Consider the following 55,020-nt stretch of genomic DNA (forward strand, 5'->3'; position numbering starts at 1 on the left):
TTTACCGCCCGCGCAGCGTGATCTCCTCGATGGTTGGATGCGAGCCAACCAGACGTCGAGCATGCGGGCAGGCCTGCCGCCGGACTGGACGACTGCGGACAAGACCGGCAGTGGCGATTACGCCACGACCAACGACGTGGGTGTCGCCTACGGACCGGGCGGCACTCGCGTTCTGCTGTCGATCATGACCCGCACCCAGTCCGCCGATTCCGACGCCGCGGGCCTGCGGCCGGTGATCGGTGAGGTCGCCGCGCTGGTGCTACCGGATCTGCTCGCCTGACCCGCAGCGGTCCGGCGTTCAGGCAAGCAGGTCCGCGGGGTCGGTGAACGGCAGGTCGAGATCGGCGGCCACCTGTCCCGACAGCAGCGCACCCTCGTGGGTGGACAGGCCCATTGCCAGTGCCATGTCGGTGCGGCACGCCTCCCGCCAGCCCTTGTCTGCCAGCTTGAGCACGTAGGGCATGGTGGCATTGGTCAATGCATACGTCGATGTCCGGGGCACGGCGCCAGGCATGTTCGCCACGCAGTAGAAGACGGTGTCGTGGACGGCGAACGTCGGGTCGTCATGGGTGGTGGGACGGGAGTCCTCGAAACAACCGCCCTGGTCGATGGCGATATCGACGAGCACCGCGCCGGTCTTCATCTGCGCCACCGTCGAATTGGTGACCAGTTTGGGTGCCTTGGCGCCGGGCACCAGCACCGCACCGATCACCAGATCGGCCTGTTTGACCGCGTCTTCGAGGTCCAGGCTGGACGAGTAACGGGTCTCGATCGCGCCGCCGTATTCGGCATCGATCTTGCGCAGGGTGTTGATGTTCAGATCGAACACGGTGACGTGGGCGCCCATGCCCCACGCCACGGCGGCGGCGTTGTCGCCGGCCATGCCGCCACCGATCACGACGACCCGCGCGGGCGCGACGCCCGGGACGCCTCCCATCAATACACCGCGACCACCCTGGGTGCGCATCAGGTGGTAGGCGCCGACCTGTGCGGCCAGACGCCCGGCGACCTCGCTCATGGGGGCCAGCAGGGGGAGCGCGACCGATCCGTCCGATCCGGTGGTCTGCACGGTCTCGTAGGCGATGGCGGTGGTGCCGGAGGCCATCAGCGCATCGGTGCACGGCCTGGACGCGGCCAGATGCAGGTAGGTGAACAGCGTTTGGCCCCGCCGCAGCCGCGCGTACTCGGCCTCGATGGGTTCCTTGACCTTGAGGAGCAGATCCGCATCGGCCCAAACCTTTTCGGCACTCTCGACAATCTGGGCACCGGCGGCCTTGAAGTCGTTGTCGGTGATGGCCGAGCCTGCTCCTGCGCCGGCCTGGATGATGACGTCGTGACCGCGCTTGGTCAGCTCGGCCACCCCGGCGGGCGTGATCGCGACGCGGTATTCGTTGTTCTTGATCTCGGTCGGGATGCCGACGAGCATGATCGCTCCTAAAGTCTGGGATGTACGATCAAGTGTGAATAAACAACGGTAGACGCACAATGTTTATGTCGATAATTCGCTAAGATCGCTCCATGAATGAACGATCATCGACCCGTGGCCCGCGGTTGGCGTCTGGGCCGAAAGATGTTCGCCCTTCCGATCTCGACGATATCGATCGGCGCATGTTGCTCGCCCTGCACTCGGATGCGCGGATGTCCAACAGCGCGTTGGCCGAGGCGGTCGGGATCGCGCCGTCGACATGTCACGGCAGGCTGCGCCGACTCCAGGACATCGGAGTGATCCGTGGGTTCTACACCGATATCAACCCGGCAGCGGTCGGCCTGACGCTCCAGGCGATGATCTCGGTAAGCCTGCAATCCAATGCGCGGGGCCGTATTCGGGATTTCATCGCCCAGATCAGGCAACGCCCGCAGGTGATGGACGTCTACTTCCTGGCCGGTGGTGACGACTTCATCCTGCACGTAGCCGCACGGGATACCGAAGATCTGCGTGCCTTCGTGGTGGAGAACCTCAATGCCGATGGCGATGTCGCGGGCACACAGACATCGCTGATCTTCGAGCATCTGCGGGGAGCATCGCCATTGTGACAGTCGACGACGATCTGGACACGCTCTACGGGGTCCCGCCGCCCGAATTCACGGCATTGCGAGGCCAATTGGTGGCGCAGGCCAAGAAGCGTGGCGATACCGATGCGGCTCGCACCATCGGTGCGGCGCGGCGGCCCACCGTGGCCGCCTGGGTGGTCAACGCGTTGGTGCGGGCGGATCCCGCTGTAGCGGATCGGCTTGCGGAATTGCGTGCGCAATTGCAGGCTGCGCACGCCGCCATGGATGGTGCCCGTATCCGCGAGTTGACTGCGTCGCAACGCCGGGTCGTCATCGACCTCACCCGGGCGGGCCTTGCGGCGGCACGGGTGAACGCGCCGACACCCGCTCTGCGTGCGGACATCACCAACACGCTGCAGGCGGCGATCGCGGATCCGGATGTGCACGCCAGACTCGGTCGTCTGGAGAAGGCCGAGGAGTGGTCGGGATTCGGTGATTTCGGTGTTTCCGTGGCGGTCGGCGCGCGACGTCGCGATACCGACGCTCCCGCCCCGCCCGGTCCCGATGACGGTCGGCGACGGCGCATCCTGGCCGAGCAACGCGGCGCGGCCGCAGCGGCGCTCGCACGATCCGAGAACGTCCATGCCGCCGCCACCGGCACGGTCGCGGACCGGCAGGCCGCGCTCGTCGCCGCGCGCCGACGCCTCGAGCAGGCGCGTGAGTTGCTGGCGGCTGCCGAGCATGATGTCGATATCGCCGATGCCGACCTTGCTGACGCCCGCCACGCACACGACGTCGCGAAATCCGATGTGGAGCGCGACGCCGCGGCGCTGGCTGCCGTCGATGCCGCGATCGATGCCCTCAGCGGCGGGTCGCCGACCTGAGCTCATCGAGGGCCGTGCCGATATGACCGGCCAATGGCCGGTCGTCTTCGGCGGCCAGCCAGCGTTCGAAGGCGACCTTGAAGACCGCGATTCCGGTTTCTGCCAACAGAACTGCGGTGTCGGCGTGGACACCGCGGCTGCGCAGCGCATCGGCCAGGGTCGTGGCCAATGAGGCGAGCTTGATGAGCTCGCGTTCCTGCAGGCCGGGATTGGCGTCGATGACCAACTGGCGTCGGCGAGCGTGTTCGCGGCGTTCGGTGAAGAAGTCCGATGTCGATTCCAGCGCCGCCGCGACGGCGTCCAGCGCGGTAGTGGTGGCTGGTGTCGTGGCGACGGCGCCTGCCATGGCCTCGGCGAGCATCTGGCCCTTGAACAGGACCTCACGCTTGTCGGTGAAGTGCCGGAAGAACGTGCGCTCGGTCAGTCCCGCGCGCTGGGCGATCTCGGCGACCGTTGTCTGATCGAATCCACGCTCCAGATACAGCTCCAGCGCGGCCTGTTCGAGGCGCCCCTGTGCGTCCGGTTCCCAACGGCCCATGCCGGAATTCTAAGTGATGACAGCAACTGTCATCGGGTGTAGCGTCGGTGATGTCATTGACTGACATCACTGAGCCCCAGGAGTGCATATGCATGTGTTCGTCACCGGCGCCAGCGGCCATATCGGGTCGCTGGTGGTACGGGAACTGGTCGGGTCCGGGCATCGGGTGACCGGTCTGGCGAGGTCCGACGACGCCGAGGAGGCCGTTCGGTCATCAGGAGCGCAGGTGTTGCGTGGGACGTTGCAGGATCTCGACACCCTGGCCGCGGGCGCGGCGGCGGCAGACGGGGTGATCCATCTCGGGTTCATCCACGACTTCACCGCCTACGCAGCCGCCATTGCCGTTGACCTCGCGGCGATCCAGGCAATGGGTGCGGCACTGGCGGACTCGGACCGGCCGCTCGTGTCCACCTCGGGGACGGCGATGCTGGCGTTCGGTCCCGGCAGCCGGGACCGGACCGGAACCGAGGATGACGAGGTCGACCCATCCGGCCCGCGCGTCGCCTCCGAACGCGCGACACTCGCACTGGCGGACGCCGGGGTTCGGTCAGTGGTGATCCGGCTGCCCCCGACGGTGCACGGACCAACCGATCACCGTGGGTTCATCCCGACCTTGATCGCCAACGCGCGTGCCAGGGGGCGATCGCTTTACATCGGGGACGGTGCGAATCGCTGGCCCGCCGTGCACAACCTCGACGCGGCCAGGTTGTATCGGCTGGCATTGGAATCGGCCCCGGCGGGGGCGACTCTGCATGGCGCCGCCGAGGAAGGCATCGTCTTCGGAGATATCGCCAGGACGATCGGTGTCCAGTTGGGTGTTCCCGCAATCAGCGTATCGGCCGAGCAGGCGCTCGATGAACTCGATTTCGTGGGAGCCATTGCCGCGCTGGACAATCCGACCTCCAGTCTTCTGACGCGTGAGCTGCTCGACTGGCAGCCCGAACATCCCGGGCTCATCGCGGATCTGACCGCGGGCCACTACACCGCGCTGGGCGCGACCAGCTCCGGGTGAAACGTGCTCACCATCCGACGGATGCCGTCACGCCAATCCACTGATGTCCCGCCCGCGATCTCGTGCATCTTGGTCGTGTCGGTCGGGCCGGTGGGCAGGGCCTGATCGCTCACCTCGAAAACCGGATCGCGGCCGATGAGCTCACCGATGTAGGTGCACCATTCCTGCAAGCCGACCGTTTGGTCACCGCACCAGTTCACCGTGGTCGCCGGGACCGTCGCAGCCGCCAGCATCCCGGGCAGCATGGCGATGATGTCGTCCTGGTGAATCGGGTTGTAGCGAGCAGGCTCTCCCGGCGGGACGGGTAGCGGGATGCCCGCCAGCATCATCTCCATCTGGTAGAACGGCCAGCCGCCGTTGTCGCCGTAGGGGACGTTGAGACGCGCGATCACGGTGGGCAACCCCAAGGCGCGCGCCATCGTCCGGGCCACGACCTCGCCGGCGATCTTGGAGATCGAATAGGTCGGGAACAGTGGCTTGTGGTTGTCGCCCAAGGCCGCCGATTCGGTGCGGGGTTCGTCGCCGGGCGGGTCGTACACGGCCGCCGACGAGCAGTGCAGAAACGCCGTGGCATCGGCGCAATGCGCCATCAGCAAGCCCACCGACTCCGCATTCGCCGCGAGGTCCTTGTCCCAGCGGCCGCTCTTGGCGACGGCCAGATTCAGCACATAATCGAAATCCGACGGCAGCCGACTGAAGTCGCCGGCGGCAAGGTTCACCTGTTCGCAGTGAATTCCCGCCCGCTCCAGCCGTTCCCGCGCGGCGGGATCAGAGAAACGGGCGATGCCCCAGACTTCGTTGTCGGCTGCCAGCGACATCGCGATGGGGGTTGCCACCTGTCCGGTCGGGCCGGTGATGAGGATCTTGTGACCACGCATGGCCGGATGCTACTCGGCGCGCAGCACCAATCCGTTGCCTTCGGCGTTGGTCAGCGTCAACCGGTCTGCCTCGACGATCGCTGTCACCTCACCGGTGAGCACGTCCAGGACCGATCGCTCGATCTCGCCGACCTCACCGGGGCAGGGCGGACCGCTGGTGTTGATCGGCCCGAAGGTGATGATGCCGGCCACGGCCGTGGCGCGACCATAGAAGGTGTTGCACCCGGTCCAGCCGACCACCGTGTCGTCATGGCGCACCGTCAACCCGGGTTTGGCCTGTTCCAGGGCCACCGATGTCATCGCTGCATCACCCGAGATCAGGGTGTCCACCCGCCAGTTGGTGTCGACGACCGGCCGGTCGGGGTCCAGGACCGCCTTGTCGCGCAGGGTTACCGTGGTGGCGCCGGTGGTCAGCGTGAGATCGTCACCGGTCAACGTCCACTCGGGCCGGGCCTGCAGTAGCCGTGTCATCCAAGCATCGGCCTCGGCGAACGGTGGCGGGCAGGCCATCATGGTGGTCGCGAGTTCACCGGTGCTCAGGTGCCCTCCCGACAGGTCGGCGGTGGACGATCCGCGGTTGCATCCCGCGAACGCCGAGATCCGGCCGTCGCGGAACTCCAGCGTCAGCGGACCGCCACCGGGGATCGGTTCGCCGACGACACCGACCGACACGAAGGTGCGGTCTTCCGGTGTGGGATCTTGCGCATCGGCCACACCACCGCAGCCGGCAAGGGCTGCGACCGCCAGGGGGAGCCATGCGATGCGCATGTGCCCACGGTACCTACCGGTGCGCGCAGTAGGCTGCCCCTCATGCGAGTCGCAGTGTTGGGTGCCCGGGGCAAGGTCGGCGCCACCATGGTCCAGGCCGTCCGGGACGCCGCCGACCTCGAGCTCTCCGCCGAGGTGGACGCCGGGGATCCGTTGAGCCGGCTGACCGAGAGCGGCACCGAGGTCGTCATCGATTTCACCCATCCCGATGTGGTGATGGACAACCTGAAGTTCGTCATCGACAACGGTATTCACGCGGTGGTGGGTACCACCGGTTTCACCGAGGAGCGCATCGCCACCGTCCGCCAGTGGCTAGCCGACGCACCCGCATCGGCCGTCCTGATCGCCCCGAACTTTGCCATCGGCGCCGTGCTGAGCATGCACTTCGCCAAACTGGCGGCGCGCCACTTCGAGTCCGTCGAAGTCATCGAATTGCATCACCCGCACAAGGCCGATGCGCCCTCGGGTACCGCTACCCGCACCGCAGCGCTGATCGCCGAGGCGCGAAAGGGTCTGCCGCCCAGCCCTGACGCCACCAGTACCGGGCTGGAGGGTGCGCGGGGCGCCGACGTCGACGGTGTGCGGGTGCATTCGGTTCGACTGGCCGGGCTGATCGCCCACCAAGAGGTGCTGTTCGGCACCCAGGGGGAGACCTTGACGATTCGGCATGACAGCCTCGACCGCACCTCCTTCGTTCCCGGTGTCCTGCTCGGCGTCCGTCAGGTCGCCGGACACCCGGGCCTGACCATCGGGATTGAGCCTCTGCTCGACCTGTCATGAACAACGACGGTGGGCGTGCCCTGCGAATCCAGCTGCTGATCGGATTCATGTGCATCGCGCTGCTGGTCTACTTCGTGATGTTGGGCCGAACGGCGTTGGCGCTCATCGCGTCCGGTGAGCCTGCGCCCATCGGGCTCGGTGTGGCGCTGCTGGTCTTACCGCTCATCGGGTTGTGGGCCATGGTGGCCACGCTGCGTGCCGGGTTGGCCCACCAGCGTCTGGTCCGACTGGCCCGCGAATCCGGAATGGACCTCGATGTGAGCGATCTCCCGCGCCGGGCCTCGGGGCGCATCGAACGTGACGCCGCCGACGCATTGTTCGAACGGACCCGTGCGGAACTGGAAGCCGACCGTGACAACTGGGTGCGCTGGTATCGGCTTGCCCGTGCCTACGATTTTGCCGGCGACCGAAGCCGGGCCAGGGAGACGATGCGCACCGCCGTCGAGATGGAGCGCGACGCGCGGTGAGACTGCTGATCGTGCACCACACCCCGAGCCCGCACTGCCAGGCGATGTTCGAGGCTGTGCTGGCCGGCGCCACCGCTCCCGAGATCGAGGGTGTCGAGGTGGTGCGGCGGCCGGCCCTGACGGTGTCGGCGGCCGAGATGCTCACCGTGGACGGCTATCTGCTGGGTTCCCCGGTGAACCTCGGTTATATCTCCGGCGCGCTCAAGCACGCCTTCGACCAGAGCTATTACCAATTGCTCGACAGCACCCGCGGCCGCCCGTTCGGGCTGTTCCTGCACGGCAACGAGGGCACCGAGGGTGCGGTGCGCGCGGTCGACGGCATCACCGCCGGTTTGGGCTGGCGGCAGGCCGCCGACCATGTGGTGGTGTCCGGGTCGCCGGGCAAGGCTGATCTGCAGGCCTGTTGGAATCTGGGCGCCACTGTTGCTGCGAATATGATGCATGCTCTCTGAACTCTTCAATGCCGTCAGCGCAGTTCTGCGCCGACCGTCGATGCGCGTGGTCACGAAGACGATCAGCGGTGCGCACACGCTGGCATACCGGGTTACCGGCGGTAGGGCGCAGAACGGCAAGTATCCGACGATGCTGCTGACGGTCACCGGACGCAGCACGGGTAAAGCCAGGACCGTGCCGGTCATCTACGTACGGGACGGTGAGCGTTTCGTGATCGCCGCGGCCTATTCCGGCAGCGACACCGACCCCAGCTGGTGGCGCAACCTGCAAGCCGACCCACGGGCGGAAGTGCAGGTCAGAGGAGAGACGATTCACGTCTCGGCGGCCGAGGCCGATCCGGGGGAGAGGCCTCGGCTGTGGGAGCGACTGGTACAGATGTACCCGTACTTCACGGTGTACCAGCGGCGCACAGAGCGTGCGATTCCGGTGGTCGTGCTGACTCCCGATCCGAGCCGAGGATCACCCTCCGGCGGGATGGCACACTGACCGCCACATCGAGTCAATGACGGAGGAGCTATGCCGGGAATCGCCGAGATCGCATTGGGCGCCGCACCGATCGCCGGTGGCGCACTGCTGGGCCTGGCGGCCGGAGCCTTCAAAGGTCCAGACATCCGCGGCAACATCAAGGCCGATATGGAACTACTGGAGAAGATCCCGGCGGACCAGGTCGAACGTCGCGCGGCCCTGCAACGTTCCATCGACATTCGCATCGACGATATCGTCAACGCCGTCGACAAACAGCGCGAGATCCGGCAACTGGCCGCCTCTTACGAGGGCAACTGGCGCGACATCGTGGTCTTCGTCTGCACCGTGCTGTTCGCCATCGTGTGGTGGAACGTCAACCACGACCGCACCAATTGGCTGGTCATGTTCGTGCTGTTGATCGTGCTGTCGATCATCGCCGCGATCTATGCCGCACGGGGCATCCTCGCGGCTGTGCTGCGTGCCCGTCGCCGGAGCCCGTAACCTCAGCCGAGCGCGCGGCCGAACACCTCACCCATCGCCGCCCAGTGTCGCGCCGCCGCCGCAGGGTCATACGGGGGCATGTCCGGCACCGCGAAACCATGTGCCGCGGAATAGAACTCGATCGTGTGTTCCACTCCGGCCGCGGTCAGTGCCTGGCCGAGGGTCCAGGCGTCCATCTCGGTGAACGAGGCGTCATCCTGCGCGCCGCCCACATAGACGACCCCCTCGATATTGCCGGCGAGCAGGTGCGGACTGTCGGGTTCATCCGTGACGAGCCCGCCACCGTGAAACGACATCGCCGTCGCCACCCGTACCGGCAACCGCTCTGCGATGATCAGCGACGTGCGACCGCCCATGCAGTAGCCGGTGGTCCCGAAACGTTCGCCGGCGACATCGGGGCGGGCGCCCAGATAGTCGAAGAAGGCTGCCGCATCGGCGGCCATGATGTCGGGGGTGAGGGCTTTCATGAGTCCGAACAGCCGTCGGCGCTCAGCCTCGTCGCCGAACACCGTGGCCATGTCGAACGGCGCCCAGTCGGCCTGGCGGTAGTAGACATCGGGTACCAACACCACGTAGCCGTACTCGGCGAGTTGGGCGGCCATCTCGTCGAATGTTCTGCGGGCGCCGCCGGCGTCGGGGTACATCACGACGGCGGGCCAGGGACCGTCGCCGTCCGGGGTGGCCACGGTGACCCGGCAGGAGCCGTCAGCTGTGGTGATGGTGTCCGTGGTGGTGGGCATGGTGTCAGTTGTACCGGACATCGGGGCCGGGTCCGCGCGTGTCGGGTGGGTGCGACGTAAGCTGGCCGAGTGGCCCCGGTTGACACTCCGTACGAGGATCTACTGCGTCTGGTGATGGAGCAGGGCACCCCGAAGTCCGATCGCACCGGTACCGGTACCCGCAGCGTGTTCGGACATCAGCTGCGGTATGACCTGAATGCCGGGTTCCCCCTCATCACCACAAAAAAGGTGCACACCAAGTCGATCGTCTACGAGTTGCTGTGGTTTCTGCGCGGTGATTCCAACGTCCGGTGGCTGCAGGACCACGGAGTCACGATCTGGGACGAATGGGCTTCTGAGACAGGCGATCTCGGTCCGGTCTACGGCGTGCAATGGCGGTCTTGGCCGACCCCGTCCGGCGAGCACATCGACCAGATCTCGGCGGCGCTGGAACTGCTCAAACGCGACCCCGACTCGCGCCGCAACATCGTCTCGGCATGGAATGTCGGCGAGATTCCGCAGATGGCGCTGCCGCCGTGCCACGCGTTCTTCCAGTTTTATGTCGCCGACGGCCGACTGTCCTGTCAGTTGTACCAACGCAGCGCCGATCTGTTCCTGGGCGTGCCGTTCAACATCGCAAGCTATGCCCTGCTGACCCACATGATGGCCGCCCAGGCCGGACTGGGTGTCGGGGAGTTCATCTGGACCGGTGGTGACTGCCACATCTATGACAATCATGTCGAGCAGGTGACGTTGCAGCTGTCGCGGGATCCGCGCCCCTACCCGGAACTCGTTCTGGCTCCGCGCGATTCGATCTTCGACTACACCTATGAGGACATCGCCATCGTGAACTACGACCCGCACCCGGGGATCAAGGCCCCGGTGGCGGTGTGAAGCTGATCTGGGCCCAGTCGACCTCCGGTGTCATCGGGCGGGCCAACGGCATCCCGTGGCGGCTGCCGGAGGACCAGGCGCGCTTCAAGGAGCTGACGCTGGGGCAAGCGGTCGTCATGGGCAGGTTGACCTGGGAGTCACTACCCACCGCGGTGCGACCGCTGCCGGGACGTCGCAATATCGTGGTGTCCCGTAACCCGGACTACCAGGCAGACGGTGCCGAGGTGGTCGCCGAGCTCCCCGCCGATATCGACGGATGGGTGATCGGTGGCGCGCAGCTCTACGGCCAGGCGGTGACGTCGGCGGATCGTTGCGAAGTCACCGAGGTCGAGATCGACCTGGTGCGCGATGACGAGGACGCGGTTGCCCCGGTGCTCGACGAGACGTGGACCGGCACGGTCGGAGACTGGCTGACCAGCAGCTCTGGATTACGGTACCGATTCTCCAGCTACGTGCGCTGACGGGGCTGTCGGTGCCATGCGGCACGATGACCACGTGGCGACCCTGACCCCAGCACAGGCCCGCCGGCTCGCCGTGGCCGCGCAGGGATTCCATGAACCCAAGCCGCGCGGTCCCGTCACCCGTGCGCATCTCAAACGGCTCGTTGCGCGCACGCAGGTGTTGCAGCTGGACTCGGTGTCGGTCTCGGTGCGTGCACACTACGCGCCGGTGTTCAGTCGGCTGGGCCCTTACGACCGGGACGTCCTCGACCGCGCCGCCTGGAGTCACAGTGCCCGGTCGCCACGATTGCTGACCGAGTATTGGGCACACGAAGCGGCGCTGATGTCGGTGGAGGACTGGCCGCTGATGCGCTGGCGGATGCGCGAGTTCGAACACGGACGCTGGGGTAGCGAGATCGTCAAGCGGAACGGCCGGCTCGCCGAGGAGGTCATCGCCGCGATCTCCGAGCTCGGGCCGTCGACCGCAGGCCAGATAGAGGCCCACCTGCAGACCGAACCGCGCGGCCGGAAAGGGCCGTGGTGGGACCGCAGCGACACCAAATGGGTGGCCGAGGCGCTGTGGTCGGCAGGCGTGCTCACCACGGCGACGCGGATAGGGTTCGCCCGCCACTACGACCTCACCGAACGGGTGCTGCCGCCGGAGGTGCTTGCCCGCGAGGTCTCCGATGAGGAGGCGGTGCGTGAGTTGATGGTGCGCGCGGCCGGTGCGCTCGGGATCGCCACCGAACCGGATCTGCGCGATTACTTCCGGCTGAGCCCGAAGCTGAGCAAGCCAGCGTTGGCCGCGCTGGTGGCCGACGGCGAGTTGGAGACCGTCGAGGTCGACGGGTGGGGCGCGCCGGCCTACCTGTTGCCGGGCCGGACGATCCCGCGCCGGGATCGCGGAACGGCGCTGCTGTGCCCATTCGACCCGCTGATCTTCTTCCGCCCGCGGGTCGCGCGGTTGTTCGACGGATTCCACTACCGCATCGAGATCTACACGCCCGCTCCCAAACGCCAGTACGGGTACTACGTATGGCCGTTCCTGCTGGATGGGCAACTGGTCGGCCGCGTCGATCTCAAGCGCGCCGACGGCACCCTGCACGTCCTGGGAGCGTTCACCGAGGACGGGCATGATCGCGGCCGCGTCGCCGCTTCGATGGCGCCGGAGTTGATGGCGATGGCGCGCTGGCTGGGGCTCGATGAGATCGCCGTCGGCGATCGTGGCGAACTGTGTGTACCGCTGCGCGCAGCATTGCGGATCGTCGGTTGACCGCACATCGTTGAACGTGCACCGTTGAGCGTACAAAGATGACGCAAGCATCATCAAAAGGCACACTGTTACGAATGTCCTGGCGGGACCGACAGTGGTGGCAACAGAACGACCAATTCCACTGGTTCAGCGCCTACCTGCAAGACCGTGACCTCGCGCTGCAGTGGCGCCTGGCGACCTTCACCTTCACGGTGCTGTTCGCCTCGGTGCCGGTACTGATGATGGGCAGCCCGCTCGGGCCGAGCACCGATGCGACGCGCACACTGGCCGTCCTGGTGTCGGCGCTTGCTGTCGCCGCGGGGTCGGTGTGGCTGTTCGGCTGGCCCAGTCGGGGGCGCTCACTGGCCTATCACGCGATCTGCAGCGGCTCCATCGCCCTGGGCTGCCTGATGCTCTCGGGTCCCTACGGCGGTCTCATGGGGTGCGCGATGTTCGCCGCCATCGGCGGCATGCTCGCCTACTTCCACGCACTCATCCACGTGTTGTCCAATTTCGTGGTCGCGGCCGTATGCGTGACCATCACGGCGTGGCGGCTACTCGCCGATAGCGGTGACACCGCGCTGGTCGTGGCATCCGTCCTGGTGGTGCTCGGTCTCAACCTGGGCGTGCCATTCGGTATCCACGCGCTGGTGCATTCGTTGCACTCAGATCTGCGAATCGCCGATCACGACCCCCTGACCGGACTGCCGAATCGGCGATCGTTCTACAACGCGGTGCACGAACTCGTCCTGTCCCGCGCCGGTGTTTCCATCCCGTTCAACGTCACGATGATCGACATCGACGATTTCAAGAAACTGAACGACACGCGCGGACATGCCGCAGGGGATGCGGCACTGGTGGGGATCGGTGCTGTCCTGCGACAACTCTGCGAGCCCGGCGCCCTCGTCGGGCGCATCGGCGGCGAGGAGTTCGTGATCGCCGATGCCGGTCCCAAGGAGCAGCACGTGGCGGCGGCCGAGCGCATCCGGCATGGCATCGCGGCGCTGCCGGGGCAGCTCACCGCGAGCCTGGGCTGTTGCACCGCGTTGCTGCCGGCGGATGCTGTGTTCCCGGCATTTCTGGACGAACTGATCGCCATCGCCGACGCGGCGATGTACCGATCCAAGCGGGCCGGAGGTGACCAGGTGCAGTACGTGGAACTGGCCGATGACGGTGACGCTCTCTCCACCTCACCGTGACCTTAAGTATCCCTTATTTTTCTTATTTTTGGTGTACGGTGGTCCGGGAAGCCCAGGGACGGCGAAAGGATCCGAACATGCACGACACCCAGATTGCCTTGGTGACCGGCGCCTCCCGAGGTATCGGTGCCGAGGTTGCCCAGCAGTTGGCACACCCGGGTACCCGTGTCATCAACGCTCCCGACATCGCCGACGAGGCGGCCGCAGAATCGGTGATCGCCGATATCCGGCAGCGGTTCGGCCGGCTGGACACCTTGATCCTCAACGCCCCCGGCGTCCTGGACCACGGCGTGGACGCCCGCGCCGCGATGCGGGTGAACCGTGATGCTCAACGTCGGATCGTCGAGTTGGCCATGCCGCTCATGCCGATCGGCGGACGTGTCGTGTTCGTCACCAGCCACCAGGCGCATTTCTATCCTCACAAGGCGGTTCCCAAGGGCTACGCGCCGATCGCGGCGAGCATGCGCGCGGGGGAGACGGCCATGTACGGCATGCGTTACGAATTCAACCGGCGTGGAATCCATTTCACCGTCGTCTCGGGCAACATGATCGACGGTGCGTACTTCGCGCCCCCGCCATCGGCTGATGGATTTGCCGCTGCGGTCGCCGGTGCGGCGCAGTCTGAATACCACCCCGGCATCGTCTACGTCGGCGGCGGTTCGCAGTACCTCTGCTCGGCCTAGAGGCGAGGCGGATCTGCGGCCATTGCGGGAACACAGCCCAGTTCTGGGCTAACCCAGCGGAATGTCGTTGCCGCCCTTCGACTCCTGATACTGCTGTGAGAGCTGCGCGTAGCGGTCGGTGATGCGACTCTGCTGGGCGCGCAGCTCGGGTTCGGCGCCGATCAGCTCGTCGATGCTGACCGCGGTCCAGAACGCATTGCGGCGACGGTAGCCACCGGGCTCCAGGCCGAACACCTCGGACAGGATGCGCAGATCGTGCGGGATGGCGAAGCTGTCGCGGGAGTCCTCATGGCTGAAGAAGTAGTAGAAGTTGTCGAAACCCGCCCAGGTGATGGCGGACATGCACATGGTGCACGGTTCGTGTGTCGACAAGAACACCAGATCCGCGGTCGGCGGGCGGTCGGGCAGCTCGTAGAACTGATTGAGCGTGTGCACCTCGCCGTGCCACAGCGGATTGCTCAGTTCGGCATTGGTGCCGGCGACCACCAGCGACAGATCGGACTTGCGCAGGATGGCCGCACCGAAGACCTTGTTTCCCGCCGCGACACCGACCGATGTGAGCGGCAACACTTCGGACTCGATCACATCGAGCAAGCGGCGGGCGAGCGGGGCAGCGTAAGTCATGTCGAACACTAAACCGAAACGGCCCGACCCGCCCGCGCTGCAAAATCGGGTCGACCGAGCGGGTAATCTGACGCCCGTGACCACCAGTGGAATTGATGTCAGCGCACGTTTGGGCACCGTGCTGACTGCCATGGTGACGCCGTTCGGCCCGGACGGCTCGCTTGATCTGGCGACCGCCAAGAAGGTAGCCACCCACCTGGTCGACACCGGTTGCGATGGTCTGGTGGTGTCCGGGACCACCGGCGAGTCGCCGACCACCACCGACGACGAGAAGATCGCGCTGCTGGAGGCCGTGCTGGATGCGGTCGGCGACCGCGCACGCATCATCGCCGGAGCCGGCACCTACGACACCGCGCACAGTGTGGGCCTGGCCAAAGCCAGTGCGGCCGCCGGCGCGCACGGCCTACTGGTGGTGACCCCCTACTACTCGCGCCCGTCGCAGCGCGGGGTCGAGGCGCACTTCACCGCCGTCGCCGACGCGACCGAGTTGCCCGTGGTGCTCTACGACATCCCGCCGCGCTCGATCATCCCGATCGACTGGCACACCCTGCGCAATCTGTCGGCCCACCCCAACATCGTCGCGGTCAAGGACGCCAAGGGTGATCTGCACGGGGCGGCACGGTTGATGGCCGACACCGGCATCGCGTACTACTCCGGGGACGACTCGCTGAATCTGCCCTGGCTGGCGGTCGGCGCGGTCGGCTTCATCAGCGTCTGGGGACATGTGGCCGCCGGCCAGCTGCGCGACATGCTGGTCGCGTTCAACTCCGGCGACATCGCCACCGCCCGCAAGATCAACACCACGCTGGCGCCGCTGAACGACGCGCAGAACCGGCTGGGCGGCGTGACGATGTCCAAGGAAGCGCTGCGGCTGATCGGCCTCGACGCGGGTGAACCCCGGTTGCCCCAGGTGCCGGCCGAGCAATCCGAGATCGATGCGCTGGCCGTCGATATGCGCGCCGCCGGCGTCTTGCGATGAAGGGCACCGTGCAATGAACAATGTCGCCGGCCGACAGCCTCCCGCGACCGAGCCGACGCTGAACGCGCCGGGACCGTTGGCGCCGGGTGGGCTGCGCATCACGGCGCTGGGCGGCATCGGCGAAATCGGCCGCAACATGACCATTTTCGAGCATCTCGGTCGGTTGCTCATCATCGACTGCGGTGTGCTGTTCCCCAACCACGACGAGCCCGGCGTCGACCTGATCCTGCCGGATCTGCGCCACGTCGAGAATCGCCTCGACGATGTCGAGGCACTGGTGCTCACCCACGCCCACGAGGACCACATCGGTGCGATCCCGCATCTGCTGAAGCTGCGCGGTGATATCCCGGTCGTCGGGTCGAAGTTCACGCTGGCACTGGTGGTCGAGAAGTGCCGTGAGCACCGCATCAAACCCAAGATCATCGAAGTCGCCGAGGGGCAGCGCAGCACCCACGGGGTATTCGAATGCCAGTACTTCGCGGTCAATCACTCGATCCCGGATGCCCTGGCCATCGCCGTGCACACCGGTGCCGGCACCATCCTGCACACCGGCGACATCAAACTCGACCAGCTTCCGCCGGACGGGCGGCCCACCGATCTGCCCGGCATGTCGCGCCTCGGTGATGCCGGTGTGGACCTGTTCCTGTGTGACTCGACCAATGCCGAGCATCCCGGTGTCAGCCCGTCCGAGAGCGAGGTCGGACCCACCCTGCACCGGCTGATCCGTGGCGCCGAGGGGCGCGTCATCGTGGCCTGCTTCGCCTCCAACGTCGATCGCGTGCAGCAGATCATCGACGCCGCAGTCGCTTTGGGCCGGCGGGTGTCCTTCGTGGGACGCTCCATGGTGCGCAACATGGGCATTGCCCGCGAACTGGGCTTCCTGCGGGTGGCCGATGAGGACATCCTCGATATCGCGGCCGCCGAGATGATGCCGCCCGAACGCGTCGTGTTGATCACCACCGGCACCCAGGGCGAGCCGATGGCCGCGCTGTCGCGGATGTCGCGCGGCGAGCACCGCAGTATCACCCTGACCGCCGGTGACCTGGTCATCCTGTCCTCGTCGCTGATCCCCGGCAACGAGGAGGCGGTGTTCGGTGTCATCGACGCGCTGGCCAAGGTCGGGACCCGGGTGGTCACCAATGCGCAAGCGCGGGTACATGTTTCGGGTCACGCCTATGCCGGTGAACTCCTGTTCCTCTACAACGGTGTGCGTCCGCGCAATGTGATGCCGGTGCACGGCACCTGGCGGCACCTGCGGGCCAATGCCGCATTGGCGGTGAGCACGGGGGTGCCTGCCGAGAACGTCATGCTGGCCGAGAACGGGGTGAGCGTCGACCTTGTCAACGGTGTCGTCTCCATCGCAGGCGCGGTGCCGGTGGGTAAGCGGTTTGTCGACGGTTTGGTCACCGGTGACGTGGGGGAGTCCACCCTCGGCGAAAGGTTGACCCTGTCATCGGGTTTCGTTGCCGTCACGGTGGTGGTGCATCGCGGTACCGGGCGCGCTGCCGGACCCGCGCACCTGCACTCGCGGGGCTTCTCCGAGGATCCCAAGGCGCTCGACCCGGTTGCCGAGAAGGTGGCCCAGGAATTGGAGCGGCTCGCCGGTGATCAGGTGACCGATCCCGTTCGCATCGCTCAAGCGGTGCGGCGCACCGTCGGCAAATGGGTGGGGGAGACCTACCGGCGCCAGCCGATGATCGTGCCGACCGTCATCGAGATCTAGTCGCCCCGCACGGCCAGCGCAGTCCATTCGATCGGCGAGGCGCGCAGGGGGCGGTCGGTAGGACGGATATAGATGTCCCGGTAATAGCTCGGCCCGGCCTGCTCGATCAGTCGCCAGCCGTGGCCACGCAGCACCTCCTCCAGCTGCTCGGGGGAGAAACCGGATTTCCACAATCGTGGGACGAAGCGGCGGTACACCGCGTCGCTGTCATAACGATCGGTGCCGTCGAGGAAATCGGCGCGAACGTAGGTGAACACGAGTCTGCTGCCCGTGGTTGCCTGACGCAGTTGTTCGAACAGGTCGTGCACAGCAGCTGGGGACAGATACTGGGTCAGCCCTTCGGCGATGTACAGGGTGCGGCCGTTATCGCGAAAACCATTGGTGTGCAGCACGTTCATCAGCGGCTCGCGTTCGAGGTCCAAGCCGATCAGGTGTACCGAGGCGGGCACCGCGCCGAGCGCGCGCTCGACGGTTGTTCTTTTCCGGTCGATGCTTGCGTGCTGATCGACCTCGAACACCGGTAGGTCGCTATAGCGGGCGATCCGGTACGGCCGGGTGTCCAGGCCGGATCCGAGGATGACGACGGCATCGGTCTCGCTGGCCGGATCGGACACCTTGTCATCGATGTAGCGCTTGCGACAGGCGATCCCGGCCCAGAGCCCCGGTCCGGATCGCTCCGAGGCCGCTATCAGTGCACGGCGTAGCCAGCCCGCGCGTGCCATCTTCGCCAGGGTTCGAGCGCCCGGCGGTAGGAATGCGGCCGCCAGGTCATCATCGATCAGGCGGCGGTGCCGCGGCTCCAGCGCCTCGATGGCCGACAGCAGCATCGGTCCGATCGCGGTGCGGGCGGCCGGATTCAGCGGCACTAGCGCTTGTTCACGAATCCGGCATCCAGAGGCAGCGTGACACCCGTGACGTATCGGGCGGCATCGGATACCAGCCAGAGCACCGCATTGGCGATGTCGTCGACGTCCAGGGTCTGCACGGGCAGGGCGTTGGACATATCGGGTCCGCGCTGCTCCTGCTGGGCCATGCCCTGCAGCCAACTGCGGATGAAGTCGTTGTCGATCATCGGGGTGTCGACACCGGCCGGATGGATGGAGTTGACTCGGATGTTGAACTGCGCCAACACGTTCGCATACACCCGCATCAGTCCGACGATGCCGTGCTTGGCGGCGGCGTAGCCGATCGATCCGGCCAATGGCGAGCCGATGCCCACCAGCCCGGCCACCGAGGACGTCAAGACGATGGACCCGCCGTTGCCGAACTTGACCATGGGCTTCATTGCCACGTCCACGGTGTTGTACACCCCGGTGAGGTTGACGTCGATGACGTCCTGCCAGGCATCCTCACCGGCCATCGGCGCGATGCCTGCGTTGGCGATGACGATGTCGAGCCGGTCACCGAGCGCTTCGGTGCCGGCCCGCAGTGCCGACTTCACCGCGTCCCGGTCCCGCACATCTGCTTCGGTGGCGTAGATCCGTGCCCCGGTCTCCTCGACGAGCTTGACCGTCGCCGCCAGATCGTCGGGGGTCGCCATCGGGTAGGGCACCGAGGCGATCTGGTCGCACAGGTCCACCGCAATGATGTCGGCGCCCTCACCGGCGAGCTTGACCGCATGCGCCCGGCCCTGGCCGCGCGCGGCGCCGGTGATGAAGGCGATCTTTCCCGATAGTGATCCCACGTTGCCGCCTAACCGCGAAGCTGGCCCTTGGCGGGATCGCCGGCGACGATCGGCGTCAGCATCTTGATATCCGGTGCGCCATCGAGATGCTCACCAATCGCACCGAAGAGCTTCCCGATCGCGGGCGCGGTGCCGTGCTTCTGTAATGCGTCGGCGTCGGCCCATTGTTCGACGAAGACGAAGGTTCCATCGGCTTCGTGCAGCGAGTACAGCTCGCATCCCGGCTCCTCGTGCACCTCGGCGATGGCCTCGGTGCACGCCGCGCGGACGGTATCCACGGATTCGGGCTTGGCGGTCATGGTGGCGACGACGACTACGGGCATGGTGCTCCTCAACTCCGAGTGGCTTGCCGACCCACCCTACTTGGGTGTGGCCGGCGTCACCGAGACCACGTCCTGGTCGATCGCGGTGATGGAGTCGGCACCCACCAGATACAGCCGTGCCGTGGGTAGGTCGAGGAACAACCCGACCACGGTCACCGTCCCGGCCGCCAGGTGCTCGGCAACCTGCGGGTGTCGCTGCGCGGCCTGCACCTGAATGGCGACGTTGACCACGCTGAGCTGGTCGGCACCGGTGAACCCGGCGTCGGCGGCAGCGGCTGCGACCGGGTGATAGGCCCGGAACGCGGCCAGCGCCTCGGCGCCGTGGCCCAGCCACTTCTCGACGGCGCCGTCGGCATCCTCGTGCATCAGATCGTGCATCGCATCGCAGCCGGAGTGCCCGCAGACGGCGATAGTGCGCACCGACAGGCGACACACCGCGTAACTGAGGGCGGACTCGACCGACAGATCTGCGCCTACGAGATTGCCGACGTTGCGCACGTTGAGCAGCTCGCCGGGCGCCGAATCGGTGATGAGGTTCGGCAGGATCCGGGCGTCGGCACAGGAGATCAACATGGTGTGCGGATCGTGCTGGGCACCGGCCGATTCCATCCGGCGCGTAGCAGCGGTGCCAGGCCGTTGCTGAAGCGGTCGACACCGCCGGCGAAATGCGGCGGCCAGATCGTCCGCAGCGCGCTAATCACCCGGCGCCCCTCGGTGTCGCGGCGCGGAATCCGACTGTGGGCGAACTCCATCCGCGCGGTCCCGGTCTCGGTGATGGTGACTTCGCCGCCGCGTCCGCGCCGCTGCTTGATCCATTCCTGCAGTGTGTCCAGCGCGGCATGATCGAGATAGTCGACGTTCAGGTCGATGGACACCTCGGCGTCGTCCGGTATCTCGGTCAGCGCGGCGGTTAGTCGTGGCAACGCCAGAAAGCTGCACGATCCGGTGATGGCGACGTGCCAGCGGGGCGGGCCGTCCGAGTCGATGCGCCCGGTCAGGTCCTCGGTCACGATCGAGACCCGCACGATCCGCCAGGTGGCGATGGCGATGGCAAGGACCAGACCGATGAGCACGCCTTCGAGCAGGTTCAGGAACACCACACAGACCAGCGTCACGCCGTAGATCAACAGTTCGCCGGTGCGGCGCGCCAGGTCGATGTGCGCCAGCTTCACCAGCTGGGCACCGATGACGATGAGCAGGCCGGCCAGGGCCGCCATCGGGATCATCTCGACCACGTTGACCAGCAGCACCGAGAAAAGCAGCAGCCACACGCCGTGCAATGCGGCCGAGGCCCGGGTCTTGGCGCCGGCGCCGACATTGGCGGTGCTGCGCACGATGACGCCGGTGACCGGCAGGCCGCCGAGCAGTCCGGAAGACACGTTCGCGGTGCCCTGACCGACGAGTTCACGGTTGAAGTCGGTTCGCGGTCCGTCGTGCATCTTGTCCACGGCGGTGGCCGACAACAGACTCTCCACACTGGCGATCAACGCGACGGTCAGCACTGCGAGTGCGATGGCACTCCAGGTCCCCTGCGGCATCTCCGGCAGCCCGATCGCGTCGATGACGGATTCGTTCAGGGTGATCCGGTCGGTGACCAGGCCGGGCAGGTAGCTGACCGCGGTGGCTAAGACCACCGCGACCAGTGCGCCCGGCACGGTACGTGCCGCCGCCGGGGCATACCGCCAGGTCAGCATGACGGCGATGACCAGGCCGCCGATCAGGATCTCGGTCCAGCCCGGGTGTGCCAACTGGCCTGGCAGCGAGGTGAGGTTCTCCCAGGCATTGCTGCGCGGACCCCCGCCCAACAGCACGTGCACCTGCTGCAGGGCGATGGTGATGCCGATACCGGCCAGCATCGCGTGCACCACGATCGGTGCGATCGCCAATGCGGCGCGGGCTATGCGACTGAGTCCCAGCAGGATCTGCACCACGCCGGCGGCGGCGGTGATGGCGCAGGTCGCCTTCCAGCCGAACTGGGCCACCAGCTCGGCGACCACCACGGTCAGCCCGGCTGCGGGACCGCTGACCTGCAGCGGGGATCCGCCGACCAGTGCGCAGACGATCCCGCCGACGATCGCGGCGATCAGGCCGGCCACGACCGGAGCGCCGGATGCGACCGCGATACCTATGGACAATGGCAGTGCCACCAGAAAGACGACCAGCGAGGCCGGTACGTCATAGCGAAAGATCTTGTGTAACAAGGGGTTAACATTGTCCTGCGATTTTGTTCGCGTCACCTCCCCGACTGTAGCGTCCGTGTTCGGAATCCGTCGTTCGGCGGCCAGGTGATGATGCGCACGTTTGGTGAACTGCAGTTCGTGACCCATTTATGCGAGCTACGGATTTCGTAGCAGTCCGGCGGCCTCGGGCTGTGTGCCATGCCGGCGCGTGACGTGGCGGCTTTGAGACCAATTTGTGACTGGTGTGGCTGATGGTGAAAGAGAGGCCCCTGCGACTAGGCTGGCACCCATGGCCAACAAGACCGCCGCCGGGTCCCGAGCCCGTTCGAGCACGTCAAGGGGCAGTTCGGGAACCAAGTCGCGGGCAGCAAGCAAGCCGGCGAAGCGTCCGGCTCCGCCCCGGCGTAAGCCCGCGCCGCGCCGCTCTCCGTCGCGCTTTGCCGCCGCCGGTGCGGCCGTCGGCCGGGGAACCCGGGCCGGGTGGCTGATGGTTGCCAAGGGTGCCGGTTCCACCGCGCGTTCGGTCGGCCGGGCTCGTGACCTTGAGCCCGGCCACCGCCGTGACGGGATCGCGCTGGCGCTGCTGGGACTCGCGGTCGTCGTCGCCGCCAGCTCCTGGTTCGATGCCGCCCGACCCGTCGGCGGCTGGATCGACGTCGTGTTGCGCACCATCGTCGGCGGCGCCGTCGTGCTGGTGCCCATCGTGCTCGGCGTCATCGCCATCGTCCTGATGCGCACCGAGCCGAACCTCGACGCCCGCCCCCGCCTGATCCTGGGTTCGGTCATGATCGCCCTGCCGGTGTTGGGGCTGTGGCACGTGTGGGCGGGTGCGCCTCTGGATTCGATCGCCCGCCGCGATGCCGCGGGCTTCATCGGGTTCGTCATCGGTGGACCGCTCTCGGACGGGCTGACGGTGTGGATCGCGACGCCGCTGTTGGTCATCGGTGTGCTGTTCGGGGTGTTGCTGCTGACCGGCACGACCATCCGTGAGCTGCCCGACACATTGCGCGACATGTTCAGCACGCGCGGCTTCGACGACCGCTACGACGACGAGTACGACGAAGACGACTACTACGACGACGATGCCGAGGCCGTCACCGAGGACTTCTCCGACGCGTACTACGACCGCGACGACGACCTCGGCGCTGCCGACGCCCAGCAGTGGCCGACCGCCGAGCTGCCCGCCGGAACGCCGATGGACAACTACCCGCTGCCGGTCGAGGAGGCCCCCACAGCTCCGGAACCCGTTGCGGCCAAACCTCGCCGACCCAAGGCGGAGCCGAAGAAGCCCAAGAAGTCCGAGGACGACGCCCTGGTGATGGACCGGGTCGTGGAGGGGCCCTACGTCCTGCCCTCGCTGGAACTCCTGGTGGCCGGCGATCCGCCGAAGTTGCGCACCGCCGCCAACGACCAGATGGAAGACGCCATCACCTCGGTGCTGCAGCAGTTCAAGGTCGACGCGACCGTCACCGGGTGCACCCGCGGCCCGACCGTGACCCGTTACGAGGTCGAGCTCGGCCCCGGCGTGAAGGTCGAGAAGATCACCGCGCTGCACCGCAATATCGCCTACGCCGTCGCCACCGAGAGCGTCCGCATGCTCGCGCCGATCCCTGGCAAGTCGGCCGTCGGGATCGAGGTGCCCAACACCGACCGCGAAATGGTGCGGCTTTCCGATGTGCTCACCGCGCCGTCCACCCGGCGCGACCATCACCCGCTGGTGATCGGGCTCGGCAAGGACATCGAGGGCGACTTCATCTCCTGCAACCTGGCCAAGATGCCGCACCTGCTGGTGGCCGGCTCCACCGGCTCGGGCAAGTCCAGCTTCGTCAACTCGATGCTGGTCTCGCTGCTGGCGCGGGCGACCCCCGAAGAGGTCAGGATGATCCTGATCGACCCCAAGATGGTGGAGCTCACGCCGTATGAGGGCATCCCGCACCTGATCACTCCGATCATCACCCAGCCCAAGAAGGCCGCCGCGGCGCTGGCGTGGTTGGTGGAGGAGATGGAGCAGCGCTACCAGGACATGCAGGCGTCCCGGGTGCGTCATATCGACGTGTTCAACGAGAAGGTGCGCAGCGGGGAGATCAGCACACCGCTGGGCAGTGAACGGGTCTACAAGCCCTACCCGTACATCCTGGCCATCGTCGACGAGCTCGCCGACCTGATGATGACCGCGCCGCGCGATGTCGAAGAAGCCATCGTGCGCATCACCCAGAAGGCGCGCGCCGCCGGTATCCACCTGGTCCTGGCCACCCAGCGTCCCTCGGTGGACGTCGTCACGGGTCTGATCAAGACCAATGTGCCGTCCCGGTTGGCGTTCGCCACGTCGTCGCTGACCGACAGTCGCGTCATCCTCGACCAGGCCGGTGCCGAGAAGCTGATCGGCATGGGTGACGGGCTGTTCCTGCCGATGGGCGCCAACAAGCCCATCCGCATGCAGGGTGCCTTCATCACCGACGAGGAGATCCACGCCGTCGTCGAGGCCACCAAGTCCCAGGCCGAGCCCGAGTTCGTCGAGGGCGTCACCAAGGCAAAACCGGCCGGCGGCGAGCGCGGCGATGTCGACCCCGACATCGGCGACGATATGGACGTGTTCCTGCAGGCCGTCGAGCTGGTGGTCTCCAGTCAGTTCGGGTCCACCTCGATGCTGCAGCGCAAACTGCGGGTCGGCTTCGCCAAGGCCGGGCGCCTGATGGACCTGATGGAGACCCGCAACATCGTCGGACCGTCCGAGGGGTCCAAGGCACGTGAGGTGCTGGTCAAGCCCGACGAGCTGGCCGGCACGCTGGCGCTGATCCGCGGCGGCTCGGACGCCAACGGCGCTGACGACGAGGACGAGGACGAGCCCGACTTCTAGCTTCTAGCGCGATTTGAGGAGCGCGAGCCGTCACCGTCGCGGCTCGCGCTCCACAAGTCACTAAAGGGTGAGCAGCATGCGGGTGTTGCCGAGGATGTTCGGCTTCACATAGGAAAGGTCGAGGAACTCGGCCATACCGGTATCGAAGGACCGGCACATCTCCTCGTAGACCTCGGCGGTCACCGGGGTGCCCTCGATCTCGGTGAAACCGTGCCTACCGAAGAAATCGGTCTCGAAGGTGAGCACGAAGATGCGCTGCAGGTGGAGTTCACGTGCCACGGCGAGCAGCTGGGCCACCACCCGGTGGCCGACTCCCTTGCCACGGACCTTCGGATGTACCGCGACGGTGCGCACCTCGCCGAGGTCGGCCCACAGCACGTGCAGAGCACCGCAGCCCACGATCTCACCGCCGGCCTCGGCAACCCAGAACTCCTGCACCGCCTCGTAGAGGTTGACCAGGTTCTTCTCCAGCAGGATCTTGCCCGCATAGATGTCCACGAGATCCTTGATCGCCGGCACATCGGAGGTACGGGCCCGGCGCACCACAAGGGCATCTGGGACTTGATCGACCACCTCGCTCACAGCAGCGAGAGTATCGGCACGGGCAACCGATATTCTGTTTCGGTGCCGGGCCAACCAGATACCGATCCAGTGGTGCCCCGTGCGTCAGTCGCCAACGTCGCCAATCTGCTGACCGGTGTCCGATTCGTGCTCGTGCCGGTCTTCCTGGCCGCCCTGTTCGCCGGTGACGGTCATGAGACGTCCTGGCGGACAATCGCTTTCATCGTGTTCACGACGGCGGTCATCACCGACCACCTGGATGGGGCGCTGGCCCGCGCCTACGGCATGGTCACCGAATTCGGCAAGCTGGCCGATCCGATCGCCGACAAGCTGTTGATCGGCTCGGCGCTGATCGGATTGTCGATGCTGGGCGATCTGCCCTGGTGGATCACGATCGTCATCATGATCAGGGAGATCGGCGTCACAGTGCTGCGACTGGCGGTGCTGCGCCACGGTGTCATCCCGGCCAGCCGCGGCGGCAAGGTGAAGACCTTGGTCCAGGCCGTCGCGATCGGCCTGTTCATCCTGCCGATCTCCGGGCTGTGGTTGACCACGGCCACCGCGATCATGTGGTTGGCCGTTGTGCTGACGGTGCTGACGGGCGCCGACTATGTGGTGTCGGCGGTGCGCGACTCCCGGGCCAGGCCGGCCACGTGACGAAGGCGCCCTCCGCCCGGGAACCAACGGGCCGCCGAGGGCGTTGACCCAGGTATGACGACACTGCTGCGTGAGGTGATCGGCGACGTGCTGCGTGGCGCACGGACCGGGCAGGGGCGGACCCTGCGTGAGGTGTCCGACGCAGCCCGGGTCAGCCTCGGCTACCTGTCCGAGGTCGAGCGGGGCCGCAAGGAAGCTTCCAGCGAGCTGCTCAGCGCCATCTGCGATGCCCTGGACATCCCGATGTCGCGGGTACTCTTCGACGCCGGTGAGCAGCTGGCGCGCCACGAGCATGCCGCCGGGGGCGTGACGGGCATCGACGCCGCCACCAAGGTCGTGATCCCACAGGTCGTGTCCATGGCGGTGGCTTGATCGGGTGCTGAAACGATAGGTTGACCCCAAGACGTTGCGCACCTCCGAACTACGAAGGCGGGAAACTTCATGGCCAATCCGTTCGTCAAGGCGTGGAAGTACCTCATGGCGCTGTTCAGCTCCAAGGTCGACGAGTATGCCGATCCGAAGGTGCAGATCCAGCAGGCGATCGAGGATGCCCAACGCCAGCATCAGGCCCTGACCCAGCAGGCCGCACAGGTCATCGGCAACCAGCGTCAGCTGGAGATGCGGCTCAATCGCCAGCTGGCCGATATCGAGAAGCTGCAGGCCAACGTCCGACAGGCGCTGACGCTCGCCGATCAGGCGACCGCGTCCGGTGACGCCGCCAAGGCCACCGAGTACACCAATGCCGCCGAGGCATTCGCCGCTCAGCTGGTGACCGCCGAACAGAGCGTCGAGGATCTCAAGGCGCTGCACGACCAGTCGCTGCAGGCCGCCGGCCAGGCCAAGAAGGCCGTCGAGCAGAACGCCATGGTGTTGCAGCAGAAGATCGCCGAGCGCACCAAGCTGCTGAGCCAGCTGGAGCAGGCCAAGATGCAGGAGCAGGTCAGCGCCTCCCTGCGGTCGATGAGCGAGATCTCCGCACCGGGAACCACACCGAACCTCGATGAGGTGCGCGAGAAGATCGAACGTCGGTACGCCAATGCGATGGGTGCGACCGAGCTTGCCCAGAATTCGGTCCAGGGTCGGATGATGGAGGTCCAGCAGGCCAGCGTGCAGATGGCCGGGCACTCCCGTCTCGAGCAGATTCGCGCCTCCATGCGCGGCGAGGCGTTGCCGTCGGGTGACGCCGCAACGCCGACGGCCGACCCGGCCGCCAATCCGCCGGCAGCCGCACCGGAAAATCCACTGTCGCAATAGTTCTGGAGGAGATATGGCTGCGGGACCGCGATCGGGCCGCCGACGGGGATGGCGCGCAGTGGCCGCGCGGGGTCTCCAGGGCGGGATAGACACCGCCGCCGAATTCTCCGGTCTGCTGGCGAGCAAGCTCGCCGCCATGTCCGACCCACGGGCCAAGTTGTTGCGCAAGCGCCGATGGGCTTTCCGTCTCGGTCTGTTCTTCGCCCTCAGCAGCGGTTTTTGGATTCTGGTGACCGCGTTGCTGGCGGTGTGGAGCACCCCGGTGTGGGCGTTGATCGTCACCGGCGTGATCGCCGCGGGTGCTGCGTTCCCGGCCACCTTGTTCCTCCTGCGCTACCGCTGGTTGCTTGCCGAACCGCTGCCCGCCGGTCCGACCGCCAGGCGGATGCCGCCATGGGGTTCGGCTGCGCGCAAGCCGATGGCCGACCTGGCGTCCTCCGAGCGCGGGTTGTATTCGCTACTCGGGGTGCTGCAGCGCAGCCGGATGCTGCCCGAGTCCGACCTGCGCGGTATCGGGGTCGCCGCCGGGCAGACCGCGGTCACCATGTCGGCCACCGCCGACGAGGTGGTCGCCATGGAGCGCACCGCCTCGGCTTCGCCGCGTGCGCGCGCGCATCTCGCGCCGACCATTGCATCATTCACCGGGCAATTGCAGCGCGGCGCCCAGCAGTATGACGAAATGGTCACTGCGGCCGCCCAATTGGTGTCCTCTTTGAACGCTGGTCCGGTATCGCAATCGCCCATGGCCCAGCAGCGCTACCGTGACGAACTGGTCCACGCCACCGACCGGCTGCAGGGCTGGGCGCAGGCCTACAGCGATCTCCGTGATATCGAGGCCCGGCGCGGCGCCTGATCAGATGTCGTGTGTGCCCAGCTCGGCGGAATCCGGACGTGGGCCGAACCGGTCGATATAGGACTGGTGTTTGGCGGCATCTCGTTGCCGAGCCAGCGCGTCGACCAACGCGGGGTTCAGGCCGTGCACACGCAGCATGTGCCGACGCCAGATCTTGTTCAGCGCGTGCGAGAAGTAGATGAACGGGATCAGGATGGGGACCGTCATCGACAGGTGCACATACAGCGTGGTGGGAATGAGCCAGAACGGCGCAAGCACCAGCACCGCCGGGACCAGCACCCGCAGCATCAAGCGCCGGGTCGCGCCCGGTCCGGCCAGATCGTCGCGGACCCAATCCAGCATCGAATCTGGCAACCGGCGGCCCAGGCAGTAGCCGATCAGCTGGACCAGATTCGGCTTCGACCTGGTCATCGCAACCCGGTCATCGCAGTCGAGGCCGCAGCGCGGGGATCACCGCTCCGGCCAATCCGCGTACCAGCGCCTTGGTCATGTCGAACATGTCGAAGTAGTCGCGCCACAGCGTGATCCGACCGTCGCGCACCTCGAAAACGCCGCATACCCAGAACTGCAGCCGCACCGGGCCGATGACCAGGACATCGGTGCGCTCATTGAGCACGACACCACCATCGGAGGCGGTTCGGTGGATCGCCACGTCGAACCCGAAGGCGGGCCGGTCCAGACCGCGGAACACGGCAAGGACACGACGACTTCCGCGGATGGTCGGGAAACCGACGTTCTGGTAAACGATATCGTCGGCGATCAGTGCGGCCGCGGTGTCGAGATCGGGTCCGCGCAGCGAGAAGAGGAATTTCTCCACCGTCGCGATATCGGCCGCGTCGGTGCTGGTCTGGGATGCCTGGTCGGTCATGGAACTCAGCGTATGTGACAGGGTGTGCGGTGTGCGCGTAGCAGTGGTGGCCGGACCGGACCCCGGGCATGCCTTCCCCGCGATCGCGCTGTGCCGGCGGTTGCGTGCGGCCGGCGATATACCTGTCCTGTTCACGGGCGCACAGTGGCTGGATACCGCCCGGTCGGTGGGGTTGCACGCCGAGCTCCTGGCGGGTCTCGACCCTGACGACACCGATGACGACGGTGACGCGGGTGCCAAGATCCATCGTCGGGCCGCCCGGATGGCGGTGCTCAATGTGTCCGGAATGCGCTCGGCCGCACCTGATCTGGTGATCTCCGATGTCATCACCGCGTGCGGGGGGATGGCCGCCGAGCTGCTCGGCGTGCCCTGGATCGAACTGAACCCGCATCCGCTGTATCTGCCGTCGAGGGGTCTGCCGCCGCTGGGCAGCGGTCTGGCGCCCGGGGTGGGGGTGCGGGGGAGGCTGCGCGACACGGTGATGCGCGCGCTGACCGCGCGCTCCATCCGAGCGGGCCATCGGCACCGGGAGCAGGCCAGGACGGCCATCGGATTACCCGGCCGTGACCCGGGGCCGCTGCGGCGACTGATCGCGACGTTGCCCGCGCTCGAGGTGCCGCGACCGGACTGGCCGGCCGAGGCGGTCGTCGTCGGCCCATTGCATTTCGAGCCCACCGACGAGGTGTTGGCGACCCCGCCGGGTGAGGGACCGCTGGTGATGGTGGCGCCCTCGACTGCCGTGACGGGGACCGCTGGCCTTGCCGAACTGGCGTTGTCCGCCCTGCGGCCGGGCCGCGAACTACCGGCCGGTACACGGGTGGCCATATCGCGTCTCGGCGGTCCCGATCTGGCGTTGCCGGAGTGGGCCGTGGCCGGGCTGGGCCGCCAGGACGAGCTGTTGGCCCAGGCCGATGTGCTGGTCTGTGGTGGTGGTCACGGGATTGTCGCCAAGGCGCTGCTGCACGGGGTGCCGCTGGTGACCGTTCCGGGCGGAGGTGACCAGTGGGAGATCGCCAATCGGGTGGTGCGGCAGGGGTCTGGGCGCCTGATCCGGCCGTTGACCGCTGAGTCACTGTCGGCTGCTGTGGCTGCGGTGCTGGCGGATCCGGGGTATCGGCACGCCGCCGAGCGGGCCGGATCGGGCGCCGACACGGTGGCCGATCCGGTACGGGCGTGCCATGACGCGCTGGCTCTGACCCGCTGACGGTCGGTAGGTTGGCGGCGTGCGTCTCACCGAGTTCAACGATCGTGTCACCGGCCGGTTCGGTGCCGCCTACGGGGCGTCGGTGCTCGTGGACCATGTGCTGAGCGCGCTGGGCGGCCGGACCGCCGCCGAGGCCATCGAGGCCGGGGTCGAGCCGCGGGATGTGTGGCGGGCGCTGTGCGCGGATTTCGACGTGCCGCGCGATCAATGGTGAGCGGTGGGGCCTACCTGGCGAGCACCCGATCCAGGAATTCCACCTGGTCGATGCGGACCTGTGGATCCAGGTAGATGTCGAAGTGGCCGTACGGATAGCGGCGCAGCTCACCGCGGGGAGCCCGTTCGGCGGTGGTGATGGTCGATCCCGGCGGCGCGGTGGTATCGCCGTCACAGACGCACACCAGCACCGGCATGCTCAGCCGTCGGGCCGCGCGCACCGGTCGGTAGAAGGGGAAGCGCAGCATGAGGCGCGCCGCGAACTCGTTGCGCCACAGTGATTCCGGACCGACGATGGCGGCGAGACCCGGTTGTGCGTCCGGCGCGGTCATCGCGGCGACCGTGCCCGGTGCGCCGACGGCGGGTACCAGCAGCGGCGTCGTTCCCCGCCAGGCCCGGATCTGGTCGCGGATCGCGGCGATCGTGATGCGTGCCGAGGTCAGTGGCGCGACCTTGGCCAGGGTGGGGAGCGCGTCGGTGAACGGGGCCTGGGAGACGACGGCCGCGATGGACGGATCGTCGGCGGCGATGACGAGTACGTGGCCGCCGCTGAACGACGATCCCCACAGCACGATGCGGTTCGGGTCGATACCGTCGAGTCCGCGGACCCATTCGACAACGGCTCGGTAGTCCGCGTGCTGCGCGGCGATGTCGATCAGCTGGCGGGGCTGGCCGGAGGACGCGCCGAAACCGCGGTAGTCGAACAGTGCGACGGCGTAGCCGGCCGCGCAGAATGCCTCGGCATAAGGGGGTAGGCCGTCGTCCCGGGTGCCTGCGAACCCGTGGGCCATGACGACGCAGGGCGTGTCGATGCCGGGTGTGTTGCCGGTGTCGGGTCGGTACAGGTAGACGGCGAGTTCTGCGCCGGCGACGGGAACCCGCAGGTCCGCACGCTGAGTCATCGACCGAGGATACCGACCTGCGATACCGACGCCTGCGGCGCGCGGCGTGTCACCTTGCCTTCGAACACCTGTTCGCTACTGTGGTGATCATTCGGCCGGAGTCACTTGTCGGTGGTGCGTTCTAGTCTCGCAGCCAACCGACCGGAACCCCGGTCAACCGCACGACTACGGAGAGGTACTCCCATGGCGCCACAGGCTCCCGATCGCGAAAAAGCACTCGAACTGGCGATGGCCCAGATCGAGAAGAACTACGGCAAGGGTTCGGTGATGCGCCTCGGTGAAGAGGTCCGCCAGCCCATCTCGGTCATCCCCACCGGCTCCATCTCGCTGGATGTGGCGCTGGGTATCGGCGGTCTGCCGCGCGGCCGCGTCGTCGAGATCTACGGCCCGGAATCCTCGGGTAAGACCACCGTCGCGCTGCACGCGGTGGCCAACGCCCAGGCAGCGGGCGGTATCGCGGCGTTCATCGATGCCGAGCACGCGCTCGATCCCGAGTACGCCAAGAAGCTCGGGGTGGATACCGACGCCCTGCTGGTGTCCCAGCCCGATACCGGTGAGCAGGCACTGGAGATCGCCGACATGCTGGTGCGGTCCGGCGCCATCGACCTCATCGTCATCGACTCGGTCGCCGCCCTCGTCCCGCGCGCCGAGATCGAGGGCGAGATGGGTGACAGTCATGTCGGTCTGCAGGCCCGCCTGATGAGCCAGGCGCTGCGCAAGATGACCGGCGCGCTGAACAACTCGGGCACCACGGCCATCTTCATCAACCAGTTGCGCGAGAAGATCGGTGTGATGTTCGGTTCACCCGAGACCACCACCGGTGGTAAGGCGTTGAAGTTCTACGCCTCGGTACGCCTGGATGTGCGCCGTATCGAGACACTCAAGGACGGCACCGACGCCGTTGGTAACCGCACCCGCGTCAAGGTCGTCAAGAACAAGGTGTCCCCGCCGTTCAAGCAGGCCGAGTTCGACATCCTGTACGGCCACGGCATCAGCCGCGAGGGCTCGCTCATCGACATGGGTGTCGAGCACGGCTTCATCCGCAAGTCCGGTTCGTGGTTCACCTACGAGGGTGAGCAGCTGGGACAGGGCAAGGAGAATGCCCGTAAGTTCTTGTTGGAGAACGTCGATGTGGCCAACGAGATCGAGAAGAAGATCAAGGAGAAGCTCGGCATCGGAGCCGTGCTGACCGATGATGACGTTCTGCCCGCCCCCGTCGACTTCTGAGAAGCCGGCCGGGCCCAAACGGGAGGAGCAGGCGCGGGACGTGTGCCTTCGCCTGCTCACCGTGCGGGCCCGTACCCGGGCGGAGTTGGAAACCGCGCTGACCAAACGCGGCTACCCTGATGATGTCAGCGCCCGGGTGCTTGACCGACTGGTCGAGGTGGGATTACTCGACGACGCGGCGTTTGCCGAGGAGTGGGTCCGCAGCCGTCGAGCCAATTCGGGAAAAGGTAAGCGCGCGTTGGCCGCCGAGTTGCGTACCAAAGGCGTTGATGCCGAATTGATCGCCGAGACTCTCGACAGCGTCGACGCGGGGGAGTGGCGGGTCCAAGCTGAGCGCCTGGTCGCAGACAAGTTGCGTCGGGAACGTCTCGATGACGAGCTCAAGGTGACCCGCAGATTGGTCGCAATGCTGGCTCGTCGCGGATACAACCAGGGCATGGCCTATGACGTGGTCAGCACACAGCTCGCGCAGGAACGCGAGCGCAGGGCGGTTTAGATCACGTCGAGCACCTGCGGCAGCGTTGTCACGCCGTCGGAGCCGAGGAAATGCCCGGCTCCCGGCACCACGACGGCGGTGCAGCCCAGCGACGAGGCAAGGCGATCGGTGTGTCCGATCGGGACGTAATCGTCTGCGTCGGAACGGAAGAGCGTCAACCGGTCGATACGTTCTGCCAGCCCGTCCACCGGGCATCCACCGTTGATGTAGTCATCGAGGTTCGGCAGTGCCGGGCACGGATCGACAAAACCGGCAACCAGGACCAGGGCGCCGACTCGCCATGGCGTGCGAAGTGCGGCCAAATATCGCAGCACAGTGAGACATCCGAGGCTGTGGCCCACCACGACGGTCTCCTCGTCCGGGACACCCACGGCGTCCCGCACGGTGCGCAACCACGGTCCGGGCTCGGGCGCCTGTGGAGTGGGCATGGCCGGTACCGCGGTGGCGATGCCGCGGGTATCGAGCTCCTCGGCCAGCCAGCCGAACCAATGATCCTGCGGCGTTGCCGAATATCCGTGGATGATTACGGCACGCCGTGCGGTTGTCGATGTCATGCACCCGACGCTAGAGCTTCACGCCAGCGTGAATGTCAACACCGAGTCCGGAGTTCACCGACGTGCTGATCGGTGAGCTGGCCGCAGCGGCCGGTGTCAGCACCCGCGCGCTACGTCACTACGAGGACCGGGGACTGCTGGTCCCCGGCCGGACGGCCAATGGTTACCGACGGTACCGTCGCCGGGACGTCACGCGCGTGCTGCAGATCCAGCTGATGATCGGCGCCGGACTCGGCACGTCGACCATTCGGCAGTACCTCGACTGTGCCCGCACCGATGAGCGAGGGACATACCTGCACATGTGTCCCGACCTGCGGGCCGCTCTCGACGAGGTGGCGGGCCGTCTCGACGAGCGTCAGGCCCAGATCGACGAGACCCGGTTCCGGTTGAAGGTGTTGGCCGCGGGAGCGGCTGCCTCAGATCAAGAAACCGCCGTCGACGTTCAAATTGATACCGGTGATGTAGCCGGAGTCGGGGGCGGCCAAAAAAGCCACGGCGGCGGCGACATCGCCGGTCTGCCCGTAATGGCCGACAGCCAGTAGCGGGGTCATCTGGTCGGCGAGCGGGCCCTCGGCGGGATTCATATCGGTCGCGATCGGTCCGGGTTGGATGTTGTTGACGGTAATACCGCGCGGACCGAGTTCGCGGGCCAGCCCGCGGGTGAACCCCGCAACCGCCGCCTTGGACAACGCATACACCGAAAAGGCCGGTACCGGAACGCGCTCGGCGTTCACACTGCCAATATTGATGATGCGCCCGCCCGTGCCGAGGTGCGGTACTGCGGCCTTGGTGGCCACGAAAACGCCGCGCACGTTGATGCTCATGATGCGGTCGAATTCCTCGAGGTCGAAGTCCTCGATGAGTGCGCCGGAGGCGACGCCGGCGTTGTTGACCAGGATGTCCAGCCCGCCGAGTTCTGCCACGGCGGTCTCGACCGAGGTGGTGACGGCTTGCGCGTCGGCGGAGTCGGCCTGGATGGATACCACCTTGGCGCCCGCGGTGGTCAGTTCGTCGACCAGCTGTTCTGCCGGGGTCGGCGAGGAGTTGTAGGTGAAGGCGACCGACGCACCGTCGGCGACCAGGCGGCGCACGATCTGGGCGCCGATACCGCGCGAGGCACCGGTCACCAATGCGCGGCGCCCTGCCAGTGGTGCGTGACGTGTGTTATCGGTCATGACGTCCTCCGAGAGCTGGAACGGTTCGTGCGAACCGATCGGTTGTTGACCCTGTTGAGATAACAGTGCACGCCGTGCTTCATTCCCGGGACCGATTCAGCCCGGCCGAACGTGGCTACTGCAGCCCGCGTTCCAGCGCGGTCAGCAAGCGCAGCGTCGCGGGAAGATCGTGGTGATCGTCGACGGCGCCGCCGATGGCCTCACCGATGACGGAGGCCCAGACGGCGCGGATGCGGGTGAGATCTTCGGCAGCCAGTTGTGTTGTGCGAAGCAGGAATTGGCGATTATCGGCGGGATCCGGGGATCGTTCGACCAGGCCCTTGCGTTCCAGGTCGCGCAGCGCCCGGCTCAGGTTGCTGCGTTGCAGGTCTGTTCCGGCGGCGACCGCGCTGGGGCCGATGCCGGGGTGGTGGTCGATATAGCGCAGCACCGTCACCTCCGTCGTGGAGAGGTCGAGTACGGACGGATCAGCCATGGTGCGGGCCCGGATCGCGCGGGACACCGCCATCAGGAGGTCGGCCAGGTCGGCGAGCTGCTCGGTGTGAGCGGATCGAGCTTGCATGATCGTCACCCTACCTGATAGTTATAGATATATAACTATCATCTGATAATCAATTTGGAGCCGCTGCATGACCACCTCTGTCGACACCCCGCACACAGACGCGGCACCGCGAATCACCGTCGGCCTCCTTGTCACCCTTGCGCTGTTGTCGGCGGTGGCCCCGTTCGCCACCGACCTCTACCTGCCCGCCTTCCCCGAGATGGTCGACGATCTGCATACCTCGCCGACCACCGTCCAGCTGACCCTGACCACGTTCCTGATCGGCCTGGCGCTGGGGCAGTTGATCTTCGGCCCACTCTCCGATCGTTATGGGCGGGTGAAGCCGCTGTGGATCGGTGCCGCGATCTGTGTGGGTGCCAGTGCGGTCGCGGTGTTCGCCCCCACCATCGAGGTGCTCATCGCCGCCCGGCTGGCGCAGGGCCTGACGGGTGCGGCGGGCATGGTGATCGGCCGCGCCATCATCTCCGACCTGGCCACCGGCCGTGCCGCTGCCCGGGCTTTCAGCCTGATGATGATCGTCGGGGGCGTCGCTCCGATCATCGCTCCGCTGGCCGGCGGCTTCCTCGTCGGTCCGTTGGGTTGGCGCGGCGCGTTGGCGATCATCCTGGTGCTGGTCGCCCTGATGCTCATCACCGCGCTCATCGTCATCCGCGAGACGCACACCGAGCAGCGTCGCGCCGCGCTGCGCGCCGAGAAGGTCGCCGCGGGCTCGCCATTGCGTCAATTGCTCGGACGTCGCTATATCGGCAACGTTGTCGCGTTCGGCTTCGCCTTCGCGGTGCTGATGGCCTATATCTCGGCCTCACCGTTCGTCTACCAGACGATGATGGGCCTCAGTGCGGCCCAGTACGGTGCGGTGTTCGGGGTCAACGCCCTCGGCCTGCTGCTGGTGAGCGCGCTGAGCGCCCGGTTGTCGGCCCGCACCGAACCGCACGTCCTGGCCACCGCCGGACTGGCGGTCATCACCGTCGCCAGCGCCGCCGTGCTGGCGCTGGCCTGTACCGATCTCGCGGCAGGCTGGCTGGCGCTCCCACTGTTCGCCGCTGATGCCGGCATGGGTCTGATCTTCGGCACCACCACCGCGCTGGCACTGTCGGCAGCGCCGCGGGCAGCAGGTAGCGCCTCGGCGGTATTGGGCGCCACGCAGTTCCTGCTGGCCGCCGCCGTCTCACCCCTGGTGAGTCTGGCCGGTGAACACACCGCGGGCCCGCTGGGCCTCGTGATGGTGTGCTGCTCGGCGATCGCCAGCGCCGGTCTGGCGCTGGCCCGCAATCACACTCCCGGACCGTCCTGATCCAACGGCTTGGCGGCCAACGGTTGCGGGCCCTTCTTGGACCGCCGCAGCCTGGCCTCGAGTCGCGTGGCAAACGAGGAGAGGGCGAAGTTCAGTCCGATCATCAGCACGGCGATGACCATCAGTGCCGGGATGTAGTTGCTGTAGGCGGAACCGACGCTCTGGGCCTGGCGCACCATCTCCACGAACGTGATCTGATAGCCGATCGCGGTGTCCTTGAGCACGACGACCATCTGCGACACCAGGACCGGAAGCATCGAGGTGATGGCCTGGGGGAGCTGCACACTGGACATGGTCTGCGTCCACGTCATCCCCAGGGCCGAGGCGGCCTCGGCCTGGCCGCGGGGCAGCGCGTGCACACCGGTGCGCACGATCTCGGCGATCACGGCCGCGTTGTACAACGTCAGACCGGTGATCACCCCCGCCAGCGCCAGGTACTCCGAGGCGAACACGCCGTACATCGCGAACAGCGCGTAGGAGAACAACATCATGATCAGCACCGGGACCGCGCGGAAGAACTCCACGAACACGCCGCAGCCCCAGCTGATGGCACGCACCGGTGAGAGCCGGCCGATTCCGAGCAGGCAGCCCAGCACCAGGGCCAACACGATCGACACCGCGGCGGCGGTCAGCGTGCCCTCGATACCGGGAAGCACATAGGTCGTCCAGAGATCGGCGGTGAAGAACGGCTGCCACTTGGCGGCATCGAACTGCCCGGCGTCGGCGAATTTCCACGCCACCCAGCCCAGGATCGCGGCGAACACGATGACCGTCAGCACGGCCAGGATCAGGTTGATGACCCGTGCCCGGGGGCCGGGCGCGTCGAACAACACTGACGAACCGGTCATCAGTGCTCTCCGTTCTTCGCTCGAGCGCTCACGCGTTGTCTGTTCTTCGCGCAAGCGCTCATCACCGCAACACCGCCCAGCGCTTACCCAGCCAACCGAACAGCAAGCCCATCGGCAGGGTCAGGATGACGAACCCGATGGCGAAGATGCCACCGACCACCAGTAGTGCCGAGGTGTTCTCCACCATCTCCTTCATCAGCAGGGCCGCCTCGGCCACACCGATCGCCGAGGCGATGGTGGTGTTCTTGGTCAGCGCGATCAGCACCGAACCAAGCGGGATGATGACCGCTCGAAAAGCCTGTGGCAGCAAGATGATCCGGAGATTCTGCGAGAAGGTCAGGCCGAGCGAGCGCGCCGCCTCGGCCTGACCCATCGGCACGGTGTTCACCCCGGAGCGGATGGCCTCACACACGAACGCCGCGGTGTAGACCGTCAGCCCGAGCACCGCCAGGCGGAAGTTGCTGTCCACGATCGACGTCGGCGACGTCGGGTCGGTCAGCGTGATGTGCAGCGTGTTGGCCAGGCCCAGCGAGCAGAACACCAGGATGAGGGTCAGCGGGGTGTTGCGCACCACGTTGACGTAAGTGGTGCCCACCGCCCGCATCACCGGTACCGGTGAGAGCCGCATCGCAGCCAGCACGGTGCCCAGCACCAGCGCGCCTATCCCCGCATACACGGTCAGCTCGATGGTGACCAGGAACGCGGCGAAGATCCGGTCCTGGTACTCGCTGAAAACTTCCACCCGGTGCGATCCGCTACTTCGTGACGGCGGGCGGCTGGGGTGTGGCGATACCGGCGGGGCCCAAGTTCTTCTCGAACGCCGCGGCCCACTTGCCCTCGGTCTCCATCTTGGTGATGGCGTCGTTGATCTTGGTCTGCAGTTCGGTGTCGTCCTTCTTCAACCCGATACCGTAGTTCTCCTCGGAGAACGGTTCGCCGACCAGCTTGAAGGTGCCGGGCTGCTGCGCGGCGTACCCGGCCAGGATCACCTCATCGGTGGTCACCGCATCGATCGCACCGCTCTTGAGGGCCTCGACACAGGCCGAGTAGGTGTCGTATTGCTGCAGCTGGACCCCGGGGTATTTGTCCTTGATGCGCTGGGCCGGGGTCGAGCCGGTGACCGAGCACAGCTTCTTGTTGTTCTCCAGTGACTCGGCGCCGACGATGTCGGAGTTGTCGGCCCGCACCAACAGGCTCTGGCCAGTGACCAGGTAGGGGCCGGCGAAGCTGACCTTCTCCTTGCGCGCGTCGGTGATCGAGTAGGTGGCGGCGATGAAGTCGACCTGTCCGTTCTGGATCAGCGTCTCGCGCTGACCGGACGGGGCTTCCTTCCACTCGATCTGATCGGGGGTGTAGCCGAGCTGTTCGGCGACATAGGTCGCCACGTCGACGTCGAACCCGCTCATCGACCCGTCGGGGTTCTTCAGCCCGAGTCCCGGCTGGTCGAACTTGGTACCGATGACCACCTTGTTCTCGTCACCGCCCGATCCGCCACCACAGGCGGCCAGCGTCAGCGGCAATGCCGCGGCCAGTACGGCGGCAGCGGCCACCCGAATTCGAAATGACATCACGTGCTCCTTCGATTCAGTGATTGAGAATCTTGCCGAGGAAGTCCTTGGCACGGTCGGATTTCGGATTGCCGAAGAACTCCTCCGGCTCGGCGTCCTCCACGATCGCGCCGTCGGCCATGAAGATCACCCGCTGTGACGCGCGCCGCGCAAAGCCCATCTCGTGGGTGACGACCAGCATCGTCATCCCCTCGGTGGCCAGGTCGGTCATGACGGCCAGCACCTCGTTGATCATCTCGGGGTCCAGCGCGCTGGTGGGCTCGTCGAACAGCATCACCTTCGGGTTCATCGCCAACGACCTGGCGATGGCGACCCGCTGCTGCTGCCCGCCGGAGAGCTGCGCGGGGTACTTGTCGGCCTGGTTGGCGATACCGACCCGATCCAGCAGTTTCATGCCCTCGGCACGCGCGGCGTCCTTGGCGATCTTGCGCACCTTGATCGGCGCCAGCATGACGTTCTCGATGATCGTCTTGTGGGCGAACAGGTTGAACGACTGGAACACCATGCCGACATCGGAGCGTAGCTGCGCCAGTTTGCGGCCCTCCGCGGGCAGCACCTCACCGTCGATGGTGATGGTGCCCGCGTCGATCGGCTCCAGCCGATTGATGGTGCGGCACAAGGTGGATTTGCCCGAACCCGACGGGCCGAGCACCACGACGACCTGACCGCGCGGGACGTCGAGATTGATGTCCTTGAGCACGTGGAGATCGCCGAAATGCTTGTCGACAGCCTGCATCGAGATCATCGGGACCGAAGCCGCGGTGGTCATGGGCTTTGACCCTACCCAGGGAACGCTCAGGATGGGCGGTATCGACACCCCCGTAACATGAACGTCGTGAGTTCCATGGTTGCTGCCGACGCACAGGCGGATCTTGCGGCACCCGCCGACGTCGATGCGCGCACCTATCAGGTGCGCACCTACGGCTGCCAGATGAACGTGCACGATTCCGAACGGCTGTCCGGCCTGTTGGAGGCCGCCGGTTACACGCGCGCCGCCGAGGGAACCGATGCCGACATCGTCGTGTTCAACACCTGTGCGGTGCGCGAGAACGCCGACAACAAGCTCTACGGCAACCTCAGCCACCTGGCACCGCGCAAGGCGGCCGACCCGAACATGCAGATCGCTGTCGGCGGGTGTCTGGCCCAGAAGGACCGGGACACCGTGCTGAAGAAGGCGCCGTGGGTCGATGTGGTGTTCGGCACCCACAACATCGGATCGCTACCGGTGTTGTTGGAGCGGGCGCGACACCAGCGTGTCGCCCAGGTCGAGATTGCCGAGGCCCTGCAGGAGTTCCCATCAGCGCTGCCGGCCGCACGTGAATCCGCTTATGCCGCTTGGGTTTCGATATCGGTCGGCTGTAACAACACGTGTACGTTCTGCATCGTGCCCGCGCTGCGCGGCAAGGAGGTCGACCGCCGCCCCGGCGAGATCCTGGCCGAGGTGCAGACCCTCGTCGACCAGGGTGTGCTCGAAGTCACGTTGTTGGGCCAGAACGTCAACGCATACGGCGTCTCTTACGCCGACCCGACGATCCCGCGTAATCGGGGTGCCTTCGCGGAGTTGTTGCGCGCCTGCGGAACCATCGACGGACTTGAACGGGTGCGGTTCACCTCGCCGCATCCGGCCGAATTCACCGACGATGTGATCGAGGCGATGGCCGCCACCCCGAATATCTGTCCGACACTGCACATGCCGTTGCAGTCCGGGTCCGACCGCATCCTCAAGGCGATGCGCCGGTCCTATCGAGCCGAGAAATTCCTCGGCATCATCGACCGGGTCCGGTCCGCCATACCGCATGCGGCCATCACCACCGACATCATCGTCGGGTTCCCCGGCGAGACCGAGGAGGATTTTCAGGCCACCCTCGATGTGGTGGCCCAGGCGAGATTCGCCAGTGCCTTCACCTTCCAGTACTCCAAGCGGCCGGGCACCCCCGCCGCGACATTGCCCGACCAGTTGCCCAAAGAGGTTGTCAGCCAGCGGTATCAGCGGCTCATCGATCTGCAGGAACAGATCTCGTGGTCGGAGAACAAGGCCCAGGTCGGTCGCGAGGTCGAGTTGCTGGTCGCTGCGGGCGAGGGTCGCAAGGACGCCGCCACCGCACGGCTGTCCGGGCGTGCACGCGATGGCAGGCTGGTGCACTTCGACGCCGGCGGCGCCGATATCCGCCCCGGCGACATCGTCACCACCACGGTGACCCGAGCCGCCCCACACTTCCTAATCGCCGACGGCCCGGTTCGCACCCATCGCCGCACCCGTGCCGGCGACGCGCATGCCGCCGGTCTGCGGCCGGTGACCGGGGTCGGCCTCGGCATGCCGGGCATCGGCGCGCCGGCGGCGGCCACCACCACCGATTGTTCGACGTCTGGATGCGCATTGTGAGTGAGAAGAACCCGCCGGAGTTCGAGGACTTCAAGGACGACCTGGAAGCGGCCGAACGTCGCGTCGCCGCAGAGATCGACCCCGGTGCCCGGGCGATGGTGGTGGCGGTCTGTGTCTTCGTGCTTCTCGGCACCTTCGTGCTGCCGCACACCGGATCGGCGCGCGGACTCGACATCCTGGTGGCCAGCGATGCCGCGCACGCCACCGGTCTGTCGTTGCCCTCGCGCGTATTTGTCTGGTTGGCGCTGGTCTTCGGTGTCGGATTCTCGATCCTGGCGCTGCTGACCCGGCGCTGGACGCTGGCCTGGATCGCACTGGCCGGCACCACCGTCGCCTGTCCGGCGGGCATGCTCGCGGTGTGGTCCCGGCAGACCGCGGCCGGCGATCTGCCCGGACCGGGCATCGGCCTGATCATCGCCTGGATCGCGGTGCTGGTCCTGGCCTTCCACTGGGCACGGGTGGTGTGGACGCGTACCGCGGTGCATCTGAGTGCCGAGGAAGAGCGACGCGCGGCGATCGCCGCCCAGCAGCGCAAGTCGCTGCTGGACGACGAGGGCTAACGCTTCTTGGTGACGGCCTCGGCGGCCGTACCTGCCCACTCGCGCCACTGCGCGGCACTGGCACGGGCCTTCTCGGCATCCTTTGTCTTGCCGGCCGCCTCGGCCTTCTCCGCCTGGCGCTCGAACTGCTCGGCCCGTTCCCGGAACTGGTCGGCACGGGCCTTGGCCTCGGCATCGGTGTGATCGACGGTCTGCGCGTCGCGGACCTTCTTCTCCACCGCCCGCAACCGGCGCTCCAGGTCAGCCGATCGCTCGCGGGGCACCTTGCCGATGGCATCCCATTTGTCGCCGATCGTGCGCAGCGCGGACAGCGCGGCCTTGGGGTCGGAGATGTCGATGCGCTCGGCCTCGGCCAGCAGCTTTTCCTTTGCCTCGGCATTGGCGCCGAACTCGGCGTCCCGCTCGGCGTTCATGGCGTTGCGGGCGGCGAAGAAGGTGTCCTGGGCAGCCTTGAAACGGGCCCACAGTGCATCGTCGACATCCTTGGTCGCTCGCCCGGCAGCCTTCCACTGGGCGAGCAGTTCGCGGAAGGTCGCCGCGGTGCCCGCCCAGTCGGTGGAGTCACTGAGCTTCTCGGCCTTCTCGCACAAGGCCTCCTTGGCCTGCCGCGCACCGACCCGCTCGCGGTCCAGCTCGGCGAAGTGCGAGCCCCGGCGCCGGTTGAAGGTCTCGCGCGCCGCCGAGTACCGCTTCCACAGCGCATCATCGGTCTTGCGGTCCAGCCCGGTGATCGTGCGCCATTCGTCGAGGATGGCGCGGAGCCGGTCGCCGGCGGCCTTCCATTGGCCGGTGGCATTGGCGATCTCCTCGGCCTCGGCGGCCAAGGCTTCCTTGCGTGCGGTCTGGGCCGCGCGGTGCTCATCGCGGCGTGCGCGTTCCTCGGCGGCCGCCCCGTCGGCGTGCTCGAGAATGCTGTTCAAGCGGGCCTGCACCGAGTCGACATCACCGAGGACCGCGGCCGTCGGCAGCGTCTCCAGCAGCGCCGTCGCGGCGGACTTGATCTTGCGGGCATCACCGCTTCCGGAGGCCAGCCGGGTTTCCAGCAGCACGACCTCGGTGTTGAGATCGTCGAAGCGGCGACCGAAATGGGCGTACGCCGCCTCGGCGTCACCGGCCTGCCAGGACCCGATGACGCGCTCACCGGCAGAGGTGATGAGCACGACCGTGCCATCGTCCTCGACACGGCCGAAGCGGTGCGGGTCCACCGACGGCGGCACGACCGGAGCGGCGGCGGCCGCCGGCCGGGGATGGGGTGCGGGCCGCGGTCCGGGCCGTGGGATCGGTTTCGGTGTGGGTTTGGGTGCCGACGTCTCGGCAGTCTCGCCCGGCCCTGAATCGCTGGTTGTCATCTCTTCCTCGCACTCCCGCGCGGTTCGACCCGCGCACCTGCCGCGCGACGCGGCGCCCGATGCTTCCGCACGTTATTCAAGCAGGTCGGTCCCGTCCGTGCGCACGGCTTCGCGATGCGTGCGCGATCTGCGGTTGCGATCCGAGCCGCTTTACCGGCAACCTCAGGACCCGAACCCTTCAGGAGGTCGGTTTGGACAAGGCGGATATCGCCGCACTGCTGGCGCTCGGTGCCGCCCTGTTCATCGCCATCGGCGATGTCATCCACCAGCGCTCCGCCCATGAGGTGACCGACGAGGACGTCAGCCACCTCGCGCTGTTCCTGCGCCTGCTCCGCGACCGGGCCTGGTGGGTCGGCAGCCTGGTCTCCGCGGTCGGCTTCGGTCTGCAGGCGGCCGCGTTGGGTTTCGGATCGGTGCTGCTGGTGCAGGCGCTGCTGGTGACCTCGCTGCTGTTCGCGCTGCCGCTCAATGCGCGGGCCTATCGACGTCGGGTGACTCGTTTCGAATGGACGTGGGCGGTGCTGCTGGCGATCTCGGTGGCGGTGATCGTCACCGTCGGCAATCCCACGGAAGGCCAGGCCCGGGCAGGCACACAGGCCTGGCTTGCCGTCGTTGCCGTGCTGGGCCCGGTGCTGGTGTTGTGTGTCGCCGGAGCGCGGCTCTGGTCGGGTAAGCCGATCGGCGCGATCCTGCTCGCGGTGGTGTCCGGCGCGCTGTGGGGGATTTTCGCGATCCTCACCAAGGCCGTGGTGGACCGGCTCGGCGACGGGTTCGCAGAGCTTCTGCGCACCCCGGAGCTGTACGCGTGGGCGCTGGTCGCCGTGGCGGGCACCGCCTATCAGCAAGCGGCCTTCCGGGCTGGTGCGATCACGGCGTCGCTACCGACGATGACGGTGACCGAACCGGTCGTCGCGTCCGCACTCGGTGTCGTGGTGCTGGGGGAGACCTTGCGCCCCGGCGAGGCGGGGTGGATCACCCTGGTGGCTGCGGTGGTGGTGATGGTGCTGGCGACGACCGCGCTCGCGCGCGGCGAGGCGGGCTGGGCCGACGAGCAGGTTTCGCCCGCGCGCTAGCGTGAAGACGTGTTGGCGGCCATTGCACTGATCCCATCCGCGCCGATCCTGGTGCCGGAGTTGGCCGGAGCGGCGGCCGAGGAGGTGGCCGATCTGCGGGCGGCCGTACTGGCGGTCGCCGCGCAGCTGCCGTCACGCTGGGTCGCGGTGGCCACGGGCCAGGACTCTGCCGTCGTGGGCCCGCAGGCGGTTGGAACATTTGCCGGCTACGGCGCCGACATCGTCGTCACGCTGTCGCCGGAATCCGACGGCGCGGTGACCGATCTCCCGCTGGGCGCACTGATCACCGGCTGGGTGCGCGCCAACGCCGCGCCCGACGCCGTGGCCGAGGTGCACATCATCGGACCTGACACCGATACCCGATCCCTGCGTGCGGTCCTGGACGCCACCGATGACCCGATCGGTGTACTGGTGGTCGCCGACGGCGCCAACACCCTGACCGCCACCGCGCCGGGCGGATTCGACCCCGATTCGGTGTCGGAGCAGAACCGGCTCGATGATGCGCTGGCCGCCGGCGACACCGCGAACCTGCCCGAGGTGGCCGTCGGCGCAGTGGGCCGCGACGCCTACCGGGCGGCGGCCGACCTGGTCGGCTCGGCACCGGTGGTGGCCAGCGAGTTCTACCGCGGCGCCCCGTACGGCGTCGGGTACTTCGTCGGGACGTGGCGGCTGTGACACCAGCGCTACGACCGGTCGCCGTGATCGGCCCGACCGGAACCGGGAAGTCCGCGCTCGCGCTGGCACTGGCCCACCAGTTGGGCGGTGAGATCGTCAACGCCGACGCCATGCAGCTCTACCGCGGTATGGACATCGGCACCGCGAAGCTGCCGCTCGAGCACCGCGAGGGCATCGTCCACCATCAGCTCGATGTTCTCGATGTCACCGAGAACGCCTCGGTCGCGCGGTATCAGCACAGTGCGGCCGCCGATATCGAGGCCATCCTGGCGCGCGGTGCGGTCCCGGTGATCGTGGGCGGGTCGATGCTCTACATCCAGTCGCTGCTCGACCAGTGGTCGTTTCCCGATACCGACCCCGCGGTGCGGGCCAAGTGGGAGGCCAGACTGGCCGAGGACGGGGTGGCCGCGCTGCACGGTGAACTGGCGCGCGTCGATCCCGCCGCGGCGGCGGCGATCCTGGACACCGATGCCCGCCGCATCGTGCGGGCCCTGGAAGTCGTCGAGCTGACCGGCGAGCCGTTCGCGGCCTCCGCGCCACGGATCGGCAATCCGCGGTGGGGTACCCAGATCATCGGATTGGACTGGGAGACAGGCACACTCGATATCCGCCTGCGTGCGCGTACCGAGACCATGTTCGCCGACGGGCTGGTCGATGAGGTATCCGGCCTGATCGAGCGTGGCCTGCGCGACGGTGTCACCGCCGCCCGCGCCATCGGCTACGCCCAGGTGCTCGCTGCGTTGGATGCCGGCGACGATCCCGACTTCGTCGGGGCGCGCGAAGCCACCTTCGTGGGCACCCGCCGGTATGTGCGACGGCAGCGGTCGTGGTTCCGGCGCGACCATCGGGTCCGGTGGCTGGACGGTTCGCGCCCGGACCTGGCCGAGGCCGCGCTGAGTATCCTGGACAGGTGAGACTCGGTATCCCCTTCGTCAAGGGACACGGAACGCAGAACGATTTCGTCGTGCTGCCCGACCTGGATGCCGAACTTCCGCTGCACCCCGACTGGGTGGCCACCCTGTGCGACCGGCGTCGCGGCCTCGGCGCCGACGGGGTGCTGCGCGTGACGACCGCCGCCGCGGCCCAGGCGGCCGGGGTGTTCGCGGTGCTGCCCGAGGGTGTGGCCGGCGACGACTGGTACATGGATTACCGCAACGCCGACGGTTCGATCGCCCAGATGTGCGGAAACGGGGTGCGAGTGTTCGCGCACTATCTGCGCACCTCCGGTCTGGAGGACCGGGACGAATTCGTGGTGGGCTCGTTGGCCGGGCCGCGTCCGGTCGTCGTGCGGGTCGATGAGGGCGAGAGCGCACGGGCCGAGGTCACCGTGGACATGGGCAAGGCGGTACTGCTGGGTGCTGGTTCGGCCGTCGTCGGCGGGCAGAGCTTCACCGGGCTGGGTGTCGATGTCGGTAATCCGCACCTGGCGTGCGTCAGCGATCTCAGCGCCGCGCAGCTGGCCGCCCTCGACGTCGCCGCGCCGGTCTCGTTCGACACCAGCCAATTCCCTGAAGGTGTCAACATCGAGGTGCTCACCCGTCCCGAGTCGGGCGCGGTCAGCATGCGGGTCCACGAACGCGGGGTCGGCGAAACACGTTCCTGCGGAACGGGAACCGTTGCCGCGGCGTTGGCGGCGCTGGTGGACGGCGGGGCCGACACCGGTACCCTGCGGGTGCGTATCCCCGGCGGCGAGGTCACCGTCACCATCACCGAGGCCACCAGCTACCTGCACGGTCCGTCGGCCCTGGTGGCCCGCGGTGACTATGCGGGCGATTAATCACATGCGTGCAGCCCGGGCGGCATGTCACCATCGAAAGCACATATGACTGAATTTTCTCCGAACAATCCTGTTCCCAGCACCGGTGAACTCGCCCTGGAAGACCGGGCGGCCCTACGCAGGGTCGCCGGACTGTCCACCGAGCTCGCCGACATCTCTGAAGTCGAGTACCGCCAGCTCCGTCTGGAGCGCGTGGTCCTGGTAGGCGTGTGGACCGAAGGCAGTGCGGCCGATGTCGACGCGAGCATGGCCGAACTGGCCGCGCTCGCCGAGACGGCCGGCTCGGAGGTCCTCGAAGGCCTGGTGCAACGCCGCGACAAGCCCGACGCGTCGACCTATATCGGTTCCGGTAAGGCCATCGAGCTGAGGGAGATCGTCGAGGCCACCGGAGCGGACACCGTCATCTGTGACGGCGAGCTCAGCCCCGCCCAGCTCAACGCCCTGGAAAAGGCCGTCAAGGTCAAGGTGATCGACCGCACCGCGCTGATCCTGGACATTTTCGCCCAGCACGCGACCAGCCGGGAAGGTAAGGCGCAGGTCTCGCTGGCCCAGATGGAGTACATGCTGCCGCGGCTGCGCGGTTGGGGTGAATCGATGTCCCGGCAGGCCGGCGGGCGGGCCGGCGGTGCCGGTGGCGGCGTGGGTACCCGCGGCCCTGGTGAAACCAAGATCGAGACCGACCGGCGCCGCATCCGCGAGCGGATGTCCAAACTCCGCCGCGAGATCAAGGATATGAAGAAGATCCGCGACACCCAGCGCGGCAGCCGACGGCGCAGCGATGCCGCCGCATTGGCGATCGTCGGCTACACCAACGCCGGCAAGTCCAGCCTGCTCAACGCGCTCACCGGCGCCGGTGTCCTGGTCGAGAATGCCCTGTTCGCCACGCTTGAGCCGACCACTCGCCGTGGGGAGTTCGAGGACGGTCGTGCGTTCGTGCTCACCGACACCGTCGGGTTCGTGCGACATCTGCCCACCCAACTGGTGGAGGCGTTCCGGTCCACTCTGGAAGAGGTGGCCGACGCGGAGTTGCTCATCCACGTCGTCGACGGCTCCGATGCCACCCCGCTGGCCCAGATTCAGGCGGTACGGACGGTGATCAACGATGTCGTCACCGAGTACGGCATCGCCCCGCCGCCGGAACTGTTGGTGGTGAACAAGATCGACGCCGCGGGCGATCTCGCGCTGGCCCAGCTGCGGCGCGCACTGCCCGATGCGGTGTTCGTCTCGGCGCACACCGGCGAGGGGCTGGCGCAGCTGCGGACCCGGATGGCGGATCTGGTCGAACCGACCGATGCCTTCGTCGACGTGACGTTGCCCTACGAACGCGGCGACCTGGTGGCCCGCGTCCACGCCGAGGGGCGCATCCAATCGACCGAGCACACCGACAGGGGAACCAAAATCGCTGCCCGCGTCCCGGTTCCGCTCGCCGCAGCGCTCGGGGAGTTCAGTAACTGGTAGTCGACACGGGCAGGCGCACCGTTCATCGGATCCCCCGAGATCCCGGCGATGGGCGCCTGCCCGCGGGTCAGGCGGCCGCCGCGTCGCCGGCGGGCGAGGGATCCGCGTGGGTGTCGGTCTTCGTATCCTCGGTTGTCACGATCGATGTCGTGATGCCCGAATCCTCGGTCTCGGCATCGTCGGGCCGCACCACCTCGACGGTGGGGGTTCGATCTTCTTCCTCGTCACGCAGGTCCTGATCGCGCAGTTCCGCGCGTAGATCATCACCGGACCGGTCCTCTTCGCGCAGGCCCACGCTGCTCGGGTCTTCTTTGAGTAGGTCTTCGGTATCGCCGGACTCGTCGTTGGTCGTAGCGGTATCGAGCGAGTCTGACAGCGGCAGGACATCCGCGCCCTCGGTGTCGGGCGGCGCCGTCAGCCGGGTGCGCTGCTCGTCGGGCACGACGGCCGCCGGCGGTGCCGGTGCCGGGACGGGCTTCGGGCCGAAGGCGGCCTGGAATCCCTCGCCGATCGCGGCGGCGACATCCTGGACGAAGGTCACCGGATTGATCCTGGGGATCAAGCGGAACGGTGCGGGCACACCGTAACTGAGGGTGCGGTCATAACCGGTCTCGATGAGCACTCGCAGCAGCGGGGAGACGAAATCCACGATCGGCGTGATCAGAAACCCGGTGCCGGTGAAGGCGGCGAATTCGAGGAACGGCCGCACGATCGGCAGCGTGCGGGTCGGGACGGTGACGTAACGGGTGTCACCGTGCACGTCCCAGTTGTCCTCATCGGCCAGTTCGACGGCCAACTCTTCCGGGGTGTAGTCATCGGGCAGCTCGCCGACATCTTTCTGGTTGGGAGCCAGGTAGGTGCCGTGCACGTACCAGAAACCCGCGATGGCATTCAGCACGGCGAGGGCGTTGACCGGGTAGATGGGGAAGTCGGAGACACCGTCGTACTGGAAGGCGATATCGGTGGCACAGATGTGGTCACAGGTGTCGGTGGGGGCGGGCAGCCCGAACGTGGCATCGAGGATCGGCACGTGCCCGAGGAAGGCCAGGCGCTCGAACAGGCCGCCGTTGGGGCGGTTGGTGTTGCCGATCATGACGAAGGACAGGTAGTTCTGGTCCTTGGGGAGTCCGGCCAGATTTCGCTTCTCCCGGCTGACGATGTTGCCGCCCTGGGAGTAACCCATCAGGATCACCGGGGTGTTCGGCGGATTCTGCGCCAGCGTGTCGACCAGCGTGCCGTTGAGCATGGACAGTCCGGCTCCGGTCGACACATCCCATTTGTCGCCGGTCAGGCCGCCCCATCCGGGCAGCGGGATGGGCCAGAACTGCGCGGGGTAGTTGATGCCTTCCAGCGTGCAGTCGTTGTCCGCGGTACACGACGGGTTGAACGGCGCGATGTAGTAGTCCCTGGCGTTCTCCAGATATCCGTCGATTCCGTTGGCGTTGGGGGTGCCCGTGCCGGGGACGATGAGCGCGGTGGCGGCCAGTGCGGCGGCCAGTGTCAGCGTCGAGGCGACCGACACGGCGATCGCGAGGAGCACCGTCATCAGTGTTGTGGTGGCACGCCGTGCAATGCGCATCGGTTCCCCCTCGTCGTGGTCGTCGGCCGGCTCTTCGGATCGTTGCACTCGCGCGGGCTGACGGGGGCGTAAACCGCATATTGAAAATAGAATCTCATTCTAATATCGTTCGGACGTACAGATTATGCGGAGGGAGTGTCCGTTGGGTTTGCGTGGTGAGGCGGCAATCGTCGGGATTCACGAGCTACCCGCGACGCGAAAGCCGACCGGGACCGCGGAATTCACGATCGAGCAGTGGGCGCGGTTGGCGGCTGCGGCGGTGGCCGATGCCGGCTTGTCGGTACACCAGGTCGACGGACTGGTGACATGCGGGGTCATGGAGTCCCAGCTGTTCGTGCCGTCCACGGTCGCCGAGTATCTGGGCATTGCGGTGAACTTCGCCGAGATCGTCGATCTCGGCGGAGCCTCGGGTGCGGCCATGGTGTGGCGCGCGGCGGCGGCCATCGAACTCGGGCTCTGCCAGGCGGTGCTGTGTGCCATCCCGGCCAACTACCTGACGCCGATGTCGGCCGAGCGTCCCTACGATCCCGGTGACGCGCTGTTCTACGGAGCCTCCAGCTTCAGGTTCGGCTCGCCGCAGGCCGAGTTCGAGATCCCCTACGGCTACCTCGGCCAGAACGGCCCGTATGCCCAGGTCGCCCAGATGTATGCGGCCGCATACGGATACGACGAGACCGCGATGGCCAAGATCGTCGTCGACCAGCGGGTGAACGCCAACCACACACCCGGTGCGGTGTTCCGGGACAAACCGGTGACCATCGCCGACGTCCTGGACAGCCCGATCATCGCGTCCCCGCTGCACATGCTGGAGATCGTGATGCCCTGCATGGGGGGATCAGCAGTGTTGGTCACCAATGCCGAACTGGCCCGCATGAGCCGGCACCGTCCGGTCTGGATCAAAGGATTCGCTGAACGGGTGCCCTACAAATCCCCGGTCTATGCCGCCGACCCACTCCAGACACCGATGGTGAAGGTCGCCGAATCCGCCTTCGGGATGGCCGGCCTGACCCCGGCGGAGATGGACATGGTGTCGATATACGACTGCTACACCATCACTGCCCTGCTGACGTTGGAGGACGCGGGCTTCTGCGCCAAAGGAACAGGGATGCAGTTCGTCACCGACCACGACCTGACCTTCCGCGGTGACTTCCCGATGAACACCGCGGGCGGTCAGCTCGGCTATGGCCAGCCCGGCAATGCCGGTGGCATGCACCATGTGTGCGATGCCACCCGACAGCTCATGGGACGTGCCGGGGCAGCGCAGGTCGCCGACTGTCACCGTGCCTTCGTCTCCGGCAACGGCGGAGTGCTCAGCGAGCAAGAGGCTCTCGTCCTGGAGGGGGATTGATGACCGACCCGATGGTACGGCCGCTACCACTGCCCACGCCGACCTCGGCACCGTACTGGGACGGTCTGCGCCGGCACGAGGTGTGGGTCCAGTACTCACCGTCCTCGGATGCCTACGTGTTCTATCCGCGCATCCTGGCTCCCGGCACCCTGGCCGACGATCTGCAATGGCGCCAGATCTCGGGTGAGGCGACCCTGGTCAGCTTCGCCGTCGCTCAGCGTCCGGTCGCCCCGCAATTCGCCGATGCCGTTCCGCACCTGCTCGGTGTGGTGCAGTGGACCGAGGGGCCGCGGCTGGCCACCGAGATCGTCGGCGTAGATCCGGCTCGGCTGCGGATCGGTATGGCGATGACACCGGTCTTCACCGAACCCGACGGCGCAGATATCACCCTCTTGCATTACACCGCGGCCGAATAGGGGGAGACATGGCGCTGGCACTCACCGACGAACAGGTACAGCTGACCGAGGCGATGGCGGGTTTCGCCCACTGGCACGGTGGACTGGAACTGACGCGATCGCAGTTCGACGCCCTGGCGGCCGGGGAACGCCCGGCGTTCTGGGCGGCCCTGGTTGCCAACGGACTCAGCGGGGTTCAACTGCCCGAGCAGGGTGGGGGTTTCGTCGATGCCGCCTGTGTCGTCGACGCCGCGGGCTACGGGCTGCTGCCCGGACCGCTGCTCCCCACGATGATCGCCGGTGCCGTTATCGCAGACCTGCCGGAACAACCGGCGGTGCGCGCCGCGCGCGAGGCCCTCGCCGCGGGTGGCCCGATGGCGGTGTTGCTGCCGAGCGACGGCGTCCTCCGCGCCGAACCCGACGGCGCCGGATGGCGGCTGACCGGCACCGCCGGACCACAACTCGGTATCGCGGCCGCCGAACACGTGATCGTTGCCGCCGATACCGATGCCGCGCAACGACTCTGGTTCCTGATCGGGGTCTCGGCTTCGGGTGTGTCGGTGCAGGCGGCCGCCCCGACCGACCTGACCCGCGATGTGGGCACCCTGTCGTGCACCGATGCTCGCGTCACCGCCGATGCCGTGCTGGACGGCGTCGACCCGGTGCGGGCGCGGTGCCATGCGATCGGCCTGATGGCCGCCGAGGCGGCGGGGATCGCACGCTGGTGTGTGGACAATGTGGTCGCCTATCTGAAGGTGCGTGAACAGTTCGGACGCCGCATCGGGGCGTTCCAGGCCCTGCAGCACAAGGCGGCCATGCTGTTCATCGACAGTGAACTTGCCGCGGCCGCCGCATGGGATGCGGCGCGTGGCGCCGAACAACCGACCGACCAGTACCAGACTGCGGCCGCGAGTGCGGCCATCGCGGCGATCGGCAAGCTGCCGGATCTGGTCGTCGATGCCCTGACGATGTTCGGGGCCATCGGGTACACCTGGGAGCATGACCTGCACCTGTATTGGAAGCGGTCGATCAGCCTGGCCGCCGCCGCGGGCAGTGTTGCCGAGTGGGCCGAGCTGCTCGGGGAACCCAACCGGCAGCCAAGGGATTTCGGTATCGAACTGGCCGGTGTGGAAGAGCGGTTCCGCGCCCAGATCGCCGCGCTGATCGATACCGCGGCGCAGCTCGACAATGAGGCGCCAGGCAGGCAGAACCCCGAGTATGCGGAGTTCTGGACCGGTCCGCGCCGCACAATGCTGGCCGATGCCGGACTCGTCGCGCCGTATCTGCCCGCGCCCTGGGGGCTGGACGCGACACCGGCCCAACAGCTCGTCATCAACGAGGAATTCGACCGGCGGCCGGCCCTTGCCCGGCCATCACTGGGAATCGCGCAGTGGATTCTGCCGACTGTCATCGCCGAAGGCACCGACGCTCAACGGGAGCGCTTCGCGGTACCGACGCTGCGCGGTGAGATCGGGTGGTGCCAGCTGTTCTCCGAACCTGGTGCCGGCTCGGATCTGGCGGCCCTGACGACCAGGGCCACCAAGGTCGAGGGTGGCTGGCGGATCGACGGGCAGAAGGTGTGGACCTCCTCGGCGCAGCGCGCCGACTGGGGTGCGCTGCTGGCCAGGACCGACCCCGAGGCTGCCAAACATCGGGGCATCGGCTACTTCCTGGTCGATATGACCACCCCGGGCATCACCATCCGGCCGTTGCGAACCGCCAGCGGGGACGAGCATTTCAACGAGGTGTTCTTCGACGATGTCTTCGTGCCCGACGACATGCTGGTCGGCGAGCCGACCGCCGGATGGTCACATGCGCTGGCCACGATGGCCAACGAACGGGTGGCCATCGGCGCCTACGCCAAACAGGACAAGGAACGCGAGCTGCGGGCCCTGGCCCGCAGTGCCGGGCCCGGGGGAGTCGCGGTCCGCCAGGCGTTGGGCAGGGTGCGGGCCGCCACCAATGCCATCGGCGCGCTGGCGGTGCGAGACACCCTGCGCAGGCTCGCCGGACACGGGCCCGGCCCGGCGTCCAGCGTCGGCAAGGTCGGCACCGCACTGCTGGTGCGCCAAGTGACCGCCGACGCATTGGCCTTCAGCGGTCGTGCCGCCATGGTGGGTGGCGCCGACCATCCCGCAGTAGCCGACACGTTGATGATGCCTGCGGAGGTCATCGGCGGTGGCACCGTCGAGATCCAGCTCAATATCATCGCCACCATGATCCTCGGGCTACCGCGCGCATGACCACCGCCGACACCGAGCTGCCCGACTACAAGCGGGCCCGCCGGGCCCAGATCGTCGGTGCGGCACTGGATCTGCTGAAGTCACAGGACTATGAGCACATCCAGATGCGTGATGTCGCCGATCACGCCCGGGTCGCGCTGGGCACCCTGTACCGATACTTCAGCTCCAAGGAACACGTCTACGCCGCGGTCCTGATGCAGTGGGCGCAACCGGTTTTCGCCGCAGCGGAAGCGGATCTGCCTGCCACCGAACAGCAGGTCCGCGAGAAGATGCGCGGCATCATCACCAGCTTCGAACGCCGGCCGGCGTTCTTCAAGGTCTGCATGCTGCTGCAGAACACCACCGACGCCAACGCCCGCGACCTGATGGATCGATTCGCCACCGTCGCCCAGCGCACCCTGGCCACGGACTTCGCGTCGATGGGAGAACAGGAATCGGCCGACACCGCGATCATGGCCTGGGGCATCATCTCGACCATGCTGTCCGCGTCCATCCTGCGCGACCTGCCGATGGCAGACACCTACCGCGTTGTCGACGCGTTCGTTGATCTGATCGGTCCGCGGCTGTCCAGCGGGGCGAGCGAAGCGACGGGGGCAGGCCGGGACTGACGAAGCACCGGCGGCTCGTGCGCACGGACCGGGGGGAGCGGCTGCCCGTACCGTTGTACCTCGACGAGTACATGGGCGCCGGTGCACCCCTGCGCCAGCGACGAGGTGCCCACATCCTCGGTGAGCACATTCGGATTGCCGTGCACGCACAGTGAATCCGGGTCGGTGGGATCCAACGGGTCATACCAGGCACCGGTGGCGAGCTGGACCACCTTCGGGCGGATATCGGCATCGATGACCACCCCGGCCAGGCAGGCGCCACGATCGTTGAACACCCGCACCACATCGCCGTCGGCGAGCCCCCGCTCGGCCGCATCGGTCGGGTGGATCCGGATCGGTTCGCGGTCGGCCACTTTCGAGCCGCGGCTGACCGCGCCGATATCGAGCTGACTGTGCAATCGACTGCTCGGCTGGTTGGCCAGCAGATGCAACGGGTAATCGGCCGCACGCCGACCGCCCAGCCACTCGGTCGGCTCGAACCAGGCCGGGTGTCCGACGCAATCGGCGTAGCCGAACCCGTCGATATCCGCCGAGAAGATCTCGATGCGCCCACTGGGCGTGTGCAGCGGATGTGTCCGCGGATCGGCGCGGTAGTCGGCCAGCAGGGTCAGCCCGGACTCGGTGGGCAACCTGAGCTGACCGTCAGACCAGAACTGGTCGAAGGTGGGCACCGCGAAATCCAGTCCAGCCGACCATGTCTCATACATGTGCCGCAGCCACTGCCGCACGGTCCTACCCTCGGTGAACTGCTCGCCGACCCCGAGCCGCTCGGCCAATTCGGCGAAGGTCGTGTAGTCGTCCCGCGACTGCGCGTAGGGCTCGGCGAGTGCGGGCATCGCGACCAGCAGCGGGTCGTTCTTGGATCCGGAGTAGTCGTCACGTTCGTAGGCGGTGGTGGAGGGCACGACGATATCGGCGTGCTTGGCCATCGCCGTCCAGTACGGGTCGTGGACGACGACGGTGTCCGGCTTGGCGAGCGCGCGCCGCAACCGGCCGATGTTCTGGTGATGGTGGAACGGATTGCCGCCGGCCCAGTACACC

At 67.1% G+C, this 55,020-nt stretch carries 60 protein-coding genes and 2 pseudogenes (2 of these 62 only partly in view); 38 read left to right on the plus strand and 24 right to left on the minus strand.

What is annotated here, in order from left to right; translation table 11 throughout:
• On the plus strand, positions 1–280 hold the final stretch of the coding sequence (gene bla / locus PGN27_RS24380) for a class A beta-lactamase (RefSeq protein WP_335328424.1). 617 nt of this gene lie to the left of the window's left edge; the window shows 280 of its 897 coding nt (coding positions 618–897); its start codon lies off the left edge, out of view; it ends in the stop codon at positions 278–280.
• A gap of 18 nt (positions 281–298) precedes the next feature.
• Here bla and ald read toward each other — a convergent pair whose 3' ends face one another.
• Positions 299–1,426, minus strand: coding sequence for an alanine dehydrogenase (gene ald, locus PGN27_RS24385; RefSeq protein ID WP_335328425.1), 1,128 nt, complete (start codon positions 1,424–1,426; stop codon positions 299–301).
• A 92-nt stretch (positions 1,427–1,518) separates the two neighbouring features.
• Here ald and aldR point away from each other — a divergent pair, with 92 nt between their 5' ends.
• A complete protein-coding gene (gene aldR, locus PGN27_RS24390; protein WP_335328426.1) occupies positions 1,519–2,034 on the plus strand; it encodes an HTH-type transcriptional regulator AldR in 516 nt (171 codons plus the stop codon).
• Positions 2,031–2,876 carry a hypothetical protein gene (locus PGN27_RS24395; RefSeq protein ID WP_335328427.1) on the plus strand — a complete coding sequence of 282 codons (846 nt, stop codon included), beginning with the start codon at positions 2,031–2,033 and terminating at the stop codon, positions 2,874–2,876. Before aldR ends, PGN27_RS24395 begins: the two co-directional genes overlap by 4 nt.
• Here the strand turns inward: PGN27_RS24395 and PGN27_RS24400 are convergent.
• On the minus strand, positions 2,854–3,414 hold the full coding sequence (locus tag PGN27_RS24400) for a TetR family transcriptional regulator (protein ID WP_335328428.1): 561 nt from the start codon (positions 3,412–3,414) through the stop codon (positions 2,854–2,856). The genes PGN27_RS24395 and PGN27_RS24400 overlap by 23 nt on opposite strands.
• A gap of 88 nt (positions 3,415–3,502) precedes the next feature.
• On the opposite strand from PGN27_RS24400, the gene PGN27_RS24405 reads away from it, so the two are divergent.
• Positions 3,503–4,426 carry an SDR family oxidoreductase gene (locus tag PGN27_RS24405; RefSeq protein WP_335328429.1) on the plus strand — a complete coding sequence of 308 codons (924 nt, stop codon included), beginning with the start codon at positions 3,503–3,505 and terminating at the stop codon, positions 4,424–4,426.
• Here the strand turns inward: PGN27_RS24405 and PGN27_RS24410 are convergent.
• Both PGN27_RS24410 and PGN27_RS24415 read right to left on the minus strand, forming a co-directional pair.
• Positions 4,393–5,304 (minus strand): NAD-dependent epimerase/dehydratase family protein, encoded by a 912-nt coding sequence (locus PGN27_RS24410; protein WP_335328430.1) that lies wholly within the window; start codon positions 5,302–5,304, stop codon positions 4,393–4,395. The two genes, PGN27_RS24405 and PGN27_RS24410, sit on opposite strands and share 34 nt — an antisense overlap.
• A gap of 9 nt (positions 5,305–5,313) precedes the next feature.
• Positions 5,314–6,072 carry an META domain-containing protein gene (locus tag PGN27_RS24415; RefSeq protein ID WP_335328431.1) on the minus strand — a complete coding sequence of 253 codons (759 nt, stop codon included), beginning with the start codon at positions 6,070–6,072 and terminating at the stop codon, positions 5,314–5,316.
• Positions 6,073–6,114: 42 nt separating this feature from the next.
• On the opposite strand from PGN27_RS24415, the gene dapB reads away from it, so the two are divergent.
• The 5 genes from dapB to PGN27_RS24440 are packed head-to-tail and all read left to right on the plus strand — an operon-like array spanning position 6,115 to position 8,738.
• Positions 6,115–6,852 carry a 4-hydroxy-tetrahydrodipicolinate reductase gene (gene dapB / locus PGN27_RS24420; protein WP_335328432.1) on the plus strand — a complete coding sequence of 246 codons (738 nt, stop codon included), beginning with the start codon at positions 6,115–6,117 and terminating at the stop codon, positions 6,850–6,852.
• Positions 6,849–7,319: a hypothetical protein gene (locus PGN27_RS24425; protein ID WP_335328433.1), complete on the plus strand. Its 471-nt coding sequence runs from the start codon at positions 6,849–6,851 to the stop codon at positions 7,317–7,319. Before dapB ends, PGN27_RS24425 begins: the two co-directional genes overlap by 4 nt.
• 44 nt (positions 7,320–7,363) lie before the next feature.
• On the plus strand, positions 7,364–7,771 hold the full coding sequence (locus PGN27_RS24430; RefSeq protein ID WP_335328847.1) for a flavodoxin family protein: 408 nt from the start codon (positions 7,364–7,366) through the stop codon (positions 7,769–7,771).
• Positions 7,761–8,258, plus strand: coding sequence for a nitroreductase family deazaflavin-dependent oxidoreductase (locus PGN27_RS24435; RefSeq protein ID WP_335328434.1), 498 nt, complete (start codon positions 7,761–7,763; stop codon positions 8,256–8,258). Before PGN27_RS24430 ends, PGN27_RS24435 begins: the two co-directional genes overlap by 11 nt.
• Positions 8,259–8,288: 30 nt before the next feature.
• Complete coding sequence (locus PGN27_RS24440) at positions 8,289–8,738, plus strand: hypothetical protein (RefSeq protein WP_335328435.1); 450 nt, start codon at positions 8,289–8,291, stop codon at positions 8,736–8,738.
• A 2-nt stretch (positions 8,739–8,740) separates the two neighbouring features.
• Here the strand turns inward: PGN27_RS24440 and PGN27_RS24445 are convergent, their stop codons facing one another.
• Positions 8,741–9,478, minus strand: coding sequence for a dienelactone hydrolase family protein (locus PGN27_RS24445; RefSeq protein WP_335328436.1), 738 nt, complete (start codon positions 9,476–9,478; stop codon positions 8,741–8,743).
• Between the two features lie 114 nt (positions 9,479–9,592).
• On the opposite strand from PGN27_RS24445, the gene PGN27_RS24450 reads away from it, so the two are divergent.
• The 5 genes from PGN27_RS24450 to PGN27_RS24470 all read left to right on the plus strand — a co-directional run bounded on the left by PGN27_RS24450 (position 9,593) and on the right by PGN27_RS24470 (position 13,925).
• Entirely contained in the window at positions 9,593–10,351 is a 759-nt protein-coding gene (locus tag PGN27_RS24450) for a thymidylate synthase (RefSeq protein WP_335328848.1), read from the plus strand.
• Positions 10,348–10,812, plus strand: a complete 465-nt coding sequence (locus PGN27_RS24455; protein ID WP_335328437.1) for a dihydrofolate reductase — start codon at positions 10,348–10,350, stop codon at positions 10,810–10,812. Before PGN27_RS24450 ends, PGN27_RS24455 begins: the two co-directional genes overlap by 4 nt.
• 34 nt (positions 10,813–10,846) lie before the next feature.
• Positions 10,847–12,064: a winged helix-turn-helix domain-containing protein gene (locus tag PGN27_RS24460; protein ID WP_335328439.1), complete on the plus strand. Its 1,218-nt coding sequence runs from the start codon at positions 10,847–10,849 to the stop codon at positions 12,062–12,064.
• Between the two features lie 74 nt (positions 12,065–12,138).
• On the plus strand, positions 12,139–13,242 hold the full coding sequence (locus tag PGN27_RS24465; RefSeq protein WP_335328440.1) for a GGDEF domain-containing protein: 1,104 nt from the start codon (positions 12,139–12,141) through the stop codon (positions 13,240–13,242).
• 77 nt (positions 13,243–13,319) lie between these two features.
• Complete coding sequence (locus PGN27_RS24470) at positions 13,320–13,925, plus strand: SDR family oxidoreductase (RefSeq protein ID WP_335328441.1); 606 nt, start codon at positions 13,320–13,322, stop codon at positions 13,923–13,925.
• A gap of 48 nt (positions 13,926–13,973) precedes the next feature.
• On the opposite strand, the gene PGN27_RS24475 is transcribed toward PGN27_RS24470, so the two are convergent.
• The gene (locus PGN27_RS24475) at positions 13,974–14,549 is read right to left on the minus strand and encodes a nucleoside deaminase (RefSeq protein ID WP_335328442.1); all 576 of its coding nucleotides are present in this window, start codon (positions 14,547–14,549) and stop codon (positions 13,974–13,976) included.
• A gap of 76 nt (positions 14,550–14,625) precedes the next feature.
• Between PGN27_RS24475 and dapA the strand changes: the two genes are divergently transcribed.
• Together dapA and PGN27_RS24485 are read left to right on the plus strand one after the other, a co-directional pair.
• Positions 14,626–15,528: a 4-hydroxy-tetrahydrodipicolinate synthase gene (gene dapA / locus PGN27_RS24480; RefSeq protein ID WP_335328443.1), complete on the plus strand. Its 903-nt coding sequence runs from the start codon at positions 14,626–14,628 to the stop codon at positions 15,526–15,528.
• 13 nt (positions 15,529–15,541) lie between these two features.
• The gene (locus PGN27_RS24485) at positions 15,542–17,251 is read left to right on the plus strand and encodes a ribonuclease J (RefSeq protein ID WP_335328445.1); all 1,710 of its coding nucleotides are present in this window, start codon (positions 15,542–15,544) and stop codon (positions 17,249–17,251) included.
• Here the strand turns inward: PGN27_RS24485 and PGN27_RS24490 are convergent.
• The 4 genes and pseudogenes from PGN27_RS24490 to PGN27_RS24510 all read right to left on the minus strand — a co-directional run bounded on the left by PGN27_RS24490 (position 17,248) and on the right by PGN27_RS24510 (position 21,459).
• A complete protein-coding gene (locus PGN27_RS24490) occupies positions 17,248–18,117 on the minus strand; it encodes an SAM-dependent methyltransferase (RefSeq protein ID WP_335328446.1) in 870 nt (289 codons plus the stop codon). The two genes, PGN27_RS24485 and PGN27_RS24490, sit on opposite strands and share 4 nt — an antisense overlap.
• Positions 18,117–18,935, minus strand: a complete 819-nt coding sequence (locus PGN27_RS24495; protein WP_335328447.1) for a mycofactocin-coupled SDR family oxidoreductase — start codon at positions 18,933–18,935, stop codon at positions 18,117–18,119. The genes PGN27_RS24490 and PGN27_RS24495 overlap by 1 nt, the downstream gene beginning before the upstream one ends.
• Before the next feature lie 8 nt (positions 18,936–18,943).
• Positions 18,944–19,258, minus strand: a complete 315-nt coding sequence (locus tag PGN27_RS24500; RefSeq protein ID WP_335328448.1) for a putative quinol monooxygenase — start codon at positions 19,256–19,258, stop codon at positions 18,944–18,946.
• 36 nt (positions 19,259–19,294) lie between these two features.
• Positions 19,295–21,459, minus strand: a pseudogene (locus PGN27_RS24510) (SulP family inorganic anion transporter).
• Between the two features lie 268 nt (positions 21,460–21,727).
• Between PGN27_RS24510 and PGN27_RS24515 the strand changes: the two are divergent.
• The gene (locus PGN27_RS24515) at positions 21,728–24,295 is read left to right on the plus strand and encodes an FtsK/SpoIIIE family DNA translocase (protein WP_335328451.1); all 2,568 of its coding nucleotides are present in this window, start codon (positions 21,728–21,730) and stop codon (positions 24,293–24,295) included.
• A gap of 60 nt (positions 24,296–24,355) precedes the next feature.
• On the opposite strand, the gene PGN27_RS24520 is transcribed toward PGN27_RS24515, so the two are convergent.
• Positions 24,356–24,838 (minus strand): amino-acid N-acetyltransferase, encoded by a 483-nt coding sequence (locus tag PGN27_RS24520; protein WP_335328849.1) that lies wholly within the window; start codon positions 24,836–24,838, stop codon positions 24,356–24,358.
• An 81-nt stretch (positions 24,839–24,919) separates the two neighbouring features.
• On the opposite strand from PGN27_RS24520, the gene pgsA reads away from it, so the two are divergent.
• From pgsA to pspM, 4 genes are all read left to right on the plus strand, one after another.
• A complete protein-coding gene (gene pgsA / locus PGN27_RS24525; RefSeq protein WP_335328452.1) occupies positions 24,920–25,513 on the plus strand; it encodes a CDP-diacylglycerol--glycerol-3-phosphate 3-phosphatidyltransferase in 594 nt (197 codons plus the stop codon).
• A 54-nt stretch (positions 25,514–25,567) separates the two neighbouring features.
• Entirely contained in the window at positions 25,568–25,885 is a 318-nt protein-coding gene (clgR, locus tag PGN27_RS24530) for a transcriptional regulator ClgR (RefSeq protein WP_335328453.1), read from the plus strand.
• Positions 25,886–25,954: 69 nt separating this feature from the next.
• The gene (gene pspA / locus PGN27_RS24535; RefSeq protein ID WP_335328454.1) at positions 25,955–26,767 is read left to right on the plus strand and encodes a phage shock protein PspA; all 813 of its coding nucleotides are present in this window, start codon (positions 25,955–25,957) and stop codon (positions 26,765–26,767) included.
• Positions 26,768–26,780: 13 nt separating this feature from the next.
• Positions 26,781–27,620 carry a phage shock envelope stress response protein PspM gene (pspM, locus tag PGN27_RS24540; protein WP_335328455.1) on the plus strand — a complete coding sequence of 280 codons (840 nt, stop codon included), beginning with the start codon at positions 26,781–26,783 and terminating at the stop codon, positions 27,618–27,620.
• On the opposite strand, the gene PGN27_RS24545 is transcribed toward pspM, so the two are convergent.
• Positions 27,621–28,031: a DUF5313 domain-containing protein gene (locus PGN27_RS24545; RefSeq protein WP_335328456.1), complete on the minus strand. Its 411-nt coding sequence runs from the start codon at positions 28,029–28,031 to the stop codon at positions 27,621–27,623.
• A gap of 10 nt (positions 28,032–28,041) precedes the next feature.
• The gene (locus PGN27_RS24550) at positions 28,042–28,488 is read right to left on the minus strand and encodes a limonene-1,2-epoxide hydrolase family protein (protein WP_335328457.1); all 447 of its coding nucleotides are present in this window, start codon (positions 28,486–28,488) and stop codon (positions 28,042–28,044) included.
• Positions 28,489–28,519: 31 nt separating this feature from the next.
• Here PGN27_RS24550 and PGN27_RS24555 point away from each other — a divergent pair, with 31 nt between their 5' ends.
• Positions 28,520–29,692, plus strand: coding sequence for a glycosyltransferase (locus PGN27_RS24555; protein ID WP_335328458.1), 1,173 nt, complete (start codon positions 28,520–28,522; stop codon positions 29,690–29,692).
• A 19-nt stretch (positions 29,693–29,711) separates the two neighbouring features.
• Positions 29,712–29,906, plus strand: a complete 195-nt coding sequence (locus tag PGN27_RS24560; protein ID WP_019513025.1) for a DUF3046 domain-containing protein — start codon at positions 29,712–29,714, stop codon at positions 29,904–29,906.
• A 10-nt stretch (positions 29,907–29,916) separates the two neighbouring features.
• Here the strand turns inward: PGN27_RS24560 and PGN27_RS24565 are convergent, their stop codons facing one another.
• A complete protein-coding gene (locus tag PGN27_RS24565) occupies positions 29,917–30,807 on the minus strand; it encodes an alpha/beta hydrolase (RefSeq protein WP_335328460.1) in 891 nt (296 codons plus the stop codon).
• A gap of 183 nt (positions 30,808–30,990) precedes the next feature.
• On the opposite strand from PGN27_RS24565, the gene recA reads away from it, so the two are divergent.
• Entirely contained in the window at positions 30,991–32,034 is a 1,044-nt protein-coding gene (recA, locus tag PGN27_RS24570; RefSeq protein WP_030135059.1) for a recombinase RecA, read from the plus strand.
• On the plus strand, positions 32,003–32,530 hold the full coding sequence (recX, locus tag PGN27_RS24575) for a recombination regulator RecX (protein WP_335328850.1): 528 nt from the start codon (positions 32,003–32,005) through the stop codon (positions 32,528–32,530). Before recA ends, recX begins: the two co-directional genes overlap by 32 nt.
• Here the strand turns inward: recX and PGN27_RS24580 are convergent.
• A complete protein-coding gene (locus PGN27_RS24580) occupies positions 32,527–33,084 on the minus strand; it encodes an RBBP9/YdeN family alpha/beta hydrolase (protein ID WP_335328462.1) in 558 nt (185 codons plus the stop codon). The genes recX and PGN27_RS24580 overlap by 4 nt on opposite strands.
• A 32-nt stretch (positions 33,085–33,116) precedes the next feature.
• Here PGN27_RS24580 and PGN27_RS24585 point away from each other — a divergent pair.
• Positions 33,117–33,335, plus strand: a pseudogene (locus PGN27_RS24585) (MerR family transcriptional regulator); the annotation flags it as partial.
• A 165-nt stretch (positions 33,336–33,500) separates the two neighbouring features.
• On the opposite strand, the gene PGN27_RS24590 reads toward PGN27_RS24585, so the two are convergent.
• Positions 33,501–34,259 carry a 3-oxoacyl-ACP reductase family protein gene (locus PGN27_RS24590; RefSeq protein WP_335328463.1) on the minus strand — a complete coding sequence of 253 codons (759 nt, stop codon included), beginning with the start codon at positions 34,257–34,259 and terminating at the stop codon, positions 33,501–33,503.
• A 115-nt stretch (positions 34,260–34,374) separates the two neighbouring features.
• Complete coding sequence (locus PGN27_RS24595; protein WP_335328464.1) at positions 34,375–34,821, minus strand: MarR family winged helix-turn-helix transcriptional regulator; 447 nt, start codon at positions 34,819–34,821, stop codon at positions 34,375–34,377.
• A 67-nt stretch (positions 34,822–34,888) separates the two neighbouring features.
• On the opposite strand from PGN27_RS24595, the gene PGN27_RS24600 reads away from it, so the two are divergent.
• Positions 34,889–36,115 (plus strand): multidrug effflux MFS transporter, encoded by a 1,227-nt coding sequence (locus PGN27_RS24600; protein ID WP_335328465.1) that lies wholly within the window; start codon positions 34,889–34,891, stop codon positions 36,113–36,115.
• On the opposite strand, the gene PGN27_RS24605 is transcribed toward PGN27_RS24600, so the two are convergent.
• From PGN27_RS24605 to PGN27_RS24620, 4 genes are all read right to left on the minus strand, one after another.
• Positions 36,094–36,963, minus strand: coding sequence for an amino acid ABC transporter permease (locus tag PGN27_RS24605; RefSeq protein WP_335328466.1), 870 nt, complete (start codon positions 36,961–36,963; stop codon positions 36,094–36,096). The genes PGN27_RS24600 and PGN27_RS24605 overlap by 22 nt on opposite strands.
• A gap of 61 nt (positions 36,964–37,024) precedes the next feature.
• Positions 37,025–37,705 carry an amino acid ABC transporter permease gene (locus tag PGN27_RS24610; RefSeq protein WP_335328467.1) on the minus strand — a complete coding sequence of 227 codons (681 nt, stop codon included), beginning with the start codon at positions 37,703–37,705 and terminating at the stop codon, positions 37,025–37,027.
• A gap of 13 nt (positions 37,706–37,718) precedes the next feature.
• A complete protein-coding gene (locus tag PGN27_RS24615) occupies positions 37,719–38,531 on the minus strand; it encodes a glutamate ABC transporter substrate-binding protein (RefSeq protein WP_335328468.1) in 813 nt (270 codons plus the stop codon).
• Positions 38,532–38,547: 16 nt separating this feature from the next.
• The gene (locus PGN27_RS24620) at positions 38,548–39,276 is read right to left on the minus strand and encodes an amino acid ABC transporter ATP-binding protein (protein ID WP_036461747.1); all 729 of its coding nucleotides are present in this window, start codon (positions 39,274–39,276) and stop codon (positions 38,548–38,550) included.
• Positions 39,277–39,375: 99 nt separating this feature from the next.
• Between PGN27_RS24620 and miaB the strand changes: the two genes are divergently transcribed.
• Together miaB and PGN27_RS24630 are read left to right on the plus strand one after the other, a co-directional pair.
• Positions 39,376–40,914 (plus strand): tRNA (N6-isopentenyl adenosine(37)-C2)-methylthiotransferase MiaB, encoded by a 1,539-nt coding sequence (miaB, locus tag PGN27_RS24625; protein WP_335328851.1) that lies wholly within the window; start codon positions 39,376–39,378, stop codon positions 40,912–40,914.
• The gene (locus PGN27_RS24630) at positions 40,902–41,474 is read left to right on the plus strand and encodes an Rv2732c family membrane protein (protein ID WP_335328469.1); all 573 of its coding nucleotides are present in this window, start codon (positions 40,902–40,904) and stop codon (positions 41,472–41,474) included. The genes miaB and PGN27_RS24630 overlap by 13 nt, the downstream gene beginning before the upstream one ends.
• Here PGN27_RS24630 and PGN27_RS24635 read toward each other — a convergent pair.
• Positions 41,471–42,823, minus strand: a complete 1,353-nt coding sequence (locus tag PGN27_RS24635; protein WP_335328470.1) for a DUF349 domain-containing protein — start codon at positions 42,821–42,823, stop codon at positions 41,471–41,473. The two genes, PGN27_RS24630 and PGN27_RS24635, sit on opposite strands and share 4 nt — an antisense overlap.
• A 191-nt stretch (positions 42,824–43,014) precedes the next feature.
• Between PGN27_RS24635 and PGN27_RS24640 the strand changes: the two genes are divergently transcribed.
• Genes PGN27_RS24640 through hflX form a run of 5 tightly spaced genes read left to right on the plus strand, consistent with a single transcriptional unit; the run spans position 43,015 to position 47,806 of the window.
• Entirely contained in the window at positions 43,015–43,896 is an 882-nt protein-coding gene (locus PGN27_RS24640; RefSeq protein ID WP_335328471.1) for a DMT family transporter, read from the plus strand.
• Between the two features lie 9 nt (positions 43,897–43,905).
• Complete coding sequence (locus tag PGN27_RS24645; RefSeq protein ID WP_335328472.1) at positions 43,906–44,571, plus strand: class III extradiol ring-cleavage dioxygenase family protein; 666 nt, start codon at positions 43,906–43,908, stop codon at positions 44,569–44,571.
• Entirely contained in the window at positions 44,568–45,485 is a 918-nt protein-coding gene (gene miaA / locus PGN27_RS24650) for a tRNA (adenosine(37)-N6)-dimethylallyltransferase MiaA (RefSeq protein ID WP_335328473.1), read from the plus strand. Before PGN27_RS24645 ends, miaA begins: the two co-directional genes overlap by 4 nt.
• An 8-nt stretch (positions 45,486–45,493) precedes the next feature.
• Positions 45,494–46,348 (plus strand): diaminopimelate epimerase, encoded by an 855-nt coding sequence (dapF, locus tag PGN27_RS24655; RefSeq protein ID WP_335328852.1) that lies wholly within the window; start codon positions 45,494–45,496, stop codon positions 46,346–46,348.
• Positions 46,349–46,393: 45 nt separating this feature from the next.
• Complete coding sequence (gene hflX / locus PGN27_RS24660) at positions 46,394–47,806, plus strand: GTPase HflX (RefSeq protein ID WP_335328474.1); 1,413 nt, start codon at positions 46,394–46,396, stop codon at positions 47,804–47,806.
• A gap of 67 nt (positions 47,807–47,873) precedes the next feature.
• Here hflX and PGN27_RS24665 read toward each other — a convergent pair whose 3' ends face one another.
• A complete protein-coding gene (locus PGN27_RS24665; RefSeq protein ID WP_335328475.1) occupies positions 47,874–49,385 on the minus strand; it encodes a PE-PPE domain-containing protein in 1,512 nt (503 codons plus the stop codon).
• 142 nt (positions 49,386–49,527) lie between these two features.
• On the opposite strand from PGN27_RS24665, the gene PGN27_RS24670 reads away from it, so the two are divergent.
• The 4 genes from PGN27_RS24670 to PGN27_RS24685 are packed head-to-tail and all read left to right on the plus strand — an operon-like array spanning position 49,528 to position 53,979.
• Positions 49,528–50,733 (plus strand): thiolase family protein, encoded by a 1,206-nt coding sequence (locus PGN27_RS24670; protein ID WP_335328476.1) that lies wholly within the window; start codon positions 49,528–49,530, stop codon positions 50,731–50,733.
• Positions 50,733–51,149, plus strand: coding sequence for a Zn-ribbon domain-containing OB-fold protein (locus tag PGN27_RS24675; RefSeq protein ID WP_335328477.1), 417 nt, complete (start codon positions 50,733–50,735; stop codon positions 51,147–51,149). Before PGN27_RS24670 ends, PGN27_RS24675 begins: the two co-directional genes overlap by 1 nt.
• Before the next feature lie 8 nt (positions 51,150–51,157).
• Positions 51,158–53,371, plus strand: a complete 2,214-nt coding sequence (locus tag PGN27_RS24680) for an acyl-CoA dehydrogenase family protein (protein ID WP_335328478.1) — start codon at positions 51,158–51,160, stop codon at positions 53,369–53,371.
• Positions 53,368–53,979, plus strand: coding sequence for a TetR/AcrR family transcriptional regulator (locus PGN27_RS24685; RefSeq protein WP_335328479.1), 612 nt, complete (start codon positions 53,368–53,370; stop codon positions 53,977–53,979). The genes PGN27_RS24680 and PGN27_RS24685 overlap by 4 nt, the downstream gene beginning before the upstream one ends.
• Here the strand turns inward: PGN27_RS24685 and PGN27_RS24690 are convergent.
• Positions 53,892–55,020, minus strand: partial view of a molybdopterin-dependent oxidoreductase gene (locus PGN27_RS24690; protein WP_335328480.1) — the end only. Its footprint extends 1,232 nt past the window's final position; 1,129 of the gene's 2,361 nt are visible here — the last part of the coding sequence; the start codon falls outside the window, past its right edge; it ends in the stop codon at positions 53,892–53,894. The two genes, PGN27_RS24685 and PGN27_RS24690, sit on opposite strands and share 88 nt — an antisense overlap.

Source organism: Mycolicibacterium neoaurum (genome assembly GCF_036946495.1).
Lineage (GTDB): Bacteria > Actinomycetota > Actinomycetes > Mycobacteriales > Mycobacteriaceae > Mycobacterium > Mycobacterium neoaurum_B.

What these genes read in the sequence shown, in the direction of transcription:
- PGN27_RS24415 (WP_335328431.1), bottom strand. Translation starts at nt 6,072, where the DNA reads ATGCGCATCGCATGGCTCCCCCTGGCGGTCGCAGCCCTTGCCGGCTGC.
- PGN27_RS24680 (WP_335328478.1), top strand. Translation starts at nt 51,158, where the DNA reads ATGGCGCTGGCACTCACCGACGAACAGGTACAGCTGACCGAGGCGATG.
- aldR (WP_335328426.1), top strand. Translation starts at nt 1,519, where the DNA reads ATGAATGAACGATCATCGACCCGTGGCCCGCGGTTGGCGTCTGGGCCG.
- PGN27_RS24600 (WP_335328465.1), top strand. Translation starts at nt 34,889, where the DNA reads ATGACCACCTCTGTCGACACCCCGCACACAGACGCGGCACCGCGAATC.
- PGN27_RS24550 (WP_335328457.1), bottom strand. Translation starts at nt 28,488, where the DNA reads ATGACCGACCAGGCATCCCAGACCAGCACCGACGCGGCCGATATCGCG.
- PGN27_RS24435 (WP_335328434.1), top strand. Translation starts at nt 7,761, where the DNA reads ATGCTCTCTGAACTCTTCAATGCCGTCAGCGCAGTTCTGCGCCGACCG.
- recX (WP_335328850.1), top strand. Translation starts at nt 32,003, where the DNA reads ATGACGTTCTGCCCGCCCCCGTCGACTTCTGAGAAGCCGGCCGGGCCC.
- pspM (WP_335328455.1), top strand. Translation starts at nt 26,781, where the DNA reads ATGGCTGCGGGACCGCGATCGGGCCGCCGACGGGGATGGCGCGCAGTG.
- PGN27_RS24405 (WP_335328429.1), top strand. Translation starts at nt 3,503, where the DNA reads ATGCATGTGTTCGTCACCGGCGCCAGCGGCCATATCGGGTCGCTGGTG.
- recA (WP_030135059.1), top strand. Translation starts at nt 30,991, where the DNA reads ATGGCGCCACAGGCTCCCGATCGCGAAAAAGCACTCGAACTGGCGATG.
- PGN27_RS24675 (WP_335328477.1), top strand. Translation starts at nt 50,733, where the DNA reads ATGACCGACCCGATGGTACGGCCGCTACCACTGCCCACGCCGACCTCG.
- PGN27_RS24470 (WP_335328441.1), top strand. Translation starts at nt 13,320, where the DNA reads ATGCACGACACCCAGATTGCCTTGGTGACCGGCGCCTCCCGAGGTATC.
- PGN27_RS24500 (WP_335328448.1), bottom strand. Translation starts at nt 19,258, where the DNA reads ATGCCCGTAGTCGTCGTCGCCACCATGACCGCCAAGCCCGAATCCGTG.
- miaB (WP_335328851.1), top strand. Translation starts at nt 39,376, where the DNA reads ATGGTTGCTGCCGACGCACAGGCGGATCTTGCGGCACCCGCCGACGTC.
- PGN27_RS24410 (WP_335328430.1), bottom strand. Translation starts at nt 5,304, where the DNA reads ATGCGTGGTCACAAGATCCTCATCACCGGCCCGACCGGACAGGTGGCA.
- PGN27_RS24475 (WP_335328442.1), bottom strand. Translation starts at nt 14,549, where the DNA reads ATGACTTACGCTGCCCCGCTCGCCCGCCGCTTGCTCGATGTGATCGAG.
- PGN27_RS24630 (WP_335328469.1), top strand. Translation starts at nt 40,902, where the DNA reads ATGCGCATTGTGAGTGAGAAGAACCCGCCGGAGTTCGAGGACTTCAAG.
- dapB (WP_335328432.1), top strand. Translation starts at nt 6,115, where the DNA reads ATGCGAGTCGCAGTGTTGGGTGCCCGGGGCAAGGTCGGCGCCACCATG.
- PGN27_RS24465 (WP_335328440.1), top strand. Translation starts at nt 12,139, where the DNA reads ATGTCCTGGCGGGACCGACAGTGGTGGCAACAGAACGACCAATTCCAC.
- PGN27_RS24580 (WP_335328462.1), bottom strand. Translation starts at nt 33,084, where the DNA reads ATGACATCGACAACCGCACGGCGTGCCGTAATCATCCACGGATATTCG.
- PGN27_RS24440 (WP_335328435.1), top strand. Translation starts at nt 8,289, where the DNA reads ATGCCGGGAATCGCCGAGATCGCATTGGGCGCCGCACCGATCGCCGGT.
- PGN27_RS24605 (WP_335328466.1), bottom strand. Translation starts at nt 36,963, where the DNA reads ATGACCGGTTCGTCAGTGTTGTTCGACGCGCCCGGCCCCCGGGCACGG.
- PGN27_RS24595 (WP_335328464.1), bottom strand. Translation starts at nt 34,821, where the DNA reads ATGCAAGCTCGATCCGCTCACACCGAGCAGCTCGCCGACCTGGCCGAC.
- clgR (WP_335328453.1), top strand. Translation starts at nt 25,568, where the DNA reads ATGACGACACTGCTGCGTGAGGTGATCGGCGACGTGCTGCGTGGCGCA.
- PGN27_RS24565 (WP_335328460.1), bottom strand. Translation starts at nt 30,807, where the DNA reads ATGACTCAGCGTGCGGACCTGCGGGTTCCCGTCGCCGGCGCAGAACTC.
- PGN27_RS24450 (WP_335328848.1), top strand. Translation starts at nt 9,593, where the DNA reads ATGGAGCAGGGCACCCCGAAGTCCGATCGCACCGGTACCGGTACCCGC.
- PGN27_RS24665 (WP_335328475.1), bottom strand. Translation starts at nt 49,385, where the DNA reads ATGCGCATTGCACGGCGTGCCACCACAACACTGATGACGGTGCTCCTC.
- PGN27_RS24620 (WP_036461747.1), bottom strand. Translation starts at nt 39,276, where the DNA reads ATGATCTCGATGCAGGCTGTCGACAAGCATTTCGGCGATCTCCACGTG.
- PGN27_RS24400 (WP_335328428.1), bottom strand. Translation starts at nt 3,414, where the DNA reads ATGGGCCGTTGGGAACCGGACGCACAGGGGCGCCTCGAACAGGCCGCG.
- PGN27_RS24635 (WP_335328470.1), bottom strand. Translation starts at nt 42,823, where the DNA reads ATGACAACCAGCGATTCAGGGCCGGGCGAGACTGCCGAGACGTCGGCA.
- PGN27_RS24545 (WP_335328456.1), bottom strand. Translation starts at nt 28,031, where the DNA reads ATGACCAGGTCGAAGCCGAATCTGGTCCAGCTGATCGGCTACTGCCTG.
- ald (WP_335328425.1), bottom strand. Translation starts at nt 1,426, where the DNA reads ATGCTCGTCGGCATCCCGACCGAGATCAAGAACAACGAATACCGCGTC.
- pspA (WP_335328454.1), top strand. Translation starts at nt 25,955, where the DNA reads ATGGCCAATCCGTTCGTCAAGGCGTGGAAGTACCTCATGGCGCTGTTC.
- PGN27_RS24615 (WP_335328468.1), bottom strand. Translation starts at nt 38,531, where the DNA reads ATGTCATTTCGAATTCGGGTGGCCGCTGCCGCCGTACTGGCCGCGGCA.
- PGN27_RS24590 (WP_335328463.1), bottom strand. Translation starts at nt 34,259, where the DNA reads ATGACCGATAACACACGTCACGCACCACTGGCAGGGCGCCGCGCATTG.
- PGN27_RS24445 (WP_335328436.1), bottom strand. Translation starts at nt 9,478, where the DNA reads ATGCCCACCACCACGGACACCATCACCACAGCTGACGGCTCCTGCCGG.
- PGN27_RS24685 (WP_335328479.1), top strand. Translation starts at nt 53,368, where the DNA reads ATGACCACCGCCGACACCGAGCTGCCCGACTACAAGCGGGCCCGCCGG.
- hflX (WP_335328474.1), top strand. Translation starts at nt 46,394, where the DNA reads ATGACTGAATTTTCTCCGAACAATCCTGTTCCCAGCACCGGTGAACTC.
- PGN27_RS24425 (WP_335328433.1), top strand. Translation starts at nt 6,849, where the DNA reads ATGAACAACGACGGTGGGCGTGCCCTGCGAATCCAGCTGCTGATCGGA.
- PGN27_RS24485 (WP_335328445.1), top strand. Translation starts at nt 15,542, where the DNA reads ATGAACAATGTCGCCGGCCGACAGCCTCCCGCGACCGAGCCGACGCTG.
- PGN27_RS24430 (WP_335328847.1), top strand. Translation starts at nt 7,364, where the DNA reads ATGTTCGAGGCTGTGCTGGCCGGCGCCACCGCTCCCGAGATCGAGGGT.
- PGN27_RS24515 (WP_335328451.1), top strand. Translation starts at nt 21,728, where the DNA reads ATGGCCAACAAGACCGCCGCCGGGTCCCGAGCCCGTTCGAGCACGTCA.